The 55,661-nt window shown below is 73.3% G+C and carries 56 protein-coding genes; 32 read left to right on the top strand and 24 right to left on the bottom strand.

The window, feature by feature from the left end:
* Positions 1–556 precede the first annotated feature (556 nt).
* Positions 557–3,706: a molecular chaperone Hsp90 gene (locus tag ABZ567_RS27965; protein WP_360794715.1), complete on the bottom strand. Its 3,150-nt coding sequence runs from the start codon at positions 3,704–3,706 to the stop codon at positions 557–559.
* A 157-nt stretch (positions 3,707–3,863) separates the two neighbouring features.
* Entirely contained in the window at positions 3,864–4,793 is a 930-nt protein-coding gene (locus ABZ567_RS27960) for a DUF3027 domain-containing protein (RefSeq protein WP_360794712.1), read from the bottom strand.
* Between the two features lie 381 nt (positions 4,794–5,174).
* Between ABZ567_RS27960 and ABZ567_RS27955 the strand changes: the two genes are divergently transcribed.
* From ABZ567_RS27955 to ABZ567_RS27940, 4 genes are all read left to right on the top strand, one after another.
* Complete coding sequence (locus tag ABZ567_RS27955; protein WP_360794710.1) at positions 5,175–6,554, top strand: MFS transporter; 1,380 nt, start codon at positions 5,175–5,177, stop codon at positions 6,552–6,554.
* A 75-nt stretch (positions 6,555–6,629) separates the two neighbouring features.
* The gene (locus tag ABZ567_RS27950; RefSeq protein WP_360794707.1) at positions 6,630–7,109 is read left to right on the top strand and encodes a DUF2771 domain-containing protein; all 480 of its coding nucleotides are present in this window, start codon (positions 6,630–6,632) and stop codon (positions 7,107–7,109) included.
* A gap of 7 nt (positions 7,110–7,116) precedes the next feature.
* Positions 7,117–7,902, top strand: coding sequence for a futalosine hydrolase (locus ABZ567_RS27945; protein ID WP_360794704.1), 786 nt, complete (start codon positions 7,117–7,119; stop codon positions 7,900–7,902).
* Entirely contained in the window at positions 7,899–8,789 is an 891-nt protein-coding gene (locus tag ABZ567_RS27940) for a 1,4-dihydroxy-6-naphthoate synthase (protein WP_360794701.1), read from the top strand. Before ABZ567_RS27945 ends, ABZ567_RS27940 begins: the two co-directional genes overlap by 4 nt.
* Before the next feature lie 22 nt (positions 8,790–8,811).
* On the opposite strand, the gene ABZ567_RS27935 is transcribed toward ABZ567_RS27940, so the two are convergent.
* Complete coding sequence (locus ABZ567_RS27935) at positions 8,812–9,195, bottom strand: cold-shock protein (protein WP_360794698.1); 384 nt, start codon at positions 9,193–9,195, stop codon at positions 8,812–8,814.
* A gap of 141 nt (positions 9,196–9,336) precedes the next feature.
* On the opposite strand from ABZ567_RS27935, the gene ABZ567_RS27930 reads away from it, so the two are divergent.
* Complete coding sequence (locus ABZ567_RS27930) at positions 9,337–9,615, top strand: hypothetical protein (RefSeq protein WP_360794695.1); 279 nt, start codon at positions 9,337–9,339, stop codon at positions 9,613–9,615.
* Here ABZ567_RS27930 and ABZ567_RS27925 read toward each other — a convergent pair.
* On the bottom strand, positions 9,603–10,247 hold the full coding sequence (locus ABZ567_RS27925) for an HAD hydrolase-like protein (protein WP_360794691.1): 645 nt from the start codon (positions 10,245–10,247) through the stop codon (positions 9,603–9,605). The two genes, ABZ567_RS27930 and ABZ567_RS27925, sit on opposite strands and share 13 nt — an antisense overlap.
* 125 nt (positions 10,248–10,372) lie before the next feature.
* On the opposite strand from ABZ567_RS27925, the gene ABZ567_RS27920 reads away from it, so the two are divergent.
* The 3 genes from ABZ567_RS27920 to ABZ567_RS27910 are packed head-to-tail and all read left to right on the top strand — an operon-like array spanning position 10,373 to position 13,349.
* Positions 10,373–11,377 (top strand): iron ABC transporter permease, encoded by a 1,005-nt coding sequence (locus ABZ567_RS27920; RefSeq protein ID WP_360794688.1) that lies wholly within the window; start codon positions 10,373–10,375, stop codon positions 11,375–11,377.
* Positions 11,378–11,415: 38 nt separating this feature from the next.
* Complete coding sequence (locus ABZ567_RS27915) at positions 11,416–12,534, top strand: iron ABC transporter permease (protein ID WP_360794867.1); 1,119 nt, start codon at positions 11,416–11,418, stop codon at positions 12,532–12,534.
* The gene (locus ABZ567_RS27910; RefSeq protein WP_360794685.1) at positions 12,531–13,349 is read left to right on the top strand and encodes an ABC transporter ATP-binding protein; all 819 of its coding nucleotides are present in this window, start codon (positions 12,531–12,533) and stop codon (positions 13,347–13,349) included. Before ABZ567_RS27915 ends, ABZ567_RS27910 begins: the two co-directional genes overlap by 4 nt.
* Positions 13,350–13,591: 242 nt before the next feature.
* Here the strand turns inward: ABZ567_RS27910 and ABZ567_RS27905 are convergent, their stop codons facing one another.
* Positions 13,592–14,746 (bottom strand): hypothetical protein, encoded by a 1,155-nt coding sequence (locus ABZ567_RS27905; protein ID WP_360794682.1) that lies wholly within the window; start codon positions 14,744–14,746, stop codon positions 13,592–13,594.
* A 72-nt stretch (positions 14,747–14,818) separates the two neighbouring features.
* On the opposite strand from ABZ567_RS27905, the gene ABZ567_RS27900 reads away from it, so the two are divergent.
* Together ABZ567_RS27900 and ABZ567_RS27895 are read left to right on the top strand one after the other, a co-directional pair.
* Positions 14,819–17,359 carry a helicase C-terminal domain-containing protein gene (locus ABZ567_RS27900; RefSeq protein ID WP_360794679.1) on the top strand — a complete coding sequence of 847 codons (2,541 nt, stop codon included), beginning with the start codon at positions 14,819–14,821 and terminating at the stop codon, positions 17,357–17,359.
* A gap of 148 nt (positions 17,360–17,507) precedes the next feature.
* Positions 17,508–19,148 carry a DNA repair helicase XPB gene (locus tag ABZ567_RS27895; RefSeq protein WP_360794676.1) on the top strand — a complete coding sequence of 547 codons (1,641 nt, stop codon included), beginning with the start codon at positions 17,508–17,510 and terminating at the stop codon, positions 19,146–19,148.
* Between the two features lie 6 nt (positions 19,149–19,154).
* On the opposite strand, the gene ABZ567_RS27890 is transcribed toward ABZ567_RS27895, so the two are convergent.
* Together ABZ567_RS27890 and ABZ567_RS27885 are read right to left on the bottom strand one after the other, a co-directional pair.
* Positions 19,155–19,469 (bottom strand): hypothetical protein, encoded by a 315-nt coding sequence (locus ABZ567_RS27890; RefSeq protein WP_360794673.1) that lies wholly within the window; start codon positions 19,467–19,469, stop codon positions 19,155–19,157.
* A gap of 48 nt (positions 19,470–19,517) precedes the next feature.
* A complete protein-coding gene (locus ABZ567_RS27885) occupies positions 19,518–19,706 on the bottom strand; it encodes a hypothetical protein (protein ID WP_360794670.1) in 189 nt (62 codons plus the stop codon).
* Positions 19,707–19,947: 241 nt separating this feature from the next.
* On the opposite strand from ABZ567_RS27885, the gene ABZ567_RS27880 reads away from it, so the two are divergent.
* Together ABZ567_RS27880 and ABZ567_RS27875 are read left to right on the top strand one after the other, a co-directional pair.
* The gene (locus tag ABZ567_RS27880) at positions 19,948–21,972 is read left to right on the top strand and encodes an ATP-binding domain-containing protein (protein WP_360794667.1); all 2,025 of its coding nucleotides are present in this window, start codon (positions 19,948–19,950) and stop codon (positions 21,970–21,972) included.
* A gap of 107 nt (positions 21,973–22,079) precedes the next feature.
* On the top strand, positions 22,080–22,652 hold the full coding sequence (locus ABZ567_RS27875; protein ID WP_360794664.1) for a dihydrofolate reductase family protein: 573 nt from the start codon (positions 22,080–22,082) through the stop codon (positions 22,650–22,652).
* Positions 22,653–22,777: 125 nt separating this feature from the next.
* On the opposite strand, the gene ABZ567_RS27870 is transcribed toward ABZ567_RS27875, so the two are convergent.
* From ABZ567_RS27870 to ABZ567_RS27860, 3 genes are all read right to left on the bottom strand, one after another.
* The gene (locus ABZ567_RS27870) at positions 22,778–23,683 is read right to left on the bottom strand and encodes an aminoglycoside phosphotransferase family protein (RefSeq protein WP_360794661.1); all 906 of its coding nucleotides are present in this window, start codon (positions 23,681–23,683) and stop codon (positions 22,778–22,780) included.
* A gap of 227 nt (positions 23,684–23,910) precedes the next feature.
* A complete protein-coding gene (locus ABZ567_RS27865; RefSeq protein ID WP_360794658.1) occupies positions 23,911–24,600 on the bottom strand; it encodes a copper homeostasis protein CutC in 690 nt (229 codons plus the stop codon).
* 52 nt (positions 24,601–24,652) lie between these two features.
* Positions 24,653–25,633, bottom strand: a complete 981-nt coding sequence (locus ABZ567_RS27860; RefSeq protein ID WP_360794655.1) for a hypothetical protein — start codon at positions 25,631–25,633, stop codon at positions 24,653–24,655.
* Positions 25,634–25,816: 183 nt separating this feature from the next.
* Here ABZ567_RS27860 and ABZ567_RS27855 point away from each other — a divergent pair, with 183 nt between their 5' ends.
* The 10 genes from ABZ567_RS27855 (at position 25,817) to ABZ567_RS27810 (ending at position 34,927) form a co-directional block, all read left to right on the top strand.
* A complete protein-coding gene (locus ABZ567_RS27855; protein WP_360794864.1) occupies positions 25,817–26,101 on the top strand; it encodes a cation transporter in 285 nt (94 codons plus the stop codon).
* 204 nt (positions 26,102–26,305) lie between these two features.
* Positions 26,306–28,573 carry a heavy metal translocating P-type ATPase gene (locus ABZ567_RS27850; protein ID WP_360794652.1) on the top strand — a complete coding sequence of 756 codons (2,268 nt, stop codon included), beginning with the start codon at positions 26,306–26,308 and terminating at the stop codon, positions 28,571–28,573.
* Positions 28,570–28,893 carry a metal-sensitive transcriptional regulator gene (locus tag ABZ567_RS27845; RefSeq protein WP_360794861.1) on the top strand — a complete coding sequence of 108 codons (324 nt, stop codon included), beginning with the start codon at positions 28,570–28,572 and terminating at the stop codon, positions 28,891–28,893. Before ABZ567_RS27850 ends, ABZ567_RS27845 begins: the two co-directional genes overlap by 4 nt.
* 112 nt (positions 28,894–29,005) lie before the next feature.
* A complete protein-coding gene (locus ABZ567_RS27840; RefSeq protein WP_360794858.1) occupies positions 29,006–29,446 on the top strand; it encodes a BlaI/MecI/CopY family transcriptional regulator in 441 nt (146 codons plus the stop codon).
* Entirely contained in the window at positions 29,443–30,354 is a 912-nt protein-coding gene (locus tag ABZ567_RS27835; RefSeq protein ID WP_360794649.1) for a M56 family metallopeptidase, read from the top strand. The genes ABZ567_RS27840 and ABZ567_RS27835 overlap by 4 nt, the downstream gene beginning before the upstream one ends.
* 145 nt (positions 30,355–30,499) lie before the next feature.
* Positions 30,500–30,982 carry a GNAT family N-acetyltransferase gene (locus tag ABZ567_RS27830; protein WP_360794646.1) on the top strand — a complete coding sequence of 161 codons (483 nt, stop codon included), beginning with the start codon at positions 30,500–30,502 and terminating at the stop codon, positions 30,980–30,982.
* A gap of 168 nt (positions 30,983–31,150) precedes the next feature.
* The gene (locus ABZ567_RS27825) at positions 31,151–32,044 is read left to right on the top strand and encodes a class I SAM-dependent methyltransferase (RefSeq protein WP_360794643.1); all 894 of its coding nucleotides are present in this window, start codon (positions 31,151–31,153) and stop codon (positions 32,042–32,044) included.
* Between the two features lie 124 nt (positions 32,045–32,168).
* Positions 32,169–32,609: a transcriptional repressor gene (locus tag ABZ567_RS27820; protein WP_360794641.1), complete on the top strand. Its 441-nt coding sequence runs from the start codon at positions 32,169–32,171 to the stop codon at positions 32,607–32,609.
* A 97-nt stretch (positions 32,610–32,706) separates the two neighbouring features.
* Positions 32,707–33,759 (top strand): helix-turn-helix domain-containing protein, encoded by a 1,053-nt coding sequence (locus ABZ567_RS27815; protein ID WP_360794638.1) that lies wholly within the window; start codon positions 32,707–32,709, stop codon positions 33,757–33,759.
* Between the two features lie 115 nt (positions 33,760–33,874).
* Positions 33,875–34,927 carry a helix-turn-helix domain-containing protein gene (locus ABZ567_RS27810; protein WP_360794636.1) on the top strand — a complete coding sequence of 351 codons (1,053 nt, stop codon included), beginning with the start codon at positions 33,875–33,877 and terminating at the stop codon, positions 34,925–34,927.
* A 135-nt stretch (positions 34,928–35,062) separates the two neighbouring features.
* On the opposite strand, the gene ABZ567_RS27805 is transcribed toward ABZ567_RS27810, so the two are convergent.
* From ABZ567_RS27805 to asnB, 6 genes are all read right to left on the bottom strand, one after another.
* On the bottom strand, positions 35,063–35,266 hold the full coding sequence (locus ABZ567_RS27805) for a hypothetical protein (protein WP_360794634.1): 204 nt from the start codon (positions 35,264–35,266) through the stop codon (positions 35,063–35,065).
* Positions 35,267–35,480: 214 nt separating this feature from the next.
* A complete protein-coding gene (mshA, locus tag ABZ567_RS27800; protein WP_360794855.1) occupies positions 35,481–36,764 on the bottom strand; it encodes a D-inositol-3-phosphate glycosyltransferase in 1,284 nt (427 codons plus the stop codon).
* A gap of 140 nt (positions 36,765–36,904) precedes the next feature.
* Positions 36,905–38,470 carry a class I tRNA ligase family protein gene (locus ABZ567_RS27795; RefSeq protein WP_360794632.1) on the bottom strand — a complete coding sequence of 522 codons (1,566 nt, stop codon included), beginning with the start codon at positions 38,468–38,470 and terminating at the stop codon, positions 36,905–36,907.
* Positions 38,471–38,590: 120 nt separating this feature from the next.
* The gene (locus tag ABZ567_RS27790; protein WP_360794630.1) at positions 38,591–39,337 is read right to left on the bottom strand and encodes an SDR family oxidoreductase; all 747 of its coding nucleotides are present in this window, start codon (positions 39,335–39,337) and stop codon (positions 38,591–38,593) included.
* A 91-nt stretch (positions 39,338–39,428) separates the two neighbouring features.
* Positions 39,429–40,313 carry a hypothetical protein gene (locus ABZ567_RS27785; protein ID WP_360794628.1) on the bottom strand — a complete coding sequence of 295 codons (885 nt, stop codon included), beginning with the start codon at positions 40,311–40,313 and terminating at the stop codon, positions 39,429–39,431.
* 220 nt (positions 40,314–40,533) lie between these two features.
* Positions 40,534–42,339, bottom strand: a complete 1,806-nt coding sequence (gene asnB, locus ABZ567_RS27780) for an asparagine synthase (glutamine-hydrolyzing) (protein ID WP_360794626.1) — start codon at positions 42,337–42,339, stop codon at positions 40,534–40,536.
* Positions 42,340–42,494: 155 nt separating this feature from the next.
* Between asnB and ABZ567_RS27775 the strand changes: the two genes are divergently transcribed.
* From ABZ567_RS27775 to ABZ567_RS27760, 4 genes are all read left to right on the top strand, one after another.
* Positions 42,495–43,220, top strand: coding sequence for a PIG-L deacetylase family protein (locus ABZ567_RS27775; protein ID WP_360794624.1), 726 nt, complete (start codon positions 42,495–42,497; stop codon positions 43,218–43,220).
* A 260-nt stretch (positions 43,221–43,480) separates the two neighbouring features.
* Complete coding sequence (locus tag ABZ567_RS27770) at positions 43,481–44,056, top strand: RNA polymerase sigma factor (protein WP_360794622.1); 576 nt, start codon at positions 43,481–43,483, stop codon at positions 44,054–44,056.
* Positions 44,057–44,195: 139 nt separating this feature from the next.
* The gene (locus tag ABZ567_RS27765) at positions 44,196–44,414 is read left to right on the top strand and encodes a hypothetical protein (RefSeq protein WP_360794852.1); all 219 of its coding nucleotides are present in this window, start codon (positions 44,196–44,198) and stop codon (positions 44,412–44,414) included.
* Between the two features lie 218 nt (positions 44,415–44,632).
* The gene (locus tag ABZ567_RS27760; protein ID WP_360794620.1) at positions 44,633–45,319 is read left to right on the top strand and encodes a triacylglycerol lipase; all 687 of its coding nucleotides are present in this window, start codon (positions 44,633–44,635) and stop codon (positions 45,317–45,319) included.
* 223 nt (positions 45,320–45,542) lie between these two features.
* On the opposite strand, the gene ABZ567_RS27755 is transcribed toward ABZ567_RS27760, so the two are convergent.
* The 4 genes from ABZ567_RS27755 to ABZ567_RS27740 form a co-directional block, all read right to left on the bottom strand.
* Entirely contained in the window at positions 45,543–46,181 is a 639-nt protein-coding gene (locus tag ABZ567_RS27755; protein WP_360794618.1) for a LysE family transporter, read from the bottom strand.
* The gene (locus tag ABZ567_RS27750) at positions 46,178–46,498 is read right to left on the bottom strand and encodes a DUF2087 domain-containing protein (RefSeq protein WP_360794616.1); all 321 of its coding nucleotides are present in this window, start codon (positions 46,496–46,498) and stop codon (positions 46,178–46,180) included. Before ABZ567_RS27750 ends, ABZ567_RS27755 begins: the two co-directional genes overlap by 4 nt.
* A gap of 76 nt (positions 46,499–46,574) precedes the next feature.
* On the bottom strand, positions 46,575–46,865 hold the full coding sequence (locus ABZ567_RS27745) for a hypothetical protein (RefSeq protein WP_360794614.1): 291 nt from the start codon (positions 46,863–46,865) through the stop codon (positions 46,575–46,577).
* A 147-nt stretch (positions 46,866–47,012) separates the two neighbouring features.
* Complete coding sequence (locus ABZ567_RS27740; RefSeq protein WP_360794849.1) at positions 47,013–48,116, bottom strand: helix-turn-helix transcriptional regulator; 1,104 nt, start codon at positions 48,114–48,116, stop codon at positions 47,013–47,015.
* Between the two features lie 154 nt (positions 48,117–48,270).
* Here ABZ567_RS27740 and ABZ567_RS27735 point away from each other — a divergent pair, with 154 nt between their 5' ends.
* From ABZ567_RS27735 to ABZ567_RS27710, 6 genes are all read left to right on the top strand, one after another.
* On the top strand, positions 48,271–48,525 hold the full coding sequence (locus ABZ567_RS27735) for a hypothetical protein (protein WP_360794612.1): 255 nt from the start codon (positions 48,271–48,273) through the stop codon (positions 48,523–48,525).
* A gap of 8 nt (positions 48,526–48,533) precedes the next feature.
* Entirely contained in the window at positions 48,534–48,752 is a 219-nt protein-coding gene (locus tag ABZ567_RS27730) for a hypothetical protein (RefSeq protein ID WP_360794610.1), read from the top strand.
* A 468-nt stretch (positions 48,753–49,220) separates the two neighbouring features.
* On the top strand, positions 49,221–49,955 hold the full coding sequence (locus ABZ567_RS27725) for a hypothetical protein (protein WP_360794608.1): 735 nt from the start codon (positions 49,221–49,223) through the stop codon (positions 49,953–49,955).
* 50 nt (positions 49,956–50,005) lie between these two features.
* The gene (locus ABZ567_RS27720; protein ID WP_360794606.1) at positions 50,006–50,593 is read left to right on the top strand and encodes a TetR/AcrR family transcriptional regulator; all 588 of its coding nucleotides are present in this window, start codon (positions 50,006–50,008) and stop codon (positions 50,591–50,593) included.
* Positions 50,590–50,970, top strand: coding sequence for a hypothetical protein (locus ABZ567_RS27715; protein ID WP_360794604.1), 381 nt, complete (start codon positions 50,590–50,592; stop codon positions 50,968–50,970). Before ABZ567_RS27720 ends, ABZ567_RS27715 begins: the two co-directional genes overlap by 4 nt.
* A gap of 159 nt (positions 50,971–51,129) precedes the next feature.
* The gene (locus ABZ567_RS27710; protein WP_360794602.1) at positions 51,130–51,540 is read left to right on the top strand and encodes a Rid family hydrolase; all 411 of its coding nucleotides are present in this window, start codon (positions 51,130–51,132) and stop codon (positions 51,538–51,540) included.
* 183 nt (positions 51,541–51,723) lie between these two features.
* Here ABZ567_RS27710 and ABZ567_RS27705 read toward each other — a convergent pair whose 3' ends face one another.
* The 4 genes from ABZ567_RS27705 to ABZ567_RS27690 all read right to left on the bottom strand — a co-directional run.
* The gene (locus tag ABZ567_RS27705) at positions 51,724–52,401 is read right to left on the bottom strand and encodes a maleylpyruvate isomerase family mycothiol-dependent enzyme (RefSeq protein WP_360794600.1); all 678 of its coding nucleotides are present in this window, start codon (positions 52,399–52,401) and stop codon (positions 51,724–51,726) included.
* Positions 52,401–53,804 (bottom strand): adenosylhomocysteinase, encoded by a 1,404-nt coding sequence (ahcY, locus tag ABZ567_RS27700; RefSeq protein WP_360794598.1) that lies wholly within the window; start codon positions 53,802–53,804, stop codon positions 52,401–52,403. The genes ABZ567_RS27705 and ahcY overlap by 1 nt, the downstream gene beginning before the upstream one ends.
* Positions 53,791–54,651, bottom strand: a complete 861-nt coding sequence (gene metF / locus ABZ567_RS27695; RefSeq protein ID WP_360794596.1) for a methylenetetrahydrofolate reductase [NAD(P)H] — start codon at positions 54,649–54,651, stop codon at positions 53,791–53,793. The genes ahcY and metF overlap by 14 nt, the downstream gene beginning before the upstream one ends.
* Positions 54,648–55,661 (bottom strand): vitamin B12 dependent-methionine synthase activation domain-containing protein (locus ABZ567_RS27690; protein WP_360794594.1); only part of this gene is annotated, 1,014 nt, incomplete at its 5' end. The genes metF and ABZ567_RS27690, both read right to left, overlap by 4 nt.

The following is a 55,661-nucleotide window of genomic DNA, read 5'->3' as shown; positions in this document are numbered from 1 at the left end:
GTGGTTACCGTGCCAGGCATGCGGGACGTGCGTGCGGACGGACCCCGGGGGTTCAGGTATCCCACCGGGAGGTTCCTGGTGGTCGCTACCTACGGAGTTGCCGTGGCACGCACCGCTCATCACCCTTCACGCGCCCGCAGGCGCATGCGAAGCGACATGCTCACGGGGCAGCCCTGGCATGCCGTTCTTCTGCGTGACCTCCGGTACAGCGCCCGGGACGTCTCCGAGGCCCGGCAGGAGGGGCGAAGAGCCCGGCCGCGTCCGGTCCTGTGTGTTGTCCGGGTGTACGCGCTGCCCCGGCATCAGTGGGACCCCGCCGTCGGCAACCGGGCCGCAGTGGAGGAGCGTCGGGCCCGGCAGCGGCTCCGTCGGCGGGCCGGAGTGCTTCTGCGGCTGGTGAACTCCCCCGCGGCGCCGTCGACCTCGACGTCGCCGACGTCGTCGACATCCCTCCCGCCCGCCACCGGCGCAACGGGCTCTGGTTCGCCTAGGGTGTCTCGCCTCCGGCGGCGCCGCCGGAGGCCCGGGGCCGGGCATGGCTGCCCGGCCTCGTGCCTCAGTCGAACCAGCGGTCCCTCGCCAGTTCCGTCGTCCTCGACGGGTCCTCCAGGAGGGCTGCCACCTCGAAGCGACGGGGCCACTGGCCTGCGGACCAGGCCAGGGCCGCCGCTACGCCTTCCAGGGTGGAGGCGTGGATCACGCCGTCCGGGGTGCGGCGCCAGTCGAGTTCCGTGTCCGCCGCCCGGAGTTCCTCGTGCTCGATGTACGAGGAGGGGGTGGCCGGGCCCAGGAGGGTGCGGATCGCGTCCGGGACCTCGTGTTCCTCGCCCTCCGTCGTGACCTCCGCCTCCACCGTCTCGCTCAGCCGGCGCACCTGGAGCAGTTCCGCCAGGTCCGCCGCGCGGGACGGCGACACCGGGAGCAGGGGCAGGCCGGCCGTCAGGGGCAGGAGGTCCGGGGCGTCGGCCACCAGGGCCTCCGACGCGTCGACGACGACGAGGGTGCCGTCCACGACCGCCCGCAGTTCGTCCGGGAGCGTCACCTGTTCCGGGTCCAGGTCCGCCAGGGCGGTGTACAGGGCGTGGAGTTGCGTGGCCGACACCTCGCGGTCCGGGTCCGCGAGGCGGGTCAGGAGTTCCGCCGCGCCTCCCGGTTCGTCGAGGAGGGCCGTGACCGAGGTGCGGACGCCCAGGGCGCGCAGGACCTGCTCGTCCTCGAAGCCGGTCGCGTCGGCGGAGTCGTACAGGCCGATCAGGAGCGGGTCCGTGCCCGCCGCGCGCAGTCCCGCAGGGCGGCGGCCGTCCAGGACCGGGTGGTCGCGGAGCCACCACGCCGTGTACGAGCGGACCGTCTCCGTCGTGCCGTCCGGCAGGAGGACCCGTACGGGCTGGGTCAGGGCGTCTCGGAGCGGGGGCCGGGCGAGCAGCGCCAGTGCCTGCGGCCAGGCGTCGTCGTCGACGAGGTCCAGGTCCCGTACCGCCACGATCTCCGTCGCCACCGGCGGCACCGGCGAGTCGGGGAGCCGGTCGAGGACGTCCTCGCACCACACGTCGACCGCGTCGAGGAGTCCGGCGTCGTCCGGCTCGGGGTAGTCGCCGTCGCGCGCTTCGACCTCGTCCGGGTCGAGGAGCAGGTCGGTGGCGCGGACCAGGGCGAAGGTGGCGAGGACTCCGCAGGCGGCGAGGGGCTGTTCGCCCCAGCGGGCGGCCAGGTCGGTGTCCACCAGGGCCAGTTCGCCGGCGCGCATGAGGGAGGCGAAGGGGGAGCCGGGGAGGACCAGTTCGCCCGCAGGGGAGAGTTCGCCGTCCTCGTCGGGGAGGGCGAGCGCGCCCAGCCAGGGCTCCTCGCCGGGCTCCAGGTCCGCGTCCCGTACGAGGGTGAGGACGGTCTCGGCGAGTTCGTCCGCGTCGAGCGCGTCCCCGTCCTCGTCCCAGATCTCGCCCGCGTCGAGGGAGGCCGCGACCGCCGCACGTACCTGCGGGGTCGTCAGGACCGCGCGGGGCGTGGCCGGCAGGGCGCCCAGCTTCTCCAGGAGCGGGTGGGCGGCCTCGGGGTGGGCGACCTTCAGGCCGAGCCGGGTCAGTTCGGCGGGGGTCCTGTCCTGCGGCAGGAGGACCTGGCGGGGGCCGATGGCGGTACGGGTACGGGCGGCGCCGCCCTCCTCCGGCTCGGCGAGGGGGACGGGGAGGCCCGTCAGGCGGTCCGGGTCGACGCCGGCGAGGGAGTCGTACAGGCGCCACCACCACGTCGGGGCCCGGTCCACGCCGGCGAGGCGGTCGATCGCCTCGGTCAGGGGGACACGGCCGACGCCGAGCGTGCGGAGCTCCGGGCGCCGCTCCAGGCCCGCCGGGAGGAGCGTCGGGAAGACCTCCGCGAGGACGCCGACGGTGTCCCCGCCCGCGCCCTCCGCGACCTCGGCCTCGATCGGGCGGAGCGCCGGGAGTTCCTCGGTGGGGGCGGCGGGCGCCAGGAACGCGACGCGCGGCAGCCGGTCGAGGATCGCCTCGCGCAGCGCCCCGTCGAGGGGGCCCTTGCCGAGCGGGCCGGGGACGAGGTCGAGGGTGGCGGTGGTCACCGGCTGCCAGTCGGCGAGGAGTTCGGCGTACGCGTCGGCGGCGCGCTGCACGAGGAAGTCGGTGAGCGGTCCGGGCGCCGGGTGCCGTCGCGCGGTGTCGAGCGGCAGGGAGGCGATGAGGAGGGCGGGGATGCCGAGCGGTTCGTCGGTGGGGGTGGGGGCGTGCACGACGGGGGTCGTCCGGGGGTAGCGGGGGGCGCCCTCGGCGTCCACGGGTACGGCCCAGGTGACGGACCAGTGGGGGCGGAGGCGTTCCTCGACCGGGCGGTCCTTGAGGAGTCCGGCGTCGAGGGGGCCGCCGTGGGTGACGGTCCGCCAGCGGTGGACGCCGGTGGCGGTGTCCTCGATCCGTACGTAGCCGTCGTCGTCGGAACGGGTGAGGGTGCGGACGCCCTCCGGCGTCTCGACGACGATCTCGGCGAGGCCGGGGAGGGTGAGGAGCAGGGCGTCGTCGACGGAGTCGAGGAGCCGTTCGGCGAGGTCACGGGCGGCGGTGTCGCGGAGGGGGAGGACGACGACCGTGTCGTAGCCCTCGGGCGCTGAGCCCTCGGCGGGCAGCGGGAGGCGCAGGAGGGGCACGTGCCCGTCGCGGCGGCGCAGTTCGTCGCCGAGGCCGGGGCTGCGCTCTGCGGCGTCGGCGGCGAGTTCGCGGGCTTCGGCGAGGGACCAGCGGACGCCGCCGTGGCGGCCGAGGACGGCGGGCTCGTCGGTGACGGCGAGGACGGCGGCGAAGCCGACGCCGAAGCGGCCTACGGCGCCGTGGGGCTGCTCGCGCTTGGCGGAGGCGCGGAGCGTGGAGAGCGACTCGGCGCCGACGGCGTCCAGGGGGGCGCCGGTGTTGGCGGCGGCGAGGGCGGCGGGGCCCTCGGGGTCCGCCGGGTGGAGGGTGAGGCGCAGGCGGCCGGGGACGCCGGCGCGATGGGCGGCGTCGGCGGCGTTCTGGGCGAGTTCGACGACGAGGCGGTCGCGGTAGCCGCCGAGGGCGAGGTCCTCCTCGGCGTTGGCGTCCTCACGGAACCGGGCGGGGGAGGCGCCCCAGGCGTCGAGCACGCCCTCCCGGAGCCGTGCGGTGCCGAAGGGGTCGGTTCCGTCGGTCGTCGTCCGGACGCTGACGCTCACGTCTGACTCCACTCTGCGGTGCGGGGCGCGGGGGGTGGTGCTGCCGGACCCGAAGGTCCGGGCCCGAAGGTACCGCGCTCCGACGTGCCCGTGCGCCCGGGCACGTCCCGCTCCCGGGGCGCGCGGAAGCACGTCCCGGGGGTGTGGGGCAGGCGTGGACGCGGGGCGGCTACGAGTGGCCCAGGTCCTCCGAATAGTCGTCCGGTTCCGTCGTCGAGCCGGAGTCCTTGGGCGGGCGGAGGGGGAAGGCGTCCGTGGCCATCGAGTCGTGGACCGGGGGCGCCGGGCGCGGCGGCGTCGGCATGATCGCGGCTTCGGAGTGGCCTCCGCAGCCGTACGCGAGGGAGACGACCCGGCCGTCGGCGGGGGCGAACTCGTTGGCGCAGACGCCGAAGCCCTGCTTGAGGGAGCCGGCGAGCGGCACGAGGAAGGCGCAGGACTCGCAGGTGGCGGGGGCGGCCTGGGCCATCGGGGTGCGGGGGCCGAAGGCCTCGTCCCAGCGGTCGGCGGCCAGGTGGAGGCCGTACCGGGACAGGACGCGGGCCCGGCGGAAGCCCAGGTCCTCGGCGACGGCGGCGATGGCGCCGCGCGAAGGCACGCGGGTGACGATCTCCGCGTCCTCGACGTCGAGGTGGTCCGTCAGCTCCTCGGACAGCGCCGAGTTCGGCGGCGGCGCGTCCTCGCCGGTGTAGCCGGGCTCCAGGCGCAGGTCGTCCTCCTCGGTGGGGAGGAGGTCGCCCGGGCCCATGTCTCCGGGGCGCAGCCGCTCGCTCCAGGGCACCCACTCGGGGGCGAGGAGGGCGTCGGAGCCGGGCAGCAGGACGGTTTCGTCCAGGGTGATGTTCTTGGCGCGGGAGGCGCGGGTGACGGTGACCGCCCAGCGCCAGCCCCGGTAGCCGGGTTCCTTGGACTCGAAGTAGTGGGTGACGACACGGTCACCCTCCGCGACGACTTCGACGTGTGCGCCGACGATGCCGGGGGCGGCCGCCTCCTCGGCGGCCTCCCGCGCGAGGTCTACGGCCTCGGCGCACAGGCGGTCGGGGATACGCGTGGCTCGCGGGGTACGCGGGGTACCGCTTCGCGTCGTCGCAGCACTCACAGGTCTCGCTTCTCTCCTACGCCGTCTCACGGGTGCGCCGGCCGAGGGGCGGGAGCGAAGCCACGGGCGGCGGGCGGAGCGGACCTGGGGGCCGCATCGACGTCCGCGCACCCGACGTGTCTCGCTTGTCTCGGGCACACCTATCGTCATCCATTCTGCGGGATGCCGAAGAGGCGCGCGGCCGAGAGCTTCCGCCGGTGACGCGCTACGCACGCTACCCCGTTCGCGGGCCTCAGCCCACCTGCCCGCCCCAAGTGGCCCGGATCACGGGTGGCCGGACGGCCTGCCGGGCGGGTCCGAATCCGGCGGCGGGGCACCTCCGGGGCGTCTCGTCCGCCGCGCCACGGTTCGTCCGGCGTGCGCGTGGGGCACTATGACGGGGTGGCAGCCGCACGGTCTCCCGCACGATCCGAAGATCATGCCGGACCGCTCCGCCGAGCGGGCCGGTCGGTCGGTCGTGCCCTGCACCTGCCGTTCACGGGGACGGCGCGGGGCATCAGGAAGGCCACGCACGCGCACGGCGCGGGCGAGTCGGGGCTCGGCAAGCTGATCGAGCTGCACGCGGTGAACGGCGCCGGGGACGTCATGATCACGGTCGCCCTCGCGTCCACGGTCTTCTTCTCGGTGCCGACGGACGAGGCGCGGGGGCGCGTGGCCCTGTATCTGGCCGTCACCATGGCGCCCTTCACGCTCCTCGCCCCGGTGATCGGTCCGCTCCTGGACCGCATCCCGCACGGGCGGCGGGCGGCGATGGCGGGGGCGATGCTCACCCGCGCGGTCCTCGCGATCATGATGTCGGGGGCGGTGGCGACCGGAGGGCTCGAACTGTATCCGGCGGCGCTCGGCGTGCTTGTGGCGTCGAAGGCGTACGGAGTGGTGCGCAGCGCGGTCGTGCCACGACTGCTGCCACCGACGTTCTCGCTGGTCAAGGCGAACTCGCGGGTGACCCTCGCCGGGCTGCTCGCGACGGGGGTCGCCGCGCCGATCGGCGCGGGGCTCCAGATGGTCGGGCCGGGCTGGCCGCTCTACGGGGCGTGCGCGCTGTTCCTGCTCGGGGCGTTCTGGGCGTGGCGGATGCCGCCCAAGGTGGACTCGGCGAAGGGCGAGCGGCGGGCGCACCTGCTGACGCACGGCGAGAAGAGACCGAGCCTGCGGACGGTGGGGCCGTCGGTGCTGCACGGTCTGGCGGCGAACGCGGCACAGCGCATGCTCTCGGGTTTCCTGATCTTCTTCCTGGCGTTCCTGCTGCGGGAGCACCCGCTGTCGGGGCAGAGCGCCGCCGTGTCACTGGGGATCGTGGGTGTGGCGGCGGGCGTGGGCAACGCGTGCGGGACGGCGGTCGGGTCGCTGCTCCGGGACCGGGGCCACGGTCCCGAGGTGATCATCGCCACGATGATCAGCGTGGTGCTGGGTACGGCGGTCTGCGCGGCGGTGTTCTTCGGCGGGGTGATGGTCGCCGTCCTGGGCGCGGTCGCCGGCCTCACCCAGGCCCTGTCGAAGCTGTCCCTGGACGCGCTGATCCAGCGGGACGTGCCGGAGGTGGTGCGGACCTCGGCGTTCGCGCGCTCGGAGACGGCCCTGCAGATGGCGTGGGTGGTGGGCGGCGCCATCGGTATCGCGCTGCCGCTGAACGGGACGCTGGGCATGGCCGTCGCGGCCGGGATCCTCGGCCTCGGCGCGCTTCTCGCGGTACGCGGCCTGCTGGGCGCCGCCCGCCGCCGGCCGGGGTCGGAGGGCCGTCCGAAGGCCCGGGTGGCGTAGACCCGCCTGGGACCGGAGGGCGGCACGCCGTACCCCCGCGTGGCGCGGACGCGGCGGCCCGATAGCCTTCGGCTCATGACCGTTGCGTTCTTCACCGGCTCGCGCCGCCGGGCCGCCGTCGCCCTCGGGGCCGTCTCCGCCGGGCTCCTCGTACTCTCCGCCTGCGACAAGCCGACTCCGCTCGCGACCCTGACGGTCGGGACCGACTCGGTCCACTCCGAGGCCGCCTGCTACAACGACGGCGACGCCATCAAGGAGTCGCAGATCCAGCAGTGCCTCAACAAGAAGGCCGAGAAGTCCATCTCCGTGGCGATGGACGACAAGATCCGCTTCGGGGTCGACCCCGACATCGCGGACAACGGCTGGACGATCTTCCTCGGCGGCCAGCAGGCCGAACCCGAGCCGTACAAGAAGACGTACCGGACCATTCCGGCCAGCGCCTTCTTCTCCAGCCAGACCGGCGAGGCCACCGACAAGGCCCAGGTGACCATCGTCGAGAACACCGGCAAGAAGCTGACCGGTGTCTGGCACTTCCAGCTGAAGAAGGAATCCTGATCCTCCGGTGCCCCACCGGATCCTGATCGTGACGGCCGTGGCGGCGGAGGCGGACTCCGTCACCGCCGGCCTCGGCCTCGACGGCCCGGAACTCCTTCCGCTGCCGGGGGGTCTCGTGCTGTGCCGTCACACGGACTCCGTCCCCCGCCCCGCGGGGGGCGATGCCCCGGTCGACGTCCAGGTCGACGTCCTGGTCGGGGGGGTCGGTCCGGCCGCCGTGGCCGCGTCGACCGGGACCGCTCTGGCGTACGCGTCGCTGACCGGAAGCGGCGCGGGCAGCCCTTATGACCTGATCGTCTCCGCCGGGATCGCCGGCGGATTCCCCTCCCGCGCGCCCGTCGGCTCCGTCGTCGTCTCGGCGTCGATCGTCGCCGCCGACCTCGGCGCCGAGACCCCCGACGGCTACCTCGCCGTGGAGGAGCTCGGTTTCGGCCGGTCCGCGCATCCCGTGCCGGAGGCCCTGACCGGACGTATCGCCGCCGTCCTGGGCGCCGGGGGCCTGCCGCACACCGTCGGGCCCGTGCTCACCGTCTCGACCGTCACCGGTACCGCCCGCCGCGCCGCCGCACTCGCGGAGCGCCGGCCGGGGGCCGTCGCCGAGGCGATGGAGGGCTTCGGCGTCGCCGAGGCCGCCGCCGCGTACGGCGTCCCCGTCGTCGAGATCCGGGCCGTGTCGAACGCCGTCGGTCTCCGGGACCGGACCGCCTGGCGCATCGGCGAGGCCCTGGAATCGCTGGGGCACGCCTTCCGGCTGCTCGGCAAGACCGTCTTCGTGGAGCTGGAGCCGTCGTGACCAAGCTGAAGATCGCCTACTCGCCCTGCCCGAACGACACGTTCGTCTTCGACGCCTGGGCCCACGGCCGCGTCCCCGGCGCCCCCCGCCTCGACGTGACCTTCGCCGACATCGACGTCACCAACGGCTGGGCGGAGAGCGGCACCGACACCCACGACGTCCTGAAGGTGTCGTACGCGGTGCTGCCGTGGATCCTCGACGAGTACGCGCTGCTGCCCTGCGGCGGCGCCCTCGGCCGCGGCTGCGGGCCGCTCGTCCTCACCCTCCCCCACTCCCGGCTTCCCCCGAGCGGGGGGACCCCCATGGCCGGGACCGGCGCCGATCTCGCGGGGAAGACCGTCGCGGTGCCGAGCGAGCGCTCCACCGCGTACCTGCTGTTCCGGCTGTGGGCGGCGGAGAACGTGCCCGGCGGGGTCGGGGACGTCGTCGTGATGCCGTTCCACGAGATCATGCCCGCCGTGCGCGACGGGAAGGTCGACGCGGGGCTCGTCATCCACGAGGCCCGCTTCACGTACCAGAACTACGGCCTGCACTGCCTCGCCGACATGGGCGAGCACTGGGAGTCCACGACCGGCCTGCCGATCCCGCTCGGCGCGATCGTCGCCCGCCGCTCGCTCGGCGCCGAGACCCTCCAGCGGCTCGCCGGGGCCGCCCGAGCGTCGGTACGGATGGCCTGGGACGACCCGGCCGCCTCACGGCCGTACGTCCTGGAGCACGCGCAGGAGATGGACCCCAAGGTGGCCGACCAGCACATCGGCCTCTACGTCAACGAGTTCACCGCCGACCTCGGCGAGCACGGCTACGCGGCGGTCCGGGGGCTGCTCACCCGCGCCGCGGCCGAGGGACTCGTACCGCCCCTCGGCCCGCACGCGCTGTCGTTCCCGTAGCGCCGGGTCCGCCGCGCCCGCCCTACACGTCGAGCTGGTCGGCGACCGCCCGCAGCAGCCCCGCGATCTTCGCGCCCTGGGTCTTCTCCGGGTAGCGGCCACGCTCCAGCATCGGCGTGATGTTCTCCAGGAGCGTCGTCAGGTCCTGCACGATGGACGCCAGTTCGTCGGGCTTACGGCGCTGCGCCGCGGCGACGGACGGCGTCGGGTCGAGAATCACGACGGACAGCGCCTGGTCGCCGCGCTGACCTGCGACGACGCCGAACTCCACCCGCTGACCCGGCTTCAGTGCGTCGACTCCGGCAGGGAGCACCGACGAGTGGACGAAGACGTCGCCGCCGTCGTCACGGGAGAGAAAGCCGAAGCCCTTCTCGCTGTTGAACCATTTGACCTTGCCGGTAGGCACGTCTGTCCTCGTCCTCGTCCTCGTCGATGGGGATAGCGAACAGCGGGTCGACCGCCCCGCCGGCACCAAGGCTAATGGTCCGGAGGCCGGTGACAAGACGTCGCCGATGTGTTCCTGTGGCCTGGGAACTACCCTGGCCGGATGCGTAGTGAAACCCCCGCCGCACCGGTGAACGACAGCGCCCCGGGTGACGGCCTCGTCAAGGCCGGTGTCGTCGTCTTCGCCATCGGCGCCCTGGCGACGCTGGTCACCGTGGCCCCGCTGTTCCTCGGCACCGATCCGTTCCCCACCGTCGCGTACTGCGTCTCCATGCTGATGGGGGTCGGCTTCGCGCTGGCCGGCGCCGGGGTGCTGCGGTCGATCGCCGCCCAGCGGCGCCAGGCGCGGGGCGGGCCGGCCGCGCCCGTTCAGGCCAGGTAGCCCTCCCACCAGGCGCGGAAGTCCGTCAGGTCCGCCAGGACCACGCCCGCGCCCGCCTCCTTGAGCTCCTCGGCGGTGCAGGGGCCGGTTGCGACGGCCACCGAGAGGGCGCCGGCCTTCGCCGCGCCGCGGACGTCACCGAGGTGGTCGCCCACGTACACCTGGGCGCCGTGGGCGCGCAGGGCCTCCGCCTTGCCCTCGGCCCACAGACCGCCGGCGACCGCGTCCGGTTCCATGCCGAGGTACGTGAGGTGCAGTTCGGCGTGCGGGCCGTTCTTCGCGGTGACGACGACCGTGCGGCCGCCCGCCTCGCGGACGGCGGCGATGGCGTCCCGGGCGCCCGGCATCGGGTGCGAGGGCGCGATCGCGTACGCCGGGTACAGCGCCCGGTAGCGGGCCGCCATCTCCGTGACGTGCTCCTCGGGGAACCAGTACGCCATCTCGTGTTCGAGGGGCGGGCCGAGGCGGGTCACGACGAGGTCCGCGTCGATCACCGCACCGGTCTCGGCCGCGAAGGCCTCCCAGGCCGCCTTGATGCCGGGGCGGGTGTCGATCAGCGTCAGGTCGAGGTCGAGGTCGAAGCCGACGGTGAGCGGGGACGCGGGCGGGGGCGGGGTCGCGGAGGTCGTCATGGGGCCCATTCTGGGGGACCTCCGGGCCGGTCGTCCCCAGGTGGGTGCTGCTTACACTGAGGCGGGCCCCACCGGGCCGAGCCGTACCGAACCCGCACCGCCGACGCACCACCCGATGGGTCCTGATGCCAGCCGCTTTCCGTACCAGACGGGTCCTCGCGACCTCGGCGGCTCTCGTCGCCCTCCTCCTCGCCGTCCTCCTCAGCCTGGCCGTCGGCGCCCGCGCCATCGCCCCGTCCACGGTGTTCGACGCGCTGCTGCACGGCGGTACGAGCCCCGACGCCGAGGTCGTACGGCAGCTCCGCGTCCCCCGGACCCTCATCGGGCTGATGGTCGGCGCCGCGCTCGCCCTCGCCGGCACCGCGCTCCAGGGCATCACCCGCAACCCGATCGCCGACCCCGGCATCCTCGGCATCAGCCAGGGCTCCTCCGTCGGCGTCGTCCTCGCCATCGCCTTCTTCGGGGTGCACAGCCTCACCGGGTACGTGTGGTTCGCCTTCGCGGGCGCCGCGCTCGCCGCCGTCGCCGTCCACGCCATCGCCTCCAGCGGGCGCGGCGGGGCCACGCCCGTGAAGCTGGCGCTCGGCGGGGCCGCGATCAACGCGCTGCTGCTGTCCGTCACCACCGGCGTCCTCACCACGAGGGCCTCCGCGCTCGACGAGTTCCGGTTCTGGCAGATCGGCTCCCTCGACGGCCGTGACGCCCAGCTCGTCGGCCAGATCTGGCCCTTCCTGTTCGTCGGCGCGGTCCTCGTCGTGTCCGTGGCGCGCGGCCTCGACGCGCTGGCGCTCGGCGAGGACGTCGCGAAGGGGCTCGGGCAGCGGGTCGCGACCGTCCGGATCGTCGGCGGGGTCGGCGCGACCGTCCTCACCGGGGCGGCCGTGGCCGCCGCCGGGCCCGTCGCCTTCGTCGGCCTCGCCGTCCCGCACATCGCGCGGGCCGTCGTCGGCTCCGACCACCGCTGGGTCCTGCCGATGGCCGCCGTCATCGGGCCGGTGATGCTGCTCGTGGCGGACGTCGCCGGGCGGGTCGTGTTCCCGCCGGGCGAGGTGCCGGCCGGGGTGATGACCGCGCTCATCGGCGTTCCGTTCCTGGTCACACTGGTACGCCGGAAGGCGGTGCCGGCGTGAGGACGACCCGTACGCCCGAGGGCGGGCCCGAGGGGGGCATGACCCGTGCCACGGAGGGCCGTGCCGGTCCGGGCACGACCCTCCCGCCGGAAGGCGGTGCCCGCGCGAGCGCCGCCGGGCTCAAGCCCGCCGGGTACGGGCTCGTCCGGGCCCGGGGAGCCTCGTTCCTCGTCCACCGGCGCTCCGCCGTCGTCGCCGTGGGCCTGCTGTTGCTCCTGGCCGCGGCCTGCGTCGCGTACCTCTGCGTCGGTGAGCGGTTCGTCGCGCCCGGTGAGGTCGTCCGCATCCTGCTCGGGCAGGGCTCCCCGTCGACGTTCGTCGTCGAGGAGCTGCGCGAGCCCCGGCTCGTCGTCGCCCTCGCCGTCGGCGCCGCCTTCGGTGTCGCCGGCGCCCTCATCCAGACCGTCGCCCGCAACCCGCTCGCCAGCCCCGACATCATCGGCATCAGCCAGGGCGCCGGAGCGGTCACCGTCGCCGCGATGACCTTCGGCCTCACCTCGTACACCGTGCTGCCGTACCTCTCCATCGCCGGCGGGGTGCTCGCCGCCGGGCTCGTGTACGCGTTCGCCTGGCGCGGCGGGCTGCACGCGACCCGGTTCGTCCTCATCGGCATCGGCTTCGCGATCGCCCTGCGGTCCCTCACCACCCTGTTCATGACCAAGGGCGACTACCTCGTCGCCCAGCAGGCGCAGATCTGGATGACCGGCTCCCTCAACGGGCGCGGCTGGGACGAGTCCGCGCCCGTCCGCTGGACGCTGCTCCTCCTGCTGCCCGCCGTGCTGTGGGCGGCCCGCGCCCAGCGGACCGTGTCCCTCGACGACGACACGGCGACCGCGCTCGGCGTACGGCTCGGCCGGGTCCGGCTCGGCCTCGTCGCCGTCGGCGTCGTCCTCGCGTCCGTGGCGACCGGGGTCGCGGGGCCGGTCGACTTCGTGGCGCTCCTCGCCCCGCAGATCGCCCGCCGCATGACCAGGACCGCGCAGATCCCGCTGCTCTGCTCGGCGCTCACCGGCGCCGCGATCGTGGTCCTCGCCGACCTGCTCGGCCGGCGGCTCCTCTCCCCCGTCGAACTGCCGGTGGGAGTCCTCACGGCGGCGATCGGCGCCCCGTATCTGATCTGGCTCATCGTCCGGAGCCGTACGGAAGGCAAGGCATGACGAGCAGGCTGACCGCGCGCGAGCTGACGCTCGCCTACGAGGACCGCACCGTCGTCCACGAGCTCGACCTCGCCATCCCCGACGGGAAGGTGACCGTCATCGTCGGCCCCAACGCCTGCGGCAAGTCCACCACCCTGCGGGCCCTCGGCCGGCTCCTCAGGCCGGCGGGCGGCGCGGTCCTCCTCGACGGTGAGGAACTGGCGAAGCTGCCGACGAAGGCGATCGCCCGTTCCATCGGGCTGCTGCCGCAGACCCCCGTCGCGCCCGAGGCGATCACCGTCGCCGACCTGGTGTCGCGCGGCCGCCAGCCGCACCAGGCCTGGTGGAGGCAGTGGTCGGAGGAGGACGAGCGGGCCGTCTCCGACGCCATGGCCCGTACCGACGTGACCGCGCTCGCCGACCGGTCCGTCGACGCGCTCTCGGGCGGTCAGCGGCAGCGGGTGTGGATCGCGATGGCCCTGGCCCAGGAGACGGACCTGCTCCTCCTCGACGAGCCGACGACCTACCTGGACATCGCGCACCAGGTGGAGGTCCTCGACCTGGTGCGCCGCCTCAACCGCGTACGCGGCCGGACCGTCGTCCTCGTCCTCCACGACCTGAACCAGGCGGCCCGGTACGCCGACCACCTGATCGCCATGAAGGCGGGGCGGGTGGTCGCGGAGGGCCCGCCGGCGGAGATCGTCACGGAGGAGCTGGTACGGGACGTCTTCGGCCTGACGTCGATCGTCGTCCCCGACCCGGTGACGGGGTCACCCCTGGTTGTGCCGGGGGCGCCGTGGGGGGCGGGGGTGGGGGTCGAGACGGGGACGGGCTGAGGGCGGGGGGGGCGGCCGCGAGCGGCCCGGCACTGGGCCCGCCCCGGCGGGATGGGCGCGGGGTTGCGGGCCGCGAGCGGCCCGGCACGGTGGGGTGGGCGCGGGCGAGAGGCGGGCCCGGGTCGGTCGGCGGGTGAACGCGCGGGCAAGAGGCGCGCCGGGTCGGTCGGCGGGTGAGCGCGGCCCCGCACTGGGCCCGCCCCGGTGGGGTGGGCGCGGGGTTGCGGGCCGCGTCCGGCGGTTCAGTGCCTTCTGGCGCGCCACAGCAGGAACAGCGCCGACGCGATCGCCGCACCCCGGAGCGTCCACGGCCAGGTCTCCGAGACCGCCGCGCCCATCGCCTCTCCCCCCGCCGTCACCGGTTCGCCCCAGCGGCCCTCCACCCGGCCCCACAGCCAGGCGACGCCCGACGCGGCGGCGAGGCCCGGGATGACCAGGACGGCGGTCTTGACCTCGCCGGGGGTCAGGCGGCGGGAGGCGTACGCGAGGAGCCAGCCTCCGGCCAGCGCGATCAGCGAGCTGAAGACGGCGCCGCCGAGCAGCAGGAGCGCGGCGAGGAGGACGAAGGGGCTCCGGACGCGGAGACGGGAGACGGGCGTGGCGGCCTCGGGCGCCGGTTCGGGCTCCGCCACGGCGGCCCCGCGCCTGCGGCGCCGGAGGATACGGGCGAGGCGGCGGCGCCTGCCCGACCCGGGCGGCTCCCCCTTCCCCTCCGCCCCGTCCGCCCCGGTCTCGTCCTCGTCCGGGGCCGGCGGCTCGAAGAGGTCCGGGCGCTCGACCCCACCGACGAACCCCGCGAAGCCCTCGCCCGGGTCGGCGGCGTCGGACCGCCACCAGTCCGGCTCGACGGCGGCGACGCCGTCAGCCGCCACGCCGTCACCCGCCACGCCGGACCTCGCGGCGCCGGACCTCGCCACGGCGGACCCCGGCCTGGCGGACCCCGGCGCGGCGGACCCCGGCCTCGCGGACCTCGCCGCGGCAGACCCCGGCCTCGCGGACCCCGGTCCGGCGGGCCTCCTTGCCTCGCCCGACCCCGCCGCCGCGCCCGGCCCCGCCGCGTCCGACCCCGCCGCCTCGCCCGGCCCCGCCGCCGCGGACCCCGGTCCGGGGTCCGACCGCCGTGCCCCGCGCCCCCGCCCGCGGGGCTTCGGGACGGACGGTGGCTTTTCGGGGGCGCCCGCTCGTTCCACCACCTCGTCCGGTGTGCCGAGGGCGCCGAGGATGCCCCGTACCGCCGTCGGGCTCTCCTCGCCGTTCGTGGCGCGCTGCCGGTCGATCTCGTTCCGGAGCGTCGACACCAGCCGCATCCGGTCGCTCGCCGGCAGCTGGCGCTGCTGGGCCAGGTCACCGACCCGGCTCAGATAGTCGTAGACCAACTGGTCGCTCTCGATCCCCACGGTGCCCCTCCACGGCCGGTTCGCCCGGTACGGCCCGACGTTAGCGCCTGGACAGCGGCTAACGTGGGGCGGATGGGGATCGGTGAGCTCGACCGGGAGGCGCACGTGCCCGAGGTAACTGGCGCCGCCGCGGCGCCCCGCACACTCGCGGAGGCGCTGCGCGCACGGGGTGACGAGGGGCTCGCCGCGTTGCTGCGGGCCCGGCCGGACCTGGTGAGTCCCGTGCCGAACGACCTGACGCAGCTGGCGACCCGGGCCGGTACGCGGGGTTCGGTGGTGCGGGCCCTGGAGCGGCTCGACCGGTTCGCCCTCCAGACGGCGGAGGCACTCGCCGTGGGCCCGGACCCGACCCCGTATCCCGTACTCCTGGCGTTGCTGTCCGGCGACGAGGGGGATCCGGAGATCGCGGCGGCGCTGCCCGACGCGGTGGCGCTGCTGCGCGAGCAGGCGCTCGTGTGGGGTGAGGACGACCGGCTGCGGCTGGTGCGGACGGCGCGGGAGCTGCTGGCGCCGTCGGCGCAGCATCCGTCGCCGACGGGTCTCGGGCCGACGGTCGCGGAGGCGACGTCGGGGATGTCGCCGGGCCGGGTGCAGGAGATCGTCGCGGCGGTCGGGTTGCCGGCGACGCACGATCCGGTGTCGGCGGTGGCGGTCCTGACGGAGCTGTTCACGGACCGGGCGCGGATGGGTGCGCTGCTCGACACGGCGTCCCCCGAGGCGCTGGCGGTTCTGGACCGGCTGGTGTGGGGTCCGCCGTACGGCGAGGTGACGGCGAACCCGGCGCCTCCGGTGCGCTGGCTGCGCGACCGGGGCATGCTGCTTCCGGTGTCGGCCCGGACGATGGTGCTGCCGCGTGAGGTGGCGCTGCATCTGCGGGGCGGTCGGGCGCACCGGGCGCCGGAGCCGGTGCCGCCGGCGCTGGGGGTGGTGCGCGAGTACCGTCCACAGGTGGTGGACAGCGCCGCGGCCGGGCAGGCGCACGTGGCGCTCGCGACCGTCGAGGAGCTGCTGAAGTCCTGGGACAGGGGCGGCCCGCAGGTGCTGCGCGCGGGGGGTCTCGCGGTGCGGGACCTGAAGCGGACGGCGGCGACGCTCGACGTGACGGAGGAGACGGCCGCGTTCTGGCTCGAGCTCTGTTACGGGGCGGGGTTGTTGGCCTCGGACGGGGAGGCGGACGAGCGGTACGGGCCGACGCCGGCCTACGACCACTGGCTGGACCTGCCGCCCGCCGAGCGGTGGGCGCTGCTCGTCACGCCGTGGCTGGCGGCGACCCGCACGGCGGGGCTCGTCGGCGGGCAGGACGCGAAGGGCCGTACGCTCGCCGCGCTCGGCCCCGATCTGGACCGGGCGCCGGCGCCCGAGGTCCGGCACCGGGTGCTCGCGCTCCTGGCGACGCTGGCGCCGGGTTCCGCCGTCGACCCGGAGACGCTGTTCGCCCGTCTCCGGTGGGAGCGGCCGCTGCGGGGGGCGGCGCAGGCCGCTTCGGAGGGCGACGGCGCCGGGGCCACGGATCTGCGGTCGCGGCTCGCGCGCTGGACGCTCGCCGAGGCGGAGTTCCTCGGGCTCACGGGCCGGGGCGCCCTGTCGGGTCCGGCGCGGGCCCTGCTGAACCTGCCGCTCGCGGAGGCCGCGGCGGCCACGGCTCCGGGCGGCGGCGTCGAGCTGTCGGTGGCGGCCGACCGGGCGGCGGCCCTCCTGGCGCCGCTGCTGCCCGAGGCCGTCGACCACGTCCTGCTCCAGGCCGATCTGACGGCGGTGGCACCGGGGCCGCTGCGGCGCCCGCTCGCCGACGCGCTGGCGGTGCTCGCGGACGTGGAGTCGAAGGGTGGCGCGACCGTCTACCGGTTCACGCCCGGGTCCGTACGGCGGGCGCTCGACTCCGGTCGGACGGCGTCCGACCTGCACGACTTCCTGAAGGCGCACTCGCGTACGCCGGTGCCGCAGCCGCTCGCGTACCTCGTCGACGACGTGGCGAGACGGCACGGGCATCTGCGGGTGGGGGCGGCGTCCGCGTACGTGCGGTGTGACGACGACACGGTCCTCGGCGAGATCCTGGCCGACCGGCGGTCCGCCGCGCTCGGGTTGCGCCGCCTCGCGCCGACGGTCCTCGCGGCGCAGACGGACCCGACGTCGCTGCTCGACGGGCTGCGGTCGATGGGGTACGCGCCGGCCGCCGAGTCCGCGGAGGGCGACGTCCTGATCACCCGCGCCGACGCGTACCGCACGCCCCCGCGTACGGCTCCGGTGCCGGTGCCCGACGGGCCGCCGGCGCCCGACACGACGCTGCTGGGCGCGGCGGTCCGGGCGATCCGGGCGGGCGACCGGGCGTCGACGGCGGTACGGAAGGAACCGGCGGTGGCGACCGCGGCTGGGGCGCTCCCCCGCACCTCCGCCGCCGAGACGCTCGCGACCGTGCAGGCCGCCGCGATGACCGGCTCGGCCGTGTGGATCGGCTACGTCAACGCGGACGGCGCGGCGAGCCAGCGGGTCATCGCCCCGGTCCGCGTGGAGGGCGGCTTCGTGACGGGCTACGACCACACGGCCGACGAGGTCCGCACGTACCCGCTGCACCGCATCACGGGCGTGGCGGAACTGGCGGACGACCAGGTGTGAGGGGCGGTCCTCGTCAGCGGCGGGGGTCCGGACGTTCCCGGCGCCCACGTGCTCGTCCACGGTGGTCCCCGTACTCGGGTGCGCGCATCAGGCACACTGGAGGATTGGCCGTTACGGGAACGGCACGGCGTCGGAAGGACCTGATCACGTGAGTGGACCGCTCATCGTCCAGAGTGACAAGACCCTGCTCCTGGAGGTCGACCACGAGCTCGCCGACGCCTGTCGCAGGGCCATCGCGCCCTTCGCGGAGCTCGAGCGGGCGCCGGAGCACATCCACACGTACCGGCTGACGCCGCTCGGGCTGTGGAACGCCCGGGCCGCCGGGCACGACGCCGAGCAGGTCGTCGACGCGCTCGTCGAGTACTCGCGCTATCCCGTGCCGCACGCGCTGCTCGTCGACATCGCCGAGACCATGGACCGGTACGGGCGGCTCACGCTGTCCAAGCACCCGACCCACGGGCTCGTCCTGACCAGCACCGACCGGCCCGTCCTGGAGGAGATCCTGCGGTCGCGGAAGGTGCAGCCGCTCGTCGGGGAGCGGATCGACGCCGACACCGTCGTCGTGCACCCCTCGGAGCGCGGGCAGATCAAGCAGACGCTGCTGAAGCTGGGCTGGCCGGCCGAGGACCTCGCCGGGTACGTGGACGGCGAGGCGCACCGGATCGACCTCGCGGAGGACGGCTGGGCCCTGCGCCCGTACCAGAAGCAGGCCGTCGAGGGGTTCTGGCACGGCGGTTCCGGGGTGGTCGTGCTGCCCTGCGGCGCGGGCAAGACGCTCGTCGGGGCGGGGGCCATGGCGCAGGCCAAGGCGACCACGCTCATTCTCGTCACCAACACCGTGTCCGCCCGGCAGTGGAAGAGCGAGCTGGTGAAGCGGACGTCGCTGACCGAGGACGAGATCGGCGAGTACAGCGGGACGCGGAAGGAGATCCGGCCGGTCACCATCGCCACGTACCAGGTCCTGACGACCAAGCGGAAGGGCGTCTACCCGCACCTGGAGCTGTTCGACTCCCGGGACTGGGGCCTCATCGTCTACGACGAGGTGCATCTGCTGCCCGCGCCCGTCTTCAAGTTCACCGCCGACCTCCAGGCCCGGCGGCGCCTCGGCCTGACGGCGACCCTGGTGCGGGAGGACGGGCGGGAGTCCGACGTGTTCTCGCTGATCGGGCCCAAGCGGTTCGACGCGCCGTGGAAGGAGATCGAGGCGCAGGGGTACATCGCGCCCGCCGACTGCGTCGAGGTCCGGGTCAACCTGACCGACTCGGAGCGACTCGCCTACGCGACCGCCGAGGCCGAGGAGAAGTACCGCTTCTGCGCGACGACGGCGACGAAGCGGAAGGTGACGGAAGCGCTGGTGAAGAGGTTCGAGGGGCAGCAGATCCTCGTCATCGGGCAGTACATCGACCAGCTCGACGAGCTGGGCGAGCACCTGGACGCGCCGGTCATCAAGGGCGAGACGTCGAACGCGCAGCGGGAGAAGCTCTTCGACGCGTTCCGTACCGGCGAGATCAGTGTGCTCGTGGTGTCGAAGGTCGCGAACTTCTCCATCGACCTGCCGGAGGCGACCGTCGCGATCCAGGTGTCGGGCACGTTCGGTTCGCGGCAGGAGGAGGCGCAGCGGCTCGGCCGGGTGCTGCGGCCGAAGGCCGACGGGCACCAGGCGCACTTCTACTCGGTGGTCGCCCGGGACACCATCGACCAGGACTTCGCGGCGCACCGCCAGCGGTTCCTGGCGGAGCAGGGGTACGCGTACCGGATCGTCGACGCGGACGAACTGCTGGCGCCGTGAGGCCGTCTAGTCCATGAGCGCCAGCACGGGGGCCGTGATCGCCAGGGCATATTCGGCGATCACCAGGCCCTTGCGGGGCGCGATCAGGGCCGCCACTCCGGTGAGGGCTCCCAGCACCAGGGCCCAGAGCGCCGCCGTGACGAAGCCCTGGGCAACGCCGTCCCCCTCGATGGCATCGCCGAGCACCAACACGACGGTGGCGACGAAGCACGCCGCCAGGAGGAGGAATCCACAGCCGGCGATGACGCGCAGGGCGCGCGGGCCCGGAGTGTCGGGGTCGGTGAGATCGGTGCCGTGAAGGCGGTCGGTCGGCGTCGCCATGGGGTGATCACATCAGGGGCCGTCCCGTGGTGGCAGCCGTACTCGTACTCAGTCGGGGGCGGGTGCGTACTCAGGGCGCGGGTTCCTGACCCCGGCCTCGGGTGGGCCGTAGTCGCCGAGGAGGGTGACTGCGGCCGCCGCCCCGCCGAAGGCGCGGATCGCGCGGAGGGCGGTGCCGAGGGGGCGGACGCGGGGGCGGGGGATGGAGGTCACGAGGGTGAAGGTCGTCGCGGTCATGCTTCCATGATGGAATCCGGACATTCCGAACACATCGGCCTGGGGGTGGAACCGGGGTCCCCCTCACGTCGGACCTTGCCCCCTACGGGTACGAACGGCCGAAAACGATTCGCGGCCCGCTCCCGCCCGGAGTTACACTCGCCAGCTTCCCCGCCTCCCTCCTTGTGGAGCGCCGCCGCCCGGTCGGAAACCGGCGGCCACCTCGACGTGTCCGCGTATCCACCTGCCCGGAGGCTTCACCGTGCCCGTTTCCGACGATCCCCTCGCGCGTGAGCGCGCCCATCTGACCTCGTCCCGTGCCGCGCTGCGCGCGATGCGCGAGGACGTCGAGGCGCTCGACATCAAGGACGTCACGGCGAACTGGGTCAACTCGCTCGCGCTCGGACGGATGATCGAGGACCGCATCAAGGCGCTGGCCGACCTCTCCGGCCTCCCGCTGTTCTTCGGACGGCTCGACTACCTGCACACCACGCAGGAGGGGCAGCGCTTCTACATCGGGCGGCGGCACGTCCACGACGCCGACGGCGACCCGATGGTGATCGACTGGCGGGCGCCGGTCTCGCAGCCGTACTACCAGGCGTCGAAGAAGGACCCGCAGGACGTCGGGCTCCGTCGCCGCTTCGGCTACACGGGCGGCGAGCTCACCGCGTACGAGGACGAGCACCTGTCCGACCCGGACGAGCTCGAGAGGACCAGCCGGCTGCTCCAGGCGGAGATCGAGCGGCCCCGTGTCGGTCCGATGCGGGACATCGTCGCCACGATCCAGCCGGAGCAGGACGGGATCGTCCGCTCCGGCCTCTCGGGGACCGTGTGCGTGCAGGGAGGCCCCGGTACCGGGAAGACGGCCGTGGGTCTGCACCGTGTCGCGTACCTCCTCTACGCCCACCGGGAGCGGCTCGCCCGCACCGGCACCCTCGTCATCGGGCCGAACCGGTCCTTCCTCCACTACATCGAGCAGGTCCTGCCCGCGCTGGGCGAGCTGGAGGTCAGCCAGGCGACGGTCGACGAGCTCGTCGGGCACGTCGAGGTGCGGGGGACGGACGAGGCGGCGACGGCGGTCGTGAAGGGCGACGCCCGGATGGCGGAGGTGCTGCGGCGGGCGGTCCGCTCGCACATCGCGTTGCCGAAGGAACCCTTGATGGTGGTGCGGGGTTCGCGCCGCTGGCGGGTGCCCGCGTACGAACTGGAGGAGATCGTCAGGGAGTTGATGGAGCGCGACATCCGCTACGGGGCGGCCCGTGACGCGCTGCCGCAGCGGATCGCGCACGCCGTGCTCGTCCGGATGGAGCAGGCGGGCGAGGCGCCCGACGACCGGGTGCAGAACGCGGTCGCCCGGAACCCCGCGGTGAAGGCCGTCGTCAAGGAGTGCTGGCCGCCGGTGGAGCCGGCGAAGCTGGTGCTCCGGCTTCTGAGCGACCGGGAGTTCCTCGCGGAGCACGCGGAGGGCCTGCTGACCGAGGACGAGCAGAAACTGCTCCTCTGGGCGAAGCCCGCCCGGAACGTGAAGACGGTGAAGTGGTCGGCGGCGGACGCGGTCCTCATCGACGAGGCGCGGGACCGGGTGGAGCGGACGCACTCGCTCGGGCACGTCGTCCTCGACGAGGCGCAGGACCTGTCCCCGATGCAGTACCGGGCGGTGGGCCGGCGCTGCACGACCGGGTCGGCGACGATCCTCGGGGACCTGGCGCAGGGGACGACGCCGTGGGCGACGGCGAGCTGGGCGGAGGCGCTCGGGCACCTGGGGAAGCCGGAGGCGGTGGTGGAGGAGCTGACCGCCGGTTTCCGTGTGCCGCGTGAGGTGATCGCGTACGCCTCGCGGCTGCTTCCGCACATGTCGCCGGGGCTCGCGCCGGTCGAGTCCGTACGGGAGAACCCCGGGTCGCTCGTCGTGCGCCGCACGGACACGCTGGACGCGGACGTGGTCGCGGCCTGCGCCGAGGCCCTGGAGCACGAGGGTTCCGTCGGCCTGATCGCGGCGGACGCGCGGATCGCCCCGCTGGCGGAGGCGCTCACGGCCGCCGGTCTCCCCTACCTCGCGCCGGGCGAGGAGACGACGGCCGAGTCCCGGCTGACGCTGGTCCCGGCCTCGCTCGCGAAGGGCCTGGAGTACGACTACGTGGTCCTGGACGACCCGGCGGCGGTCGTCGACGCGGAACCCGACGAACGCACGGGCCTGCGCCGCCTGTACGTGGCCCTGACGCGTGCGGTGTCCGGCCTCACCGTCGTCCACTCGGCGCCGCTGCCGGAGCAGTTGGAGCGGGGATGATCCGCGCGGCGCGACCTCGCGGAGGACCGATGACTTTCCCCGGCGCCTCCGGTCCTGAGTGATAGTTGCTGCTGAGCACCAGTCATGATCCGAACGGGAGAACCCAGATGCGCACCCTGATCAGTTCCGCCTTCGTCTCGCTCGACGGCGTCGTGGAGGCCCCCGGCGGGGAGTCCGGCTACCGGAACGCGGGCTGGACCGGCAAGGACATGGAGTTCCTCCCCGAGGCGTACGGCATCAAGGGCCGCGAGCAGGAGGAGGCCTCGGCGATGCTGCTGGGGCGGGTCAGCTACGAGGCGTTCAGCGCGGTGTGGCCGGACATGGAGGACTTCGCGCAGTACAAGGCGATGCCGAAGTACGTGGTGTCCACGACCCTCACCGAGGAGAGCCTCGTCGACAACTGGGGCGAGACCGCGATCCTGCGCTCGCTCGACGAGGTCGCCGCGCTGAAGGAGACCGAGGGCGGGCCGATCATCATGCACGGCAGCGCGAGCCTCAACCGTGCGCTCTCGGACGCCGGGCTCATCGACCGCTACCACCTGCTCGTCTTCCCGCTCCTGCTCGGTGCGGGCAAGCGGCTGTTCAGCGGCACGGACAAGGACGCGCAGAAGCTGAAGCTCGTCGAGCACGAGGCGTACGCCAACGGGATGCAGCTGAACGTCTTCGACGTCGTCCGCTGATCCGGAGCTGAGGGTCGCGGACCTGAGGGGTCACGGACCTGGGGGGTCGCGGTCCTGAGGGTCGCGGACCTGGGGGGTCGCGGTCCTGAGCGCCCGGGCCTGGCGGGGGTCGCGGACCTGGAGGGTCAGAGCGTGGCGTACTCCGCGAGGGCCTCGGTGCGGGTGCGGTGGGCGACGGCCGCGAGGACCGGGTTCGTGTCGCGGTAGTAGTGCTCGGTCACCAGGCCCCAGGCCAGGGCCCAGCCCCGCCCGCGCGCCCAGGTCGCGTCGTCGGCGCGGGCCGCCTCGCGGAACAGCGGGCGGGTGTCCGCGGTGAGCAGGGTCCAGGCGGGCATCATGTCGCAGGCAGGGTCGCCGGTGCCGAGGCCGCCGAAGTCGATGACGGCGCTGAGCCGGCCGTCGCGTCCGAGCAGGTTGCCCGGCAGCAGGTCGCCGTGGACCCAGACGGGAGCGCCGTCCCACTGCGGGAGCCGCAGGACCGACTCCCAGGAGGCGGTGGCCAGTTCCTCGTCGACCAGGCCGTCGGCCCCGAGGTCGCGGACGGCGCGCGGCAGGTTGCCGTCCTCCCAGTCCGTGACGGGGCCGCCCCGGAAGGACGGCGGTCCTTCGCTCGCGTCGACGGTACGCAGGGCGGCGCCGAAGCGGCCGAGTTCGACGGCCGCGTGGGCGAGGTCGGTGAGCGGCACGTCGTACGTGTCGTCCCCGTCGAGCCACCGGTAGACGGACCAGGGCATCGGGAAGTCCGGTCCCGCTCCGGCCCGCCCCACCGGGACGGGGACGTCCAGGGGCAGGTGCGGGGCGAGCCGGGGCAGCCAGCGCTGCTCCTTCTCGACCTGTCCGACCGCGTCCGGGACGCGGGGCAGCCGTACGACGAGGTCGTCGCCGAGCCGGAACATGGCGTTGTCCGTACCGGCGGAGTCCACGGCCCGCACCGCGAGCCCGGCCCACCGCGGAAACCGGCCGGCGACGAGCCGCTCGACGAGCACGGTGTCGATGTCGAGTGCGCCGGGTCGCATGGGGGTGGCTGCCATAGGGGGCAGGCTAGCGACCGGCTTCCGCCCCCGGCGAGGGGTTATCGGCGGGGGCGCGGGCCGGCGCCGGGCGGGCTGGACGGGCCGGGGCCGGACCCTGCGGGCCGGGCGGGCCGGCCCCGGGCCCGGCCCGGCGCGAGGGGTCGGGCCGGGGCGGGCCGGCGCGAGGGGTGGGCTCGGTCCGAGGGCCCGGCCGGCTCTTCGCGGGTCAGGCCTCAGACTCGGGCTCAGGCGTCGAGGGCCTCTCGCCAGGCGCGGACCGCGTCCGGCGAGACGGGGGCCGTCCAGCCCTGGGGGCGGGCCGCGCCGCCGATGTGGAAGGCGTCGAGGCCGGCCGCCCGGAGTTCCGGGAGGTGGTCGAGGCGCAGGCCGCCGCCGACGAGGATCTGGGCCTCGTAACCCGGCTCGCCGGACCGGGCGGCCTCGGCCGCGAGGGTGGTCAGGCCGTCGTCGACGCCGGTGGCGGAGCCCGCCGTGAGGTAGGTGTCGAGGCCGGGGAGGTCGGCGAGCCGCTTGCGGAGTCCGTCGCGGTCGGCGGCGCGGTCGATCGCCCGGTGGAAGGTCCAGCGGGCGCCGTCGAGGGCCGCGATGAGCCGCTCGACGGCCACGAGGTCGGGTTCGCCGTCGGGGGTGAGGAAGCCGAGGACGAACTCGTCGGCGCCGGCCTCGCGCAGCTCGAGGGCCCGCCCGACGAGGGCGTCGACGTCGCCGGCCGCGAATCCGTCGGCGAGGCGGAGCATCACGCGCAGCGGGATGTCGACCGCGGCGCGGATGGTGGCGAAGCCGATCCGGGACGGGGTGAGTCCGTCCGCCGCCATGTCGGTGACGAGTTCGAGCCGGTCGGCGCCGCCGGTCTGGGCGGCGACCGCGTCTTCCTCGTCGAGGGCGATCACCTCAAGGACTGCACGGTTGCTCATCGAGGCCCATTTCTCCATAAATGACGGCTACAGGTCTAGTCCAATGACCAGCCTAGCCGTGCGAGTGGTCTCCCGCATCGTGCCCTGCATCCCCGGTTGCGGGAACATCCGCCTTCGCGCTGCCCGTCGTGACCGTGAAGGCCGCCGTGCGGACCTTGCCGCCGTGCTGGAAGTCGAGGAACAGGCGGTAGGTGCCGGGGCTGGGCGCCGTCGCCGTGAAGGAGACGTCCGGGCCGGGGCCGCCGTCGTTCGGGTGCACGTGGAGGTAGGCGAGGTCGCCGCCGCGCAGGGCGACGAGGTGCCCGTACGCCCCGAGGTACGGCTCCAGGTCGGTGACGGGCTTGCCGCCCTTGGTGACGGTGAGCCGCAGCTCGCCGGCCTTGCCGGGGTTCAGGGTGCCGCCGAGCCGGACCTGGTAGCCGTCGACGGTCGCGGTCGGGTTCACGGCGGGCAGCGGCTTCGGCGCGTACGCGCCCGGGACCGCGAGGTCCGCGCCGAGGGTGATGCCCTTGGCTCCGGGCGCGGCGGGCTTGAAGTCCGCGAAGGCCTTGTAGCCGCCGGCGGCGGGGAGGTCGACGGGGGTCGTCCAGGTGCCGTCCGGGGCCTTCACCGGGTGCAGGTGGCGGAAGGTGCCGAGGTCGCGGGAGGCGACGATGAAGTGCAGTTCCTTGCCGTGCTCGGTGGTGAAGGCGGTGACCTTCCGGCCGGCCGCGTCCTTGATGGAGAACGTCAGGACGCTCCGGCCGGCGGCGGGCGTCGGGGTCTCCAGGGCCAGGGTGTAGCCGTCCTGGGAGACCTGGAGGCCGCCGGGGAGGTTCGCGGCGGCCGGGGTGCCCGTGGCCGCGCCCTCGTCGTGGCCCGCGTGCCCGTCGGCGGCGGCGCTCTTCGAGGGGGCGGGCGCGGTCGCGTGGTCGCCGTGCTCGGCCTTCTTCGGCTCCTCGACGGGGCCGACGCCTCTGCCGACCCCGTACGCGGTCCCGAAGGTCGCGGCGAGCGCGGCGGCGAAGGCGGTGATCCTCAGTCCGGTGTTCATGACTGCTCTCCCGTGCGTGGGTGGCGTGGTGAACCGTTCGATGCACTTCACCATACCCCTAGGGGGTATCAAGTCAAGCCAGGGAGGCGCTTGCGTCGAATACCACTGGGGGGTATACATGGACTCACGACCGAATACCCCCCAAGGGTATCTGGTGAAGTGGAACCGACCGAGGAGGAAGCCATGGGCTCCTGCTGCACCCCTGACAACAGCTGCTCGACCACCACGGAGACCACCGCCGTCGCGGTCGCCGAGAGCACCGTCACGGTCTACGCCGTCTCCGGCATGACCTGCGGCCACTGCAAGACCGCGATCACCAAGTCCGTCGGCGCGCTCGACGGCGTCATCTCCGTGGACGTCGACGTCACCGGCGGCCTGGTGACCGTGACCACGGGCGGCGAGCCCGACGACGCCGCGATCACGGCGGCGGTCGACGAGGCGGGCTACGACCTCACCGGCCGCGCCTGACCCCCACCTCGGCCGCCGGGGCCCGCCCACCACGCCTACGAACGCTTCACCCCGGGACCGGCGCGTGAGCCGAAGGGCGCGCCGGGGGGACAGGGACGAGCGCGCGGAGCCTCCCGAGGAACGAGGGAGACGAGCACGGTCGTCCCTGTCCCCCCGGCCGAAAGCGCCCGGAGGTGAACCGAGCCCAAGAAAGAGGAGCAGGAAATGACCACGACCACTCCGGGCACCGCCCAGGTCGAGCTCGCCATCGGCGGCATGACCTGCGCCTCGTGCGCGGCCCGTATCGAGAAGAAGCTCAACCGTATGGACGGGGTCGAGGCCACCGTCAACTACGCCACCGAGAAGGCGAAGGTCACCTTCGACGCGGACGTCGACGTCGCCGACCTCATCGCCACCGTCGAGGCCACCGGCTACACGGCCGAGGAGCCGCAGCCCGAGCGCGCCCGGAACGACGGCGGCGAGGACGGACCCACCGACGAGGAGAGGGCCGACGAGGAACTGCGGCCCCTCAAGCAGCGGCTCGTCACCGCCGTCACGCTCGCCGTCCCCGTCATCGCGATGGCGATGGTCCCCGCCCTCCAGATCGAGTACTGGCAGTGGCTGAGCCTCACCCTCGCCGCGCCCGTGGTCGTCTACGCCGCCTGGCCGTTCCACCGCGCCGCCTGGACCAACGCCAAGCACGGCGCGGCCACGATGGACACCCTGATCTCGGTCGGCACGATCGCCGCGTTCCTGTGGTCGCTGTGGGCGCTGTTCTTCGGCACCGCCGGTACGCCCGGGATGACGCACCCCTTCGAGTTCACGATCGCCCGTACCGACGGCGCCGGGAACATCTACCTGGAGGCCGCAGCCGGCGTCACCGCCTTCATCCTGGCCGGCCGCTACTTCGAGGCCCGTTCGAAGCGCAAGGCGGGCGCCGCGCTCAAGGCGCTGATGCAGCTGGGCGCCAAGGAGGTGACCGTCCTCAGGAACGGCCGCGAGGTCACCGTACCGACCGCCGAACTCCAGGTCGGGGACCGGTTCCTGGTCCGTCCCGGCGAGAAGATCGCCACCGACGGCAGGGTCGTCGAGGGCTCGTCCGCCGTGGACGCGTCCATGCTCACCGGCGAGTCCGTGCCGGTCGAGGTCGGTGTCGGGGACGGCGTCACCGGCGCCACCCTCAACGCCGGCGGCCGCCTCGTCGTCGAGGCCACCCGTGTCGGTTCCGACACCCAGCTCGCCCGCATGGCGAAGCTCGTGGAGGACGCGCAGAACGGCAAGGCCGCCGCCCAGCGCCTCGCCGACCGGATCTCGGCCGTCTTCGTACCCGTGGTCATCGCCCTTGCCCTCGGCACCCTCGGCTTCTGGCTCGGCACCGGGCAGGGCCTCACGGCCGCGTTCACCGCCGCCGTCGCCGTCCTGATCATCGCCTGCCCGTGCGCCCTCGGCCTCGCCACCCCGACCGCCCTCATGGTCGGCACCGGGCGCGGCGCGCAGCTCGGCATCCTCATCAAGGGGCCCGAGGTCCTGGAGACGACCCGCAAGGTCGACACGATCGTCCTCGACAAGACCGGCACCGTCACCACCGGCCGGATGACCCTCCTCCGGGTGCACACCGCCGAGGGCGTGGACGAGAAGGACGTCCTGCGGCTCGCGGGCGCCCTGGAACACTCCTCCGAGCACCCCATCGCGCAGGCCGTCGCCACCGGCGCCGCCGCCAAGGTCGGCACGCTCCCCACCCCCGAGGACTTCGCCAACATCCCCGGCCTCGGTGTCCAGGGCGTCGTCGACGGCCACGCCGTCCTCGTCGGCCGCGAGAAGCTCCTCGACGAGTGGGCCATGGCTCTCCCGGCGGGTCTCAAGTCCGCGAAGGACGAGGCCGAACGGGCCGGGAAGACCGCCGTCGCGGTCGCCTGGGACGGCAGGGCCCGCGCGGTCCTGGAGGTCGCGGACGCCGTCAAGGAGACCAGCCCCGAGGCGATCAGGCGACTGCGCGCCCTCGGTCTGACTCCGATCCTGCTGACCGGCGACAACAAGGCGGTGGCCGAGTCCGTCGCCGCCGAGGTCGGCATCGACGAGGTCATCGCCGAGGTCATGCCCCAGGACAAGGTCGACGTCGTCAAGCGCCTGCAGGCCGAGGGCCGTTCGGTCGCCATGGTCGGCGACGGTGTCAACGACGCCGCCGCGCTCGCCCAGGCCGACCTCGGGCTCGCGATGGGCACGGGCACGGACGCCGCCATCGAGGCCGGCGACCTGACCCTCGTACGAGGGGACCTGCGGGCCGCGGCCGACGCGATCCGGCTCTCGCGCAGGACGCTCGGCACGATCCGCTCGAACCTGTTCTGGGCCTTCGCCTACAACGTGGCGGCGCTGCCGCTCGCCGCGGCCGGACTGCTCAACCCGATGATCGCGGGCGCGGCCATGGCCTTCTCCTCGGTCTTCGTGGTCGGCAACAGCCTGCGCCTGCGGGGCTTCCAGGCAGCCGACCGCTGACGACCCGTCCTTCCCCGTCAATCTCCGAGGAGCCCGCCGTGGCCGGTTACGGACACCAGAAGGAAGACATCATCAGACGCCTGCGGCGCATCGAGGGGCAGGTCAGGGGGGTGCAGCGGATGGTGGACGAGGACGTCTACTGCATCGACGTCCTCACCCAGGTCTCCGCGATCAACGCTGCCCTGCAGTCCTGCGCGGTGGCCCTGCTCGACGAGCACCTCAGCTGCTGCGTCACGGAGGCGATCGCGCAGGGCGGGGACCAGGCGAAGGTGAAGGTGAGTGAGGCGTCCAAGGCGATCGCCCGACTCATCAGGACGTGAGGCGGACGGTCGGCCGGACCGGTCGACACCCCGCCATTGTACCCCTGGGGGGTATACCTCGGCGGGGGAACCGGCCCGTACGATGAGCCGCCCGCAAGGGGAGGGGATGCACGTGCGCAGGCTGGGAGAGCTGGAGGCCGAGATCATGGACCGGCTGTGGGCCTGGCAGCGGCCCGCCACGGTCCGCGAGATCGTGGATGACATCAACCGGGGACGCCGGGTCGCCTACACGACCGTGATGACGGTGGCGGACATCCTGCACCGCAAGGGCTGGCTCCGCCGCGAGAAGGTCGGCCGGGCCTGGTCGTACGAGCCCGTCCGCAGCCGCGAGGAGTACACGGCCGGGCTGATGCGGGACGCCCTCGGCGACAGCCAGGACCGCCCCGCCGCCCTGCTGCGGTTCGTCGAGGTCATCTCGGACGAGGACATGGACGCCCTCGACGCGGCCCTGCGCACGGCCCGCGGCGACCAGGACCCGCGGCCGGGCGAAGGCGGCCCGGACCCCCGGGCCGGTGGTCTCGGCCCCCGGGCCCACGGCGGGAGCGGCGTGTGAACCACCACGCGCTCGTCCCCCTCGGGCTCGTCGCCCTCACCGGGTTCCTCGTGCCGCTGCTCGTGGTCCGGGCCCGCTGGGCGCAGCAGGTGCCCCGGCTCGCCCTGGGCGTCTGGGCCGTGTGCGGCGCCGTCTTCGCGGTCGCGACCGCCCTGCTGCCCGCCCAGATGGTCCTGTCGGGCGAGAGCAACCACCGGCTCGCGGACATGCTGTTCGCGCTCCGGCCGCCCACGGTCGACCAGGTCCTGAACCTCGACGGGCGCGAGCGGTTCGCCTTCTCGCTCTCCCTCGCGGTCCTCTCGCTGCCCGCCTCCGCGTTCGTGCGCCGGCTCGTCAGGGCCCGGCGGGTGCGGGCGCGGCACGCGGGGGTGCTGCGGCTCGTGGGGCGGTACGACCCCGCGCTCCGGGCGACCGTCCTCGACGACGTGCGCCCCGCCGTGTACTGCCTGCCGGGCCGCTCGCGCCGGGTCGTCGTCTCGTCGGGCGCGGTGGACACCCTGACCCCGGCGCAGCTCGCGGCGGCGCTCGCGCACGAGCGGGCGCACATCGCGGGGCGGCACCATCTCCTCGTCGCGGCGGCGGAGGCCTTCGCGGCCGTCTTCCCGCGCCTCCCGCTCGCGCGGCACGGCGGGGTCGCCGTACCGCTGCTGCTCGAGATGGCGGCGGACGACCGGGCGTTACGCCGGTGCACCCGGGACGCCCTGGCCACGGCGCTGTACGCGCTGGCCTCGGGGCGGGCGCCCCGGTCCGCGTTCGCGGCGGGCGGCCCTTCGGCGGCCCTGCGGATGCGACGCATCCTCACCCCGCACAGCGCGGGGCATCCCGTACTCCAGGGGCTGTTGACCATCGCTTCGGCGGCCCTCGCGATGACGCCCCTGGTCGTCGCCTGCTGTTCCTTCCCCGGGTAATCGACACGGTTCACCGCCTTCCGATCCGAACACCCCTATTTACTAAGCGAATTCGTAGATTTCGCATCGGTCACGAACAACTGAATTCACGGCTATTGTGGGTACGTTGGGGATCTGGCGCGGCACGTCGAAGGGTACAGAACCGATGCAGCTGGCTGGCGTTCGGACGGCCGCGGCCGGCGACGCGACGACGATATCCAGGCTGCTCGCCGACGTCATTCGGAGCAGCTACGCGGGAATCCTCGACGAAATCCCGATGCGACGACTCATCTCGGCACAATGCGCACTCCCCCGCATACGAGCGGAAATTGAAATTCCGGGCGGTGCTCCCGGCTGGCTCGGCTGGCTCGTCGCGACCGACACCGAGGGCGCGGTCGTCGGTGTCGCCGCGGGCGGTGTCCCGGTCCCGGGCGAGGGCGAGGTGTACGCCCTGGCCGTGGTGTCCGGCTCCCGCCGCCGCGGCGTGGGTACGGCACTGATCACGGCGGCCACGGACCGCATGCGGAGCTTCGGGGCGCGGGCCCAGCGCGTGGAGCTCCCGGCCGCGTCGGATCCGGCGCTGCCCTTCTACGCGCACCTGGGGTTCGCGGCCCTCTCCCCCACGCGACTGAGCCGGAACCTCCCGTAACGGGACTCCGCCCGGGACGTGGCAGATCCACGCCATCGCGTGTTCACGCAGCCTGATCCGGTGGATCGGCGTTCCCTCCCGAGGTCAGGATGGGTCCAGCGGCGCGGTCCCCGGCGGCACGGGTACCTCGTCCGGACGGCACGGACCGAGCGAGCCCCTGGAGGAGCGATGCACACACCGAGCGGCACTTCCCTGCCCGTCGTGCCCGCAGCGCTCGCGCCGGTCCTGCCGTCCCGGAACGGCCGGGAGCAGGAGCCCGCCCCCGGGGCCGGCATCCGGGTCACCTCGGACACCCTCCCCGGGCTCGAATCCGTCTCCCCCGCCGACGAGGCCTCCGTCTGGCTGCACGACGCCCTGCTCGGCCCGCACAGCGCGGACATCGTCCGCTACCTCGGCCTCGCCCGTTCCACCGGTGGGCCCGTCCTCGACCTCGGCTCCGGCGCCGGGCGGCTCGCCGTCCCGTTCGCCCGGCACGGCTTCGCCGTGGAGGCCGTGGACCGGGACGCCTCGGCCCTCATGCGCCTCAGGGGTTGGGCCCGCCGGATCGGTCCGCAGGTGGCCGGGCTCGTCGTCACCCACCGGACGGACCTCGCCGAGCTGCGCCTCGACGGCAGCTACCGGTTGGCGCTGCTCGCCGGCGCGATGGTCACGGCCGTACCCCCGGCCCTGCGGCCCGGCCTGCTGCGGGAGGTCGCCTCCCACCTGGAGGCGGGCGGGGCGCTCGCCCTCGACTACACCGCGCACCGGCTGCCCGGGTTGCTCGCGGAACCCCGGCGGACCTGGGCGTTCCCGGTGCCCCGCTTCGACGGCGTCGACGAGTGGGTGGTGGCCAGGCAGGTCTTCGACCTGCCGTCGATGAGCGAGCGGATCACGTACTACGCGGTGAGGACCGGCAAACGCTCCACGGAACGGGTCGTGCTGACCACCGACAAGTGGATCGTCGATCCCGACCGGCTCACCGCCGAGCTGCACGCGGCGGGCCTGCACATCGAGGGCCGGCGGCGGCACCGCATCGACGAGCGGACCGAGTCCGTCCTGCTCGTGTGCAGGACGGACGACTGACGGCCGGCCGGCGACCGACGGCCCGTGGCTGACCGACGGCGGCCGAACGGCACCTGCCGACGTGGACGGGCAAGAGGTACGATGCCCACAAACGTTTGGGCCGACCAGGTGGCGGGCGGAGAAGATGGCAGTCGTGGAAGAGCTGACGGGCCGCGAGGCGGTGATCCAGCGCCTGCGGGACGTCGGGCTGCGGGTCACGGGCCCGCGCCTGGAGGTGCTCACGGTGCTCGCCGCCGGCGGCCATCTCGACGTCGAGGCGATCACCACGACCGCCCGCGAGCGCCTCGGCACGCTGACCAGCCAGGCCGTGTACGAGATGCTGCGGCACTTCCAGGAGACGGGCCTGGTCAGCAAGTTCGACCGACCCGGCCTGCCCGCCGTCTTCGAGATCTCCGGCCCCGCGCACCAGCACGCCCTGTGCACGGTCTGCGGCCGCGTGGAGAACGTCGCGTCGACCGCGCCGGCGCCGCCCCGCGGCGCCCTGCCCCAGTGGCGGGTGGAGGACGCGGAGGTCGTCTTCAAGGGTCTGTGCCCCGACTGCCTGACGAGCGCCCCCACCGCTTGAGCCCCGTTCAACTCCGTGCGGGGCGTGGGAATATGTGGCAGGGTCTGGCGGGGCGATTCAACAGGGTCCGCCGGACCCGAGGGGAGTCTGCTGCGCCGTGTACAGAAACGCCGCCGTGTCCCGCGTGGGCAGCGAGCAGGCCCTCGCCGTCTACCAGGAGCTCCGCGCCCGCCCCGACATCGGCTTCGACGAGGCCGCCGACCTGCTGGAGCTGTCCGCCGACGAGCGGGAGCGGTGCCGCGAGGAACTCGCCTCCCTGGGACTGACCGCACCGCGGGACCAGCCGGAGGCCGCCGCCGACGGCGATGCCCGGCCCGGCGCCCACACGGTCGTCGACCCGGACGTCGCCCTGCTGCGGCTGCTGCGCCGGGAGCGTGACCGGCTCCAGGACCGGCTCGCCGCGACCAGCCGCGCGCACACCGCGATCGAGGCCCTCGCGGGACCGTTCCTTCGGGCCGGTGCCGCCCCCCGCTCCGAGGTCGAGGTGGAGATCGTCACCGACCCGCAGCGGGTGGCGCGGGAGCTGACGGAGCTCACGGACACGGTCCGTACCGCCGTCCACGTCATGCACACCGGTTCCGTACGGCGCGAGGACATGGCCGCCGAGCTGGAGCGGGACCGCTCGCGGGCCGCCCGCGGGGTGCGGGTCCGCGCCATGTACAGCCGCCGGGTCGGGACCGTGCCCGAGATGACCCAGCACCTGGCCGACCGGGCGGCGCTCGGCGTGGAGCTGCGCCTGTCCCCCGTCGTGCCGATGAACATGGTCCTCGCCGACGAGAACTTCGCCCTTCTCCCGACCGACCCGCACGAGCCGGACTCGCCCACCATCCTGGCCCGTGGCGCCGGCCTGGTCCGCTCGTACCTCGCCCTCTACGAGTACTGCTGGCAGGCGGCCTCCCCCTACGGGGAGGAGCCCGGCGAGAACGGCTGTGGCGGCCTCTCCGACCAGCAGCGGGTGGCCCTGCGCATGCTGGCCTCCGGGATCAAGGACGAGCAGATCGCGCGGAGTCTCGGCGTCTCGCTGCGGACGGTCAGCCGGCTCCTCTCCGAGGTCATGCAGGAGCTGGGGGCGGCCAGCCGCTTCGAGGCCGGGGTGAAGGCGGCCCGGCTCGGCCTGCTCGACGGCGAGGGGTCCGAACACGGGTCGTAGAGGGAGGAGTTCCGGTGCGAAAGAGTAGGTGCAGACACTGCACGACGGACTCCCGCCGAGCCCTGTGACAGGGTGAGGGCGGGGCGGCTCGGAGAATGAGGGGGGTCACTTCGCCATGGTCACTGCGGGCGACGGCATGGGGGACGGCGGAGGCGACGGCCTGCTCGCCGTGTACCAGGAGCTGCGCCGCCGGGGGGTCGCGGACTTCGAGGAGGTCCGCAGGGAGATCGGGCTCGCGGCGGAGGAGTACGAGCGATGTCGCGGCGAACTCCTCGCCCTGGGACTCATCGTGCCGACGGGGCAGGCCCATGCCACCGTCACCGCCGTGCAGGACGGCAGTTGGTGTTCGGAGACGGACACGGTGGCGGCGATCGACCCGGAGATCGCGCTCCTGCGGCTCCTGGAGCGGGAGCGGGAGCGGCTGCGGGAGCACCTGGCCGAGGCGGACGAGGCGTACAGCACGCTGGAGGTCCTCGCGGGTTCCTATCTGCGGGCCGAGGCGCTGACCCGGGCGGAGGCGCACGTCGAGGCGCTGACCGACTACCGCAGGATCCAGCAGGCCATCGAGGACATCACCGATGTGATCCAGGAGAGTTCGGCGGCGCTGCATCCGGGGACGCCGGGGCGGCAGAACCCGGACCGGATGCTCGACCGCGACCGGCGGCAGATCGCCAACGGGGTGCGGGTGCGGGCCGTCTACGGCCGCCAGGAGGCCACGGACCCGCAGATGGAGAAGTTCCTGGGGCGGCGGGCGGAGTTGGGCGTCGAGATCCGGCTCGCCCCGGTCGTCCCGATGAACATGATCATCGCCGACCAGCAGTTCGCGCTGGTGCCGATCCGCCCCGAGGACCCGGGCGAGGGCGCGATCCTGGCCCGGGGCAGCGCGCTGGTGCGGCCGTATCTGAGCCTGTACGAGCACTGTTGGCACACGGCGACCCCGTACGGGAACGAGGCGGCGGCGGAGGCGGGCGGCGACGGCCTGTCGGAGCAGCAGCGGGCGGCGCTGCACATGCTGGCCTCGGGGATGAAGGACGAGCGGATCGCGCGGACGCTCGGGGTGTCGCTGCGGACGGTGAGCCGGATGATCTCGGAGCTGATGCAGGAACTGGGCGCGACGAGCCGTTTCGAGGCGGGGGCGCGCGCGGTGCGGCTGGGCTGGCTGGACTGACGCCGCCGGATCGGGCGCTCTCCCGGAAAGGCCGGAGAATCCGGGGAAATACCGGGGCCCCGCAATCGTGGCAGCGATTGCGGGGCCTGGCGGCGAAGAATTCCCGTTGCCGGGTGAATATGCCGGGGAATGCGCTCAGTTGGTGGGCGCGGGGGTCGGCGACGGCGGGGCGACCGGCCAGCCGTTGTCGTCGGCGACGCCGGCGACGGTCTGCGGAGCGAGCGGCTCGCCGTCGGTGACGGCGAAGGCGGCGCCGCCGACGACGGCGGTACAGGCCACGGCGGCGACCAGGAACTGACGGAGGGCCTTGCGGATTCCGGTGTTCTGCGCAACGGACATGATTCCTCCAGGAATGGAAAGTGAATTCGTCTTCCGGGGCCCGTGCCGCCGGGTGTTCCCTGAAGACATCTCCATTCTGACCCGGCCCCCGAAGCGGATCCAGGGATCGTCCGTGCGTGGACCCGCCATGGCGTGGATGCGTCAATCGGCCACAGCAGCAACGGAATTGGCGCATCCGGAGCTACCCATACCTTTGGTTGAACCAAAAGAGGTGCTAGACTTGTGCTACGGCCTTCTCGTTCCTCCAGGAGAGAGAGGCCACCGGGGCAGGGGCGTGCCGCCGCCCCTGCCCCATCCGCGTCTCCGCGAGCGCCGCCCGGTACACCTCGACGGTCCGGGCGGCCGACGCGCGCCAGCTCATCCCGCGCGCATGGCACACCGCCGCCTCCCCCATCGTCACCACCGCCTCCGGATGCGCCGCCAGCCACCGCAGCCGCCTCGCGTACTCCAGCGGGTCGTGGCCCCGCACCAGGAGGCCCGTCACCCCGTCCCACACCGCCGTCGGCAGCCCGCCGACCGCCGCCGCGAGCACCGGCGTCCCACAGGCCTGCGCCTCCAGGGCCACCAGACCGAAGGACTCGCTGCGCGAGGGCACCACGAGCACGTCCGCCGCCCGGTACCAGTCCGCGAGCCGCTCCTGCGGTACGGGAGGGCCGGGCCGCAGGACGTCGGTCACCCCCAGCTCCTCCGCGAGCCGCCACGCCGTCCCCTCGCGCGTCGCGCCCGAATGCCCGCCGACCACCGGGACGAGCAGCCGGCGGCGCAGGTCCGGGGACCCCCGCAGCAGCTCGGCGACCGCCCGCACCAGCACGTCCGGGCCCTTCAGGGGCTGTATCCGGCCCGCGTAGAGCGGCACGAACGCGTCCGCCGGCAGACCGAGCCGGGCCCGTGCGGCCGCCCGGCCGTCCCCCGGGTGGAAGGTCCGCAGGTCGACCCCGGGACGGACGACCTCGGTGCGCGGCCCCTCCGCCCCGTACAGCGAGCGCAGCGCCTCCGCCTCGGCGGCCGTGTTGGCGATCAGCCGGTCGGCGGCGGCCACCACCTGGTGCTCGCCCAGGACCCGGAGCTCCGGCTCGGGGGTGTCGCCGGCGGCGAGGGAGGCGTTCTTGACCCGGGCCAGGGTGTGGGCGGTGTGCACGAGCGGGATACGCCAGCCCACCGAGGCGATCCGGCCCGCCTGCCCGGAGAGCCAGTAGTGCGAGTGGAGCAGGTCGTAGCGCCGCTCCTCCTTGAGCAGGGCCAGCGAGAACGGCACCACGAGATCCGGCATGGCCTCCTTGGGGAGCGCCTCGCGGGGCCCGGCGTGCAGATGGCGGACCCGTACACCGGGGGCGAGGTCGACGAGCGGGGCGAGGCCCTCGCCCCGGCAGCGGGTGAACAGGTCGACCTCCGCGCCGTGTTCGGCCAGGGCGCGGGACAGCTCGACCATGTAGACGTTCATCCCGCCGGCGTCCCCCGTCCCGGGCTGGTGGAGCGGGGAGGTGTGGACGCTGAGCATGGCGACGCGCAGGGACACGTGGGGCTCCTGTGTGAGGGGAGGTGGGACCACGTGTCCCTGCGCGTCGCTCGCGCGCGCGGTCACGCGGCAGGGGGCGGAGTAGCGAGATACTGAGATACTTAGTTGGTTAGTAGTAGGGGTCAGAACCCGTAGACCGGGCCTGACGGCGGCGCCAGGCGGGTCCCCGGCAGGGGAGCCGTCAGGGCGTGCCAGTCGACCGCGCGGCCCGGTGCCACCTGGAGCGCCGCCGCGAGGCGGTCGGCGCCCTCCGGCATCACCGGACGCGACCACGCGGACAGGGCCGACGCGACCGCCAACTGCGCGGCCAGCGCCGGGAGATGGCGGCAGGACGTGCTGGGCCGGCACCGCTCGTGGGCGTTCACATGACCGAAGTCGGCCGCCGAGCGGACCATCTCGTCCAGGACGGCGACCGCGCGGCGCGGGTCGAACGCGTCGGGACCGTACGCCTCGCGCAGGTCGTCCACACCCCGGTGCAGCCGCCGCTCCAGGACGTCCCAGCCGGTGCCGCCGGGCAGCGCCTGAGGGGCGAGGCCGCCGCACTCCTCCCGTACGGCGGCGAAGAGCCGGGACAGCCAGCTGTTCCAGCTCTCGTCCAGCTCGTGGCGGGCGGCGGCGAGCCGTTCCCGCTGGAAGACCGTGCGGCGGCCGAGCGGGCGGGCCTGGAGGACATGGCGGCGCAGGGTGTCGGAGCCGTACTCGGTGAGCAGGTCGAGCGCCCAGACGTTGCCCTCCTGGACGCCTTCCTCGATGACGTACGACTCGTTGACGTTGAAGTCCTGCGGCAGCTTGATGTCCTGCGCGAGGAGCAGCACCGGCAGCAGCACCGCGTGGCAGAAGGCGTGCCCGAAGCCGCAGAAGTGGATGGCGCGGCGGGGCAGCGGGCCCGTCGCGTCATAACCGAAGAGGTGCATCGCGGCGGCTTCGAAACAGCCGTCGATCCGGTGGTCGGGGAAGCCCTCCACGGGCACCGGCAGACCCCACTCGGCGGGGTGTCCCACGGCGATGTCCGGCAGGCCGTCCTCGACGAGCGACTCGCACAGGGCGGCGAGCCGCGGCGGGAGGCCGGCCGTCGCCCAGTAGTCGGCGAGGGTCTCCCGGAACGGTTCGAGGGGCACGTAGAGCCGGCGGCAGCGGCGGGCGACCGCCGGGGTGTCGCAGAGGGCGCAACGGGCGGCGATGAGGTCGCCGCCGTCGTTGGGGCGGGCGCACTCGTGGCACATGCCGCCGTCGCTGACCGCCCCGCAGTGCGGGCAGGTGCCTGTCGCGTGCGCCCCGTACAGCCAGCGGTCGCAGGGCTCGCAGTACGGCAGGAGCCGGGCGCGGGGGGCGATCACGCCCTGCGCGAAGAGCCTGCTGAAGAGGTCCTGCACCCAGCGTCCGTACCCCTTGTCGCGGCGCGGCCGCACGATGTGGTCGAACTCGACGCGCGAGCGCAGCCAGTCGGCGGTGATCGCGGCCCGGTAGCCCTCCGCGACCTCCTCGGGCTTGCGGTGGTGGCGCAGCGCCCGGACCTCCACGGAGCTCGCGTGGTCGGCGGTGCCGGTGGTGAACCGGACGGCCTCGCCCTCGGCACGCAGATAGCGGGTGAGGACGTCGGCGGCGACGTACGGCCCGGCGAGGTGACCGATGTGGAGTTCGCCGTGGCTGGCGGGAGGGGTCGCGGTGATCCAGACGGGGGTGCTCATGGGACCTCCTTGACGCTGTGGTGCGGTGGGCTTCAGCGGGTCGCGGTGGGCGGGCGCGCTGTCGGCGCAGGGCGGTCAGCGGGGTCGGTTCTCGGGTGGCCTGCGGGGGGGGCGTGACGGTCAGCGGGGCTCGAAGTGGAAGGAGCGGATGAAGCAGTCGCGGGGCTGCTCGACGGCGTAGACGACGCATTCGAAGAGGGCCTGCGTGGTCAGCTTCTCGTCGGGGGCCACGCCGTCCGGATTCGTTCCGTCCCATTCCGCGAAGCGCGGATCGGAGGTGGAGAAGTCGGGCGGGAAGAGGGAGAAGACCCGGACCCCGGACGGCCGCAGCCTGCGCGCGAGGATGTCGGCGAATCCGGCCTGGGCGCTCTTCGCCGCCCAGAAGGCCTCGTGGGCGGCGCCGGCGGCCGCCGCGGAGGTGCCCTCGGCGTCGCGGACGGCGACCATGTTGACGATGTCGGGGCGCAGGGAGCCGCGGAGCAGCGGCAGGAAGTGCTTCACCATGAGGACGGTGCCGCCGGCCGTCGACTCGATCGTCTCCACGATCTCGGCGTCGCTCGCGGCCTCCAGGTCCATGCCGTCGAGCCAGCGGGCGCCGTTGTTGACCAACAGGTCGACCCGGTCGGTGTGTTCGCCGACGCGGGCGGCGAACTCGCGGATCTCGGCGGGCTTGCTGAGGTCGCAGCCGAAGGCGTGGATACGGTCACGGGCGGAGCCCATGACGTCGGTACGGGTGCGTTCGGCCGCTTCCACGGTCCGCGCCGACACGTAGACCTCGGCGCCGAGATGGGCGAAGCCGACGGCGAGCGCACGGCCGAAATAGCGGGACGCTCCGGTCACGACGACACGCAGGTTCTCGAATTTCATGTGCGTCTGCTCTCCCCACGGATACCGATGGCCGGTCCGCTTCAGCGTGGCAGAGGAAGCCGGTGGGAGGCCTGGTGAGCGGGGTGCGCGTTCACGCCGTTGCGTGGATACGCCAGGGCAGTTCGAGCGTCGTGAGGACCCGGGCGCGCTTGTGGTGGACGCGGACGCGGTCGGGTGCGGTGGACACGGTGACGGTGCCGCCGGGGGTTCGGACGGGGCCGCTCACGGTCGGTACGACGGTGCCGTCGAGCGCCCCGGCGGCGGCGAGGGCGGCGGCGCCGGTGAGGGCGAGGCGGGGGTGCCAGCCGCCGACGGTGAGGGCGCGGACGGAGATCCCTGCGGGGCCGCTGGTGAAGGTGGCGATCTTGGGGAGGGCGGAGTGCGGGGGGAGCCCGAGGAGGCGGGCGGCGTCGGCACGGAGGGCGAGGAGCCGGTGGTGGAGGGCGTCTTCGGGTCCGGGGAGGTGGCGGGTGTCGACGAAGACGTAGGGGTTGCCGTAGCGCACGAGGGAGACGGGGACCCCTCGGAGGAGGTCGACGGGGCGGCCGGTGGGGAGGACGTCGGGGGCGGTGGGGGGCTTGAGGAAGCTGAGGGTGTACGTGTCCTCCCGGGACCCGGTCCCGGGTTCGCAGAGGACGGTGTCGCCGGTGGTCACGGCACGGACGGTGACGCGCCCGGGGCGCCCCTCGGCGACGACGCAGGCGAGCAGCGAGTGCCCGCACCCGGCCCGGAAGTCGAATCCGCCGCCGGGGAGGGCCTGGACGAAGCGGTAGTCCAGGGTGGGGCCGGGACGGTACAGGGCGATCTTGCCGAGGCGCGCGTAGGGGGTCCCGTCGAGCGCGCGCCGCACCCAGGCGAGCTCCCCACCGAGCCCCAGAGCACCGAGAGGAAGCCGATCGCTCCGCACGACGAGGGTGGGCCCGGGCGCATCGAGAACCCGCACGACGGTGACGGCCGTGTCGGCCGTCCGCCTCACCGGACCCCCCGTTCCGTCCCGTGTGCCCACCCTCCCCCAGACGTCGTCCGGGGGCACCCCTGTCGCCCCGGCGGGACGACCGCCCCCACGGGCGTGGGCAGGAGGCGCGGCCGTACCCGCAGGCATCGGCGGCGCAACCTCACGGGCAAGGTCCGGTGGCGCGGCCGCACGCGGCGTCGCCGCCCCGCCCCCGGGCCCGGGACGCCCAGGTCCCGGGAGTTCAGGCCGCACAGCCGACCGGGATGCGCATGCCCTGGACGATCTCCGTCCACAGTTCGTGGACGGCGAGGGCCCAGAGGGCCTGGGCGTCGTGGTGCGAGGGGCGTTCGAGGTGGCGGGCGAGGAGCTTCTGGACCCGGTCCGCGCGGACCTTGCCGCCGAGGACGAGCCGGGCCGGGGACAGGAGTTCCCGTACGGTCTCCAGGAGCGGCCCCCCGGGCGCGAGCATCGCCGCGACGGGCAGCGTGAACGGCTGCTTGGGCCGGCGCAGGACCCCCGGGGGAAGGAGTTCCGCGCCCGCCTCGTACAGGGCCCGCTTCCCCGTCCGCGCCGCCGTCGGCAGCGCACGCGCGTGTGTGACGACGGACGGCTGGCAGAACGGCATCCGCGCCTCGACGGCCCACGCCATGGAGAGGTGGTCGACGCGGCGCAGGTGGTACGCGGGGAGCCGCCAGCGCGTCTCGAACGCGGTCGTCGCGGTGAGACGGTCCGCGCCGACGGTCTCCGCCGAGCGCAGCTCCTGCTCGATGCGGTCGGCGGCGGAGCCCTGTTCGGCGATGAAGGCGCGGTAGTTGGCGGTGTAGAGGTGTTCGCGGAGCAGCCGGGGCGCCGCCGAGAGCGCGTCGGCGTAGGCGCCGGCCCAGTCGGCCCCGGCGGGGGCGGTCCGCGCCGCGCGCATCCGGTCGTACCCGCCGAAGATTTCGTCGGCGCCGTCGCCGGTGAGCGCGACGGTGAAGCCGTTCTCGCGGACGGCGCGGAAGAGCGCGTACGTGGAGAGGGTGATGGGGTCGGCGTTGGGCTGGCCGAGGTGGCGGACCGTCCGGGTGAGGAGGGAGCTCAGCTCGTCGGGGTCGACGGTGACCTCGTGGTGGACGGTCCTGGCGCGGCGGGCGACGGACCGGGCGTAGGCGGCCTCGGAGTCGGGCCACCGGCCCCGGTAGGTGAGGTGGAAGGTGTGGAGCGGGGGCGCGTCGGTCTCCCGGGCGTGTTCGGCGGCGAGTGCCGTGACGAGGCCGGAGTCGAGGCCGCCGCTGGTGATGGCGCAGACGGGCACCTCGGCCTCGGCGAGCCGGCGTACCTCGTGGCGCAGGACGTCCTGGGTGTCCCCGACGGGGGCCGCCCGGTACGGGCCCCTGCGCCGCACCACGGGTGCGGATCCCGGCCGGACGAGGGCGGTGGCGCCGGGCGGCAGGACGCTGACGCCGTCGAGCGCGGTGTGGGTGGAGAAGGAGGTGCGGGTGGCGAGGACGGTGTCGAGGGCGTCCTCGCGGGGGGAGATCCGTACCCCTTCGAAGGCGAGGAGCGCGGGGATCTCGGAGGCGAATCGGGTGGAGCCGTCGTACGGGTCGTGGTGGAGGTGGATCGGCTTCATGCCCATGTCGTCGACGGCGAGCAGGAGTCGGGTGCTGCCGGGGCGCAGGTCGAGGACGGCGACGGCGAACATGCCGTCGAGGTGCTCGGCGAAGGCGGGGCCGTACTCGGCGTAGAGCGCGGGGAGCAGGGTGCCGTCGCAGCGGTCGGGGAACCGGTGGCCCCGGGCGGCGAGGGTCCGGCGCAGCTCGGCGTGGTTGTAGATCTCGCCGTTGAGGACTGCGAGGATGCCGGGGAGGTGCGGCAGCCGGTAGGGCTGCTGTCCGCCGCAGGGGTCGGTCACGGCGAGCCGGTCGCAGCCGAGGGACCAGCCGGGGCCGCTGAGCACGTGGTGCTCGTCGGGTCCGCCGTGGCGCTGGCGGGCCGAGACCGCCGCGAGCTGGGCCGGCTCGGGGCGGTCGGCCCCGGCGGCGAAGGAACCGAGAATCCTGCACATGCCGGTCACCCTCCAAGCACGTCATCACTCGTCATTACCCGCCCCATTCAATGATTGGAATCTACCAAATTTTTGAGTGGCGCGTAAGTGCCATGTCCAGTTCACGCCAGGGCGTGGCCTTGCGACGCCCTATGTCACCCCAACAGGCTTGCCCCATGGAGGACTTCAACCGAGCCGCCCCCACGTCCCTGCTGGTGGTGGCCGCCCACCCGGACGACATCGAGTTCTGTGTCAGCGGCACCGTCATGCAATGGATCGAGCGCGGCACCCGCGTCACGTACTGCATCGTCACCGACGGCGGCGCGGGCGGTTACGACGAACGGCTCCCCCGCCAGGCCATGGCGGACCTGCGCCGCGCCGAACAGGTCCACTCCGCCAAGCTCAGCGGCGTCGCCGACGTCCGTTTCCTCGGCTACCCCGACGGCTTCGTCGAGGCCTCCGTGGACCTGCGCCGCGACCTGTGCCGGGTCATCCGGGAGGTACGGCCGCAGCGCGCGATCATCCCCTCCCCCGAGCTCAACTGGGCGCGGGTGGCCGACCTCCACCCCGACCACCGCGCGGTCGGGGACGCCTGCCTGCGCGCGGTCTACCCCGAGGCGCGCAACCCCTTCGCCCACGCCGAACTGCTCAAGGACGAGGGCCTCGAACCCTGGATCGTCCACGAACTGTGGCTGATGACCGGACCCACCCCGAACCAGTACGTCGACGTCACCTCCGTCTTCGAGCGGAAGGTCGAGGCCCTGCGCATCCACACCTCCCAGACGGCTCACTTCGACGACCTCGCCGGCCTCCTGCGCACCTGGCTCGGCGAGCACGCGACGGCCGGCGGGCTGCCCCCGGGGCGGATGGCGGAGGCGTTCCAGATCGTGCACATCGACTGACGCGTCCGCCTCGTGCGCCCCCGGGTTCGCCGCCTGCGGCTCGGAAGACGGCGACGGCCGGGGTGAATCCTTTCCGGTGTTCCCCCGCTCTTATCCGCGTACCGGCCGAACGGGCCGGTGGAACCGGGAGGGAACACTCATGATGGTCACCGGCCTCGTCGTGATCGGAGCGCTGCTCGTGGGGGCGTGCGCCTGGCATCTGACACGGCGCTACAGGGGGCGGAGCTGACCGGCGTACGGGGAACGGGTGGGACCAGCGCATGAACCGACGCTTCCTCTGGCCGGACGAGCAGCTGATCAAGGCCGCGCAGGACGGCGACGTCACGTCGCTCACCGCCGTCGTCATGGAATCGCAGCCCCATGTACGCAGGTTCGCCCTGTCCCTGTGCGCCTCGCCGCAGGACGCGGAGGACGCGGCCCAGGAGGCGCTGATCATCCTGTACCGGAAGATCGGCACCCTGCGGGCCACGGGCGCGCTCGCCTCGTGGATGTTCCGGATCGTACGGAACGAATGCCTGCGGCACGTAAGGCAGTTGGCCTCGCGGAACGAATCGGCACCAGCCGGATTGGACGCGCCGCCCGAACCGGGGGCACCGACGGAACCGTCCGCCGAGGACGCGGTACTGCGCAGGCTGGAGGCCGAGCGGATCGCGGCCGCGGTGAGCGCCCTTCCCCGCGACCAGCGGCAGGTCCTGATCCTGCGGGACGTCCAGGGCCTGCCGGGCAGGGCCGTGGCCCGTTCGCTCGGCCTGAGCGACGCGGCGATGAAGTCACGGCTGCACAGGGCGCGTACGGCACTGCGCCACGCCCTGACGACAACGACACCCACCGGCTGACCGGCGTCCGGCCGCCCGACAGGAGGAAGCACCGATCGTGAACACCGCGCAGCACGAACCGAGTTCCCGGCCCCGGACCACCGTACGGACCCCGGCACCGCCCTCGTCGAACTTCGCCAGCAGGTCCGTCCCGCGCCATCTGGCACGAGGCGCGATCGGCCTCGGCCTGATCGTCGGCTCGATCGCCCTCGTCCCCGTCGCGGGCCCGGCCACCCTGCTGGCCGCCCCCCTGACCCTGATCGCCTTCCGCGGCTGCCCCACCTGCTGGATGGTCGGCCTGGCGCAGACGATCTCCCGGGGCCGTCTGGAGCGGCAGTGCGAGGACGGCGTCTGCACCTTGGCGAAGGCGCACCGCTGAGGGAGGGAAGCACGCCGGTTACGGACGAAGAGACGGAGGGAGACGGGCGCCGGTGCGCCAGTACTCCAGCAGGACTACAGTTTCGCTACGGCATGGAGCGAAACGCTGCAGGTCACAGGGCAGTTGAATCCCTGCACGCCTATTGACTCAGCACGCCTACTCGCCAGTAGCCTCCTCGTGCGCCGCCCCCCACGGACGCCGATCCCGCGAGGCATGCCATGAAGAAGAGTCTTTTTCCCGCCGCCCTCGTGAGCCTCTTGCTCACCTCGGCCGCCGTGTACCCGACCCACGCGGCCACCGGAACCTCCACCTTCGGTCCCGCCGGCAACCCGATCCTGTTCGTTCACGGATACAACTCCTCCGGCTCGTACTGGAACGCCATGGCCGACGACTTCAGAGCGGACGGCTGGCCGTCCACGCATCTGCGGCAATGGAGTTACGACACCCGCCAGTCCAACGCAACCACCGCTCAGCAGATCGCCACGGAGGTCGACCGGCTGCTGGCTGCCACCGGAGCGACCAAGGTCGACGTCGTCACGCACTCCATGGGCGGGCTGTCGAGCCGCTACTACGCGAAGAACCTCGGTGGCAGCCAGAAGATCGACGCCTGGGTCTCGCTGGGCGGCCCGAACCACGGAACCGACTGGGCGAACGGGTGTTACGACGCCTCCTGCGTGGAGATGCGTATCGGGTCGGTTTTCCTCGGCGAACTCAACTCCGGCGACGAGACGCCCGGCAGTCCTCGGTATGCCACGTGGTGGTCGCCGTGCGACGCGGTCATCAATCCGGACAGCAGCGTCGCCCTGAGCGGCGCGACGAACACGAAGTCCGCCTGCCTCGGTCACAACGCCCTCGGCACCGACCCCACGGTGTACGGGCAGGTGCGGGACCACGTCAACAGCTGATCATCACCGCGCGCCTGCCATCCGACCACCTCCCCCCTCCCCCCGGGACGGACCTCGGGCCCCGGGGTGCGCCTCGGGGCCCTGTCGGAGCGGCCGGGGGTCATCCCTGTTCGGCGGTGCGCTTGACGGCGGCGAGACCGGGTGGGATCGGCGAGCGCTCCGAACACACCGTCGGCGAGGAGCCGGGAGCCTGGAAGCAGGGAAGACCGGAGGTCCCGGGCGGTCACCACACCACCCCCTCCCCCACCAGCCGCACCGCGAGCACCACGGTCAGCGTGCTCGACGCGAGTGCCGTGGCGAGCCTCCCCCGGGTCCCCGTCAGGGTCCGGCCGAGGAGGGTGCCGCCCAGGGCGAGCAGGAGCTGCCAGCTGGCGGAGGCGGCGAGGGCCGCGAGGACGAAGGCGGTGCGGTCGGGCAGGCCCACGGGGGTCGAGGGCCCCGCCGCGAGGATCAGGGCGGCGAAGTAGGTCACCGTCACGGGGTTGAGGATCGTGATGCCCAGGAACGTGAGGAACGCACGGGCCGGGGTGAGGGCGGTCCCGTCGTCACGGGAGGCGAGCCCGCCCGTCCGGTACGCAGCGAGCGCCAGCCACGCGGCCCGTGCGGCGAGCATCACGAGCACGATCGCGGAGGCCCAGCGGAACGGGTCCATGACGGGCGCGAGCACCGGGACGAGCGCGGCGCCGCCCGCGACGGCAAGGAGCGCGTACACGCCGTCGGCCGTGGCGACACCGAGGGCCGCGCCGACGCCCGTACGCCAGCCGGTACGGGCCGTGACGGCCACGAGATGGGCGCCGACGGCGCCGACCGGGATCGCGATGCCGTAGCCGGCCAGGAGGCCGGCCACCACCGCGGCGGTCACGCGACGGCGGGGATCGCGCCTCCGGGGGAGCCGGGCTGCTGCTGCCGACGGTAGGCCGAACCGTCCTTCGTACGGGCGAGGAAGCCACCGACGACGAGATACCGCCGCAGGGCGGGGAAGTCCTCGTGCACGGTCAGGAGGGCCTGGTTGACCTCGGGCTCGCGGTAGTCACGACCGACGTCGAACAGCGTCCCGGCGAGGTGTGCGAGAAGGGCCTCACGGCGGGCGGGCTTGCGGGGGATCGCCTTGAGGCGCCCGTCGGAGGAGAAGAGGTCCGCGACGGGGCGGGAGGGCTCGGCGGAATGATGACTGCTCATGGTGGTGAAGCCTGACGGCGGCGCCCCCGGCCCGCAAAGGGTTTTCACACCGCCGCCGCCACGGCGTGCGGGGCCGCTACTTCGGCTCGGGCCGCACCATGACGTTCACCGCTTCCTGCACGGTGTGCAGGATCGTCCGGGTACCGTCGCGCTCGAAGATCGACCGCCCCTTCTCCATGAAGGCCCGGAAGTCGTCCTCGGACTCCCAGAAGTCCACGACCCGCCACCCCCCGCTCCCGTCCGGCCCGGCCGCGTGCGCGATGAACCCGGCCGGCGGAAACCACTCGGTGGCCCGGAGCTGCCGCGTGGTCTCGTCGTACTGCTCACGGGTACCGCCGGGAATCTCGATGGTGACGATGACGGGCATGGAGGCTGCTCCTGTACGTGGCACGGGGGTACGGGGGTCCCGCCCAGCACACCAGCGGTGCCCGGCACCCGCACGGCGACGGACCCGAACGAGCGAGGTCGCGCAGGCGGGGCGGACGGACGGACGTGTGCCGAAGGCCGCCCCCGCCTACGCGTGGATCTCGTCCACCAGCATCCTGAGCGTGAGGCTGTGCTTCTCCGGCGGCAGCGCCGCCATCGCCCGGGCCGCGTACGTCACGCCCCCGGCGCGGTCCCCCGACCGTGCCAGCATCAGGGCCCGGTGCAGTTCCAGGTGGGTGGCGAACCGGGGCAGTGCCGTAGGCAACTCGACGCGGGCCGATTCCTGCGCTTCCACCGCCTGCTTCTCGTCGCCGAGCCGGGCGAGCAGCAGCGACCGGAAGACGTTCAGTCGCCACCAGGGCACCGCGTAGTCGGAGGTCTGCTCGTACGAGCCCGCTTCGTCGAAGATCCTGCGACCCAGAGTGTCCAGCGCACGGGCCGACGCGTGATCGCCCCGGAGGGCGGCGGCATGGGCTTTGCCGTACACGGCGTTCAGCAGACCGAGCGACGGCCGGTCACCGATCTCCATCGCCTGATCGGCCAGCACGTCGGCCATGCCCAGGGAAGCCCCCTCGTACCCGAGGGCGATGGCCGCACGACCACGCACCCACACACGCGCGTGAGCATCCTCGGACTGGTCCGCCGCCCGCGCCGCCATCCGGTACCAGTGCACCGCCTTGGAGCCGTCCGAGCCGGGGAACGTCTTGGCGTACAGCGTCATCAGCCTCGACGCCACCGACCACAGACGCGGCTGATCCAACTGCTGCTGCACCGCGACGAGTTCACCCGACACACGCCGCTGGATGTCGGTCGCGCCCATCGACATGTAGTCCGTGCCGTACGTGGCCAGCCGGCTCTCCCAGTCGTCCGCCGAGGGTCCGCCCGAAATCCGGGCGGCAAAGCCGGCGGAAAGCAGCTCGGAGGCCGCCACCGGAGCTATGGCGGTCCCGGCGACATCGGTCAGGAAGGTACGTCGCTTCACTTCACCCTCAAGGACAGCCAGGGGCACGTCGAGGACGGCCGACAACTTCGCCAGGTAGAACCCGCTCGGGACGTTCCTGGAACGCTCCCACCGGCTCACGTACTCCCGATCGAGACTCGTCCCGTACGCGTCGTTGAGCGCCTGCGCCAACCGGCCTTGAGACCACCCACGGGCCTTGCGTAGGTCCCGGATCAACTCCCCGATCGCCATGGGACCCATGATGCCCCCGAGCACCCACTCCACGGCCATGAGAACAGCTGAACAAGGCGACTTGCCCCTGGAAATGCCCCTAGGGGGGCCGGATGAACGGCGGGACGATTCCCTGAGCGCAAGCCGCGCGGAGCACCTGAGGAAGAGAGGCCGCATGAGTACACCACCGCTACCGCCCTTGCGGGAGACCCGACCGTTCCGCCCCGTCTCCGAGCCCGAGGCCGCCCGGGTCTTCCGGGATCTCAAGGCCGCCATGGACTCCGCCGGTCTGCCCACGAGCGGGCTCTACCGGGACGTCACGCACGGGCCCGGGGGTGACGAGCACCGGTACGGGCTCGGGATCGTCAGCCTCGGCGGGGCCAAGCGGCTCACCGTGCTGCTGAACTCGACGACCCGCACCACCCCGTGAGGTACCGCGTGGGTGACGTCGTGACCGACGCGCAGCGGGCGCTCACCGGTGAAGTACGGGACGTGCGCGGGAACCTGCTGATCCTGGTGCGGCCCAGCGGATACCTGTGGGAGGCGGCGATCGACCAGTGCTGGACGGCGAGCCCGGCGGAACGCGCGAGTCTGACCCCGCGCGGAGCCGTCCGCATCATCAGCACCTCGCCGCCGCCCGCGCGGCCCTCTTCCTGATCGCGGTGGCCGTGGGCGCCCTCGGCACCGCCCTCTGGCTCCGCAGCCCGTGAGGGAACCCGTGCGACCAAGGAGCACGGGGCGGCCGGAGTTCGCCCGGTTGGGAGGCGTCACTCGTACGGGCGTACTTCACTGGGCGTGTCGGTCTGGACACGAAACGTGCGGTACGTTTTCGCGCAAAACGGCCCCCGTCGATGGCCTGCAACCTTCGACGGGGGCCTGAACCACCAGTGGAAGCAGCCCACCGTGATCTACCGGCACTTTAACGCGCCCTCCCGTGCCTTCTCTCAGTTCTCGCACGAACTCATCCGACACCCTCGACTCTCTTCCGACGCCGTCCGGCTTCTGACCTGGCAGCTCTCCCTTCCCGAAGGCGCCCGCGAATCACTCTCCCGAACTGCCGAACGTGCCCGGATCGGGGCAACCGCGTTCACCCGCGCCAAGCGACAGCTCAAGGAGGAAGGCTTCGTGCACGAGCGGCGCGTCCAGGGCGCCGGCGGTCACTGGATGACCCAACAGCTCGTCTCCAGCACCCCGTTGACCTCTGACCAGGCCGTCAAGCTCCTCGCCCGGACACCCCTCCTCACCTGCGCGGACCAGGCATCCCCGCAGGTCGTACCGAGTCCCCGGAAACCGGCCGTCGGTGAACCGGGCACCCCGCCCACCGACCGTCATCCAAAGAAAGACCCGAAGGAAGACACCTCCAACCTTCCGGCCGAGACGGACGAGGCGGACGAGGCGGACGAGGCGGACGAGGCGGACAGCCCCAAGGTGGCCGTCGAAGCCCCGCACCTCCCCGACGCCCGCGCCCTCATCGGCGCCCTCCCCCTCCTCTCCCCCGCCCTCCGCCACATCCCACCCGCCATGCGCGACGAACTCACCCACCTCGCCGCCCGCTGGCTCGACGCCGGACACACCCCCACCGACATCCACGAACACATCCTGCGCGGCCTGCCCGGCACCGGAACTCCCGTACACCGCCCCGGCGGGTTGATCCGCTACCTGCTCCGCGACGTACCCCCGCTCGCCCCGCCGCCCCAGCCCTCACCCACCACCCACCGGCTCTCCGCCCGGCTCCACGGCACCCGCGAATGCACGGGCGACCACACCCAACCCATGCTGTTCCGCCCGGTCGCGGACGAGACCCTGTGCGCCGCGTGCGTACCTCACGTCCCGCCACGCACCGCAGCGATGTCCTCATGACGCCGACCGGGATTGCTTGCCATACGGGTCGACCCGTATGGTAATTCGGTATGAGCTCCTCTCCGTCCTCCAGGGGACGTCCCAGGGATCCCCGCTCGCACGAGGCGATCGTCGGCGCGGCCACAGAGCTGCTGATCGAGGTCGGCTACGCCGCGACGTCGATCGGGGCGGTGGCCGCCCGTGCCGGTGTCGGCAAGGACACGGTCTACCGGCGGTGGCGGGGCAAGCCGGAGCTGGTCTTCGAGGCCGTGTTCACGACCACCGACCAGGCTCCGACCCCGGACACCGGAACGCTGGCCGGCGACCTGACCGTACTGGTGCAGGGCCTGATCGACGAGTTCCACGCACCGGCCGCCGCCGCGGCGCTCCCGGGGCTGCTCGCTGACTTCGCCGCCGATCCGGCGTTGAAGGCGCGCATCCGCAGCGACTTCCTGGCCCCCTCGAAGGAGCGGCTGCTCATCGTCTTCGAGCGTGCTGTGGCGCGCGGGGAGATCGCGGCCGACACCCCCGTCGATCTCGTCCTGGACACGCTGGCGGGAGCCGTGTTCTTCCACATCGGTCTGGTCGGGGAACACCCCGACCGTCAGCTGGCCGGCCGGCTGGCCGCCGTCATGGCCGAGGGGATCGAGATCCGATGAACGGCTGGCTTCTCGCGGCGGGCGTCACCGCGCTCGGTGTGGCCGCGGCGCACATCGTCGGCGGGCACCGGGATGTGGTGCGCCCGCTGCTGTCCTGCGGCCTCGCGGACGAACCCAAGCGCGTCCTCCACGCCGTGTGGCACATGGTGAGCGTCGACCTGGTGCTCTCCGCAGCCGCCTTGGTGTATCTGGCGCTGGCGGACGACACGTCAGCGACCGCCCCGATGGCGTGGTTCGTGGCCGCGCACTTCGTGGCGTACGCAGGCGCCTTCCTCGTCGTCACGCTGTCGGTCGGCTGGCCGAAGCCACTGCTCCGGCTGCCGCAGTGGATCCTTCTCCTGCCGGTCGCGATCCTGACCGTGGCGGGCGTCGCCTAGCGTCCGCCCGCGATCGGCTCGACCACGGCCCGCTCGACGGCGGCCCCGCCGTGTCGAACCGGGCGAAACCCTCTCCTTCGCCCTCGCGACGCGTCGGAACGGTAGTGCGGCGGGGCAAATTTCGGTGCGCGTCGGGGGCGGATTGGTCAGACTCGCGGCATGACAGCGAGGATCAGCCGCATCAATCCCGATCAGTTGCACGAGACGCCGGGTTACCACCACATCACCGTGGTGGAGACCGGCCGGACGGCGTATCTGGCGGGGCAGTGCCCCCTCGACCGGGGCGGTGATCTCGTCGGCCCGGGATCCCTCGAGACGCAGGTCGATCAGGTTGTCGTGAACGCACTCGCCGCCCTTGCGGCGGTGAATGCTCAGCCGCAGCACGTGGTGCGGTCGGTGATCTACGTGCGGAGCGATGACAGGGAGGACCTGGGCCTCGCCTGGCACCGGCTTGCCGCTTCCGCCCTCGGGCCGGCCTTCACGTCCGCCAGCACGCTCCTGGGGGTCTCCCAACTGGGCTTCGCCGGGCAGCTGGTAGAGGTGGACCTCACCGCCGCGCTGCCCGACTGAGCGGCCCTCACCTCTCGCACCTCTCGAACGGCATCTCGGACTGCTTCGCCCACGTGGAAGCCCACCGACCGGTACGCGGACGACGGCCGGCCCGTCACCTACGGGACGACCGCCTCCGGGCCGCCCTGGACTTCATCGCGTCCAGGCGAGCGGACGCCCCGCCGCACCCGTTCCGCCCCGCGCTCACCGGTAGATGAGCAGTTCCTTTTCCGTCGCGCCCCGCAGTTCGTAGCGGGTGCGGACCAGGGGGCGGCCCGCGTAGATGCGGATCAGGGTGGACGCGTCACCCTCGAAGGTCGCCGGCGGGCGGCCTTCGATCGCGTTGCCCAGGGCCACCGGGGTCGGGTCCCGGTCCTTCAGGACGCCCACCAGGCGCGGGGTCTCCCGTCTGCGGCTCGTCACCGACAGGAGCGGGAGGGCCAGGTCCAGGCTGGGGCCGCAGTACGCGTGCGGTTCCCCGAAGGCCTCCCGTACGTCCCCGGCGTGGACCCATTCGCCGAGCGCGACGGCGTCGAGCCTGCCGTCCTCGTGCCCGGCGATGACGGGACCGGCCTCGGTGAGGCCGCGTTCCAGTTCGTCGAGGATCCGGGCGAGCGGCCACTCCTCGCGCTCGGCCACGTCGCGGGCGTTCGCCTCCGGCAGGAACACGCCCTCCTCCAGGCGGCCCTCGACGATCCGGACGAGCGCCGCCCCGCAGTGGGCGACGACCTGCCGGACCGTCCAGCCGGGGCACGCGGTGCGCAGCTCGTACGCCTCCTCGGGTGTCCGGCGCAGGAGCGGCATCAGCAGGTCCCGCTCCGTACGGAGGAGCCGGTCCGGGAGCCACGGGTCGCGTTCCTCGTGCAGACAGTCGGTACGCATCAGTAGCGGTAGTGGTCCGGCTTGTACGGGCCCTCGACCGGCACCCCGATGTACGACGCCTGCTCGGGGCGCAGGGTCGTCAGCTTGACGCCGAGCGCGTCCAGGTGGAGGCGGGCGACCTTCTCGTCCAGGTGCTTGGGCAGGACGTAGACGTCGGTCGGGTACTCCTGCGGCTTCGTGAACAGCTCGATCTGGGCCAGGGTCTGGTCCGCGAACGAGTTCGACATCACGAAGGACGGGTGGCCCGTCGCGTTGCCGAGGTTCAGCAGTCGGCCCTCCGACAGGACGATGACGACCTTGCCGTCGGGGAACGTCCACGTGTGGACCTGCGGCTTGACCTCGTCCTTCACGATGCCGGGGATCGCCGCCAGGCCGGCCATGTCGATCTCGTTGTCGAAGTGGCCGATGTTGCCGACGATCGCCTGGTGCTTCATGCGGGCGATGTCGGACGCCATGATGATGTCCTTGTTTCCCGTGGTCGTGACGAAGATGTCGGCCGTCTCCACCACGTCGTCCAGGGTGGCGACCTGGTAGCCGTCCATCGCCGCCTGGAGGGCGCAGATCGGGTCGATCTCGGTGACGATCACGCGTGCGCCCTGGCCGCGCAGCGATTCCGCCGAGCCCTTGCCGACGTCGCCGTAGCCGCAGACCACGGCCGTCTTGCCGCCGATGAGGACGTCGGTGGCGCGGTTGATGCCGTCGATGAGGGAGTGGCGGCAGCCGTACTTGTTGTCGAACTTCGACTTCGTCACGGCGTCGTTCACGTTGATCGCCGGGAAGAGCAGCGCGCCCTCGCGGTGCATCTCGTACAGGCGGTGGACGCCCGTCGTGGTCTCCTCCGTGACACCACGGATGCCGGCGGCGATCGTCGACCAGTCCAGGGAGGTCTTCTCCAGGAGGGTGCGTACGACGGCCATCTCCTCGTTGGAGGCCTCGGGGAGCACACCGGTCTTCTGGTACTCCACACCCTTGTGGACGAGGAGGGTCGCGTCCCCGCCGTCGTCCAGGATCATGTTGGGTCCGTCGGCGCCGGGCCAGGTCAGGGCCTGTTCCGTGCACCACCAGTACTCCTCCAGGGTCTCGCCCTTCCAGGCGAAGACGGGGATACCGGCGGCGGCGACCGCGGCGGCCGCGTGGTCCTGCGTCGAGTAGATGTTGCAGGACACCCAGCGGACCTCGGCGCCGAGGGCGACGAGCGTCTCGATGAGGACAGCCGTCTGCACGGTCATGTGGAGGGAGCCGGTGATGCGGGCGCCCGCCAGGGGCCGGGATGCGGCGTACTCGCGGCGGATCGACATCAGGCCCGGCATCTCGTGCTCCGCGAGCGTGATCTCCTTGCGGCCGAACTCGGCGAGGGAGATGTCGGCGACCCTGTAGTCCGTAGAAGTGTCAGACATGGACAACGCTCCTTGTGCTCATGATGGTCCGGTGGATTTCGAGGGCCGCCGTCGACTTGTTCAGCGTGATGTAGTGCAGGCCGGGCGCCCCCTCGTCGAGCAGCCGCAGGCCCATCCGCGTCGCGTGCTCGACGCCGATGCGGTACGCGGCCGCCGGGTCGTCCTTCGCCGCTTCCAGGTGGTGCGCCAGGTCCTCGGGGAAGGCCGCTTCGCTGAGTTCGGCGAAGCGGCGGATCTGGCGTACGTCGGTGGCCGGCATGATCTCCGGGATGATCGGGGTGTCGCAGCCGGCGGCGGCGACGCGGTCCCGGAGCCGGAGGTAGTCCTCGGGGTCGAAGAACATCTGCGTGATGGCGTAGTCCGCGCCCGCCCGGCACTTGGCGACGAAGTGCGCGAGGTCCCGCGCGGGGTCGGGCGACCTGGGGTGGCCCTCCGGGAAGGCCGCCACCCCGATACGGAAGTCGCCCAGTGAGCGGACCAGTTCGACGAGTTCGTAGGCGTACGTGAAGCCCCGCGGGTGCGCGCTCCACGGCCCGCGCGGGTCGCCCGGCGGGTCGCCGCGCAGGACGAGGACGTCCCGTACCCCGGCGTCCGCGTACGCGCCGATGATGGACCGCAGCTCGGCCACCGAGTGCCCGACCGCGGTGAGGTGGGCGACCGGGCGCAGGGTGGTCTCGGCCGCTATCCGTTTCGTGACGCCGATGGTCCGGTCGCGCGACGAGCCGCCCGCGCCGTACGTCACCGAGACGAAGTCCGGGGACAGCGCCTCCACCCGGCGGATCGCGTCCCAGAGGGTCCGCTCTCCCCGGTCGGTCTTCGGGGGGAAGAACTCGAACGAGAACGTGGGGTTCACAGCCGTCGGCCTCCCGCGTTGAAGTAGCTCGCCTCCGGGTGGTGGACGACGATCGCGTCCGTCGACTGCTCGGGGTGCAGCTGGTACTCCTCCGACAGCTCGACCCCGATCCGTTCCGGGCGCAGGAGGGCGGCGATCTTCGCCCGGTCCTCCAGGTCGGGGCAGGCCGGGTAGCCGAGCGAGTAGCGGCAGCCCTGGTACTCGGTGCGGAGCATGCCGTCCAGACCGGCGGGGTCCGCCGAGCCGATGCCCCAGTCGGCGCGCACCCGCGCGTGCCAGTACTCGGCGAGCGCCTCCGCCAACTGAACCGACAGACCGTGGAGTTCCAGGTAGTCGCGGTAGGCGTCGGCGGCGAAGAGCCGGGCCGTCTCCTCCCCGATGCGGGAGCCGACGGTGACGACCTGGAGGGCGACCGCGTCGATCTCGCCGGAGTCCTCGGAGCGGTGGAAGTCGGCCAGGCAGAGACGGCGGCCCCGCTGCTGGCGGGGGAAGGAGAAGCGGGTCCGCTCGCCTCCGTCCTCGTCCAGGACGATCAGGTCGTCGCCCTTGGACACACAGGGGAACCAGCCGTACACGACGGCGGCCTCCACCAGGTCCTCCCGCTCGATCCGGTCGAGCAGGGCCCGCAGCCGGGGCCGGCCCTCCGTCTCGACGGTTCCGGCGTCCTTGAGGCCCCACTGGCCCTTGAAGAGCGCGTTCTCGTCGAGCCAGGGGGCGTACGCGGCGAGCGGGATGCCGGTGACGACCCTGGTCCCGAGGAACGGGGGCTCGGGTACGGGGTTGTCGCCGTCGACGTCGGAGCGGCCGGCGGGCTCGGGCTCCAGGACCTCCTCGACGAGGGGCCGCTTCGGCACCCGGCGTTGCTTGAGCGGCGGCAGTACGGCTCCGGGGACGCCCCGCTTGACGCCCATGAGCGCGTCCATGAGGCGCAGGCCCTCGAAGGCGTCGCGGGCGTAGCGGACCTCGCCCTGGTAGATCTCGTGGAGGTCCTGTTCGACGTACGCCCTGGT

The sequence above is a fragment of the Streptomyces sp. NPDC016459 genome, assembly GCF_040632845.1.
In the GTDB taxonomy this organism is placed as follows: domain Bacteria; phylum Actinomycetota; class Actinomycetes; order Streptomycetales; family Streptomycetaceae; genus Streptomyces.
This window is presented reverse-complemented; position numbering and strand designations above follow the sequence as displayed.

Bases quoted from the DNA above. Each gene is read 5' to 3' on its own strand.
- ABZ567_RS27950 (WP_360794707.1), top strand. From the start codon at position 6,630: ATGACCGTTGCGTTCTTCACCGGCTCGCGCCGCCGGGCCGCCGTCGCC.
- ABZ567_RS27930 (WP_360794695.1), top strand. From the start codon at position 9,337: ATGCGTAGTGAAACCCCCGCCGCACCGGTGAACGACAGCGCCCCGGGT.
- ABZ567_RS27925 (WP_360794691.1), bottom strand. From the start codon at position 10,247: ATGACGACCTCCGCGACCCCGCCCCCGCCCGCGTCCCCGCTCACCGTC.
- ABZ567_RS27920 (WP_360794688.1), top strand. From the start codon at position 10,373: ATGCCAGCCGCTTTCCGTACCAGACGGGTCCTCGCGACCTCGGCGGCT.
- ABZ567_RS27915 (WP_360794867.1), top strand. From the start codon at position 11,416: ATGACCCGTGCCACGGAGGGCCGTGCCGGTCCGGGCACGACCCTCCCG.
- ABZ567_RS27910 (WP_360794685.1), top strand. From the start codon at position 12,531: ATGACGAGCAGGCTGACCGCGCGCGAGCTGACGCTCGCCTACGAGGAC.
- ABZ567_RS27900 (WP_360794679.1), top strand. From the start codon at position 14,819: ATGGGGATCGGTGAGCTCGACCGGGAGGCGCACGTGCCCGAGGTAACT.
- ABZ567_RS27890 (WP_360794673.1), bottom strand. From the start codon at position 19,469: ATGGCGACGCCGACCGACCGCCTTCACGGCACCGATCTCACCGACCCC.
- ABZ567_RS27885 (WP_360794670.1), bottom strand. From the start codon at position 19,706: ATGACCGCGACGACCTTCACCCTCGTGACCTCCATCCCCCGCCCCCGC.
- ABZ567_RS27875 (WP_360794664.1), top strand. From the start codon at position 22,080: ATGCGCACCCTGATCAGTTCCGCCTTCGTCTCGCTCGACGGCGTCGTG.
- ABZ567_RS27870 (WP_360794661.1), bottom strand. From the start codon at position 23,683: ATGGCAGCCACCCCCATGCGACCCGGCGCACTCGACATCGACACCGTG.
- ABZ567_RS27865 (WP_360794658.1), bottom strand. From the start codon at position 24,600: ATGAGCAACCGTGCAGTCCTTGAGGTGATCGCCCTCGACGAGGAAGAC.
- ABZ567_RS27860 (WP_360794655.1), bottom strand. From the start codon at position 25,633: ATGAACACCGGACTGAGGATCACCGCCTTCGCCGCCGCGCTCGCCGCG.
- ABZ567_RS27855 (WP_360794864.1), top strand. From the start codon at position 25,817: ATGGGCTCCTGCTGCACCCCTGACAACAGCTGCTCGACCACCACGGAG.
- ABZ567_RS27850 (WP_360794652.1), top strand. From the start codon at position 26,306: ATGACCACGACCACTCCGGGCACCGCCCAGGTCGAGCTCGCCATCGGC.
- ABZ567_RS27830 (WP_360794646.1), top strand. From the start codon at position 30,500: ATGCAGCTGGCTGGCGTTCGGACGGCCGCGGCCGGCGACGCGACGACG.
- ABZ567_RS27825 (WP_360794643.1), top strand. From the start codon at position 31,151: ATGCACACACCGAGCGGCACTTCCCTGCCCGTCGTGCCCGCAGCGCTC.
- ABZ567_RS27820 (WP_360794641.1), top strand. From the start codon at position 32,169: ATGGCAGTCGTGGAAGAGCTGACGGGCCGCGAGGCGGTGATCCAGCGC.
- ABZ567_RS27810 (WP_360794636.1), top strand. From the start codon at position 33,875: ATGGTCACTGCGGGCGACGGCATGGGGGACGGCGGAGGCGACGGCCTG.
- ABZ567_RS27805 (WP_360794634.1), bottom strand. From the start codon at position 35,266: ATGTCCGTTGCGCAGAACACCGGAATCCGCAAGGCCCTCCGTCAGTTC.
- mshA (WP_360794855.1), bottom strand. From the start codon at position 36,764: ATGCTCAGCGTCCACACCTCCCCGCTCCACCAGCCCGGGACGGGGGAC.
- ABZ567_RS27795 (WP_360794632.1), bottom strand. From the start codon at position 38,470: ATGAGCACCCCCGTCTGGATCACCGCGACCCCTCCCGCCAGCCACGGC.
- ABZ567_RS27790 (WP_360794630.1), bottom strand. From the start codon at position 39,337: ATGAAATTCGAGAACCTGCGTGTCGTCGTGACCGGAGCGTCCCGCTAT.
- asnB (WP_360794626.1), bottom strand. From the start codon at position 42,339: ATGTGCAGGATTCTCGGTTCCTTCGCCGCCGGGGCCGACCGCCCCGAG.
- ABZ567_RS27775 (WP_360794624.1), top strand. From the start codon at position 42,495: ATGGAGGACTTCAACCGAGCCGCCCCCACGTCCCTGCTGGTGGTGGCC.
- ABZ567_RS27770 (WP_360794622.1), top strand. From the start codon at position 43,481: ATGAACCGACGCTTCCTCTGGCCGGACGAGCAGCTGATCAAGGCCGCG.
- ABZ567_RS27760 (WP_360794620.1), top strand. From the start codon at position 44,633: ATGAAGAAGAGTCTTTTTCCCGCCGCCCTCGTGAGCCTCTTGCTCACC.
- ABZ567_RS27750 (WP_360794616.1), bottom strand. From the start codon at position 46,498: ATGAGCAGTCATCATTCCGCCGAGCCCTCCCGCCCCGTCGCGGACCTC.
- ABZ567_RS27745 (WP_360794614.1), bottom strand. From the start codon at position 46,865: ATGCCCGTCATCGTCACCATCGAGATTCCCGGCGGTACCCGTGAGCAG.
- ABZ567_RS27740 (WP_360794849.1), bottom strand. From the start codon at position 48,116: ATGGCGATCGGGGAGTTGATCCGGGACCTACGCAAGGCCCGTGGGTGG.
- ABZ567_RS27735 (WP_360794612.1), top strand. From the start codon at position 48,271: ATGAGTACACCACCGCTACCGCCCTTGCGGGAGACCCGACCGTTCCGC.
- ABZ567_RS27720 (WP_360794606.1), top strand. From the start codon at position 50,006: ATGAGCTCCTCTCCGTCCTCCAGGGGACGTCCCAGGGATCCCCGCTCG.
- ABZ567_RS27715 (WP_360794604.1), top strand. From the start codon at position 50,590: ATGAACGGCTGGCTTCTCGCGGCGGGCGTCACCGCGCTCGGTGTGGCC.
- ABZ567_RS27710 (WP_360794602.1), top strand. From the start codon at position 51,130: ATGACAGCGAGGATCAGCCGCATCAATCCCGATCAGTTGCACGAGACG.
- ABZ567_RS27705 (WP_360794600.1), bottom strand. From the start codon at position 52,401: ATGCGTACCGACTGTCTGCACGAGGAACGCGACCCGTGGCTCCCGGAC.